Annotated in this window: 44 protein-coding genes and 2 rRNA genes (2 of these 46 only partly in view); 36 read left to right on the top strand and 10 right to left on the bottom strand. The window is 66.3% G+C overall.

Going from position 1 to position 47,031, the window contains the following annotated elements:
- The 6 genes from FIV34_RS18040 to glpK all read left to right on the top strand — a co-directional run.
- Window positions 1-875 (top strand): 23S ribosomal RNA (locus FIV34_RS18040) (it extends 2,010 nt beyond the left edge of the window).
- Window positions 876-998: 123 nt separating this feature from the next.
- A 5S ribosomal RNA gene (rrf, locus tag FIV34_RS18035) occupies window positions 999-1,113 on the top strand.
- 98 nt (window positions 1,114-1,211) lie between these two features.
- Window positions 1,212-1,979 (top strand): DeoR family transcriptional regulator, encoded by a 768-nt coding sequence (locus tag FIV34_RS18030; protein WP_139984897.1) that lies wholly within the window; start codon window positions 1,212-1,214, stop codon window positions 1,977-1,979.
- 204 nt (window positions 1,980-2,183) lie between these two features.
- The gene (gene glpD, locus FIV34_RS18025; RefSeq protein WP_139984896.1) at window positions 2,184-3,698 is read left to right on the top strand and encodes a glycerol-3-phosphate dehydrogenase; all 1,515 of its coding nucleotides are present in this window, start codon (window positions 2,184-2,186) and stop codon (window positions 3,696-3,698) included.
- 41 nt (window positions 3,699-3,739) lie between these two features.
- A complete protein-coding gene (locus FIV34_RS18020) occupies window positions 3,740-4,579 on the top strand; it encodes an MIP/aquaporin family protein (RefSeq protein WP_139986073.1) in 840 nt (279 codons plus the stop codon).
- Window positions 4,580-4,589: 10 nt separating this feature from the next.
- Entirely contained in the window at window positions 4,590-6,095 is a 1,506-nt protein-coding gene (gene glpK / locus FIV34_RS18015; protein ID WP_139984895.1) for a glycerol kinase GlpK, read from the top strand.
- A 35-nt stretch (window positions 6,096-6,130) separates the two neighbouring features.
- On the opposite strand, the gene FIV34_RS18010 is transcribed toward glpK, so the two are convergent.
- The 3 genes from FIV34_RS18010 to FIV34_RS18000 all read right to left on the bottom strand — a co-directional run bounded on the left by FIV34_RS18010 (window position 6,131) and on the right by FIV34_RS18000 (window position 8,603).
- On the bottom strand, window positions 6,131-6,772 hold the full coding sequence (locus FIV34_RS18010; protein WP_139984894.1) for a hypothetical protein: 642 nt from the start codon (window positions 6,770-6,772) through the stop codon (window positions 6,131-6,133).
- Between the two features lie 19 nt (window positions 6,773-6,791).
- On the bottom strand, window positions 6,792-7,511 hold the full coding sequence (locus FIV34_RS18005) for a hypothetical protein (RefSeq protein ID WP_139984893.1): 720 nt from the start codon (window positions 7,509-7,511) through the stop codon (window positions 6,792-6,794).
- Between the two features lie 156 nt (window positions 7,512-7,667).
- Window positions 7,668-8,603 (bottom strand): carbohydrate kinase family protein, encoded by a 936-nt coding sequence (locus tag FIV34_RS18000; RefSeq protein ID WP_139984892.1) that lies wholly within the window; start codon window positions 8,601-8,603, stop codon window positions 7,668-7,670.
- A 279-nt stretch (window positions 8,604-8,882) separates the two neighbouring features.
- Here FIV34_RS18000 and FIV34_RS17995 point away from each other — a divergent pair, with 279 nt between their 5' ends.
- The 15 genes from FIV34_RS17995 (at window position 8,883) to lpdA (ending at window position 27,288) form a co-directional block, all read left to right on the top strand.
- On the top strand, window positions 8,883-9,929 hold the full coding sequence (locus tag FIV34_RS17995) for a rod shape-determining protein (RefSeq protein ID WP_045831253.1): 1,047 nt from the start codon (window positions 8,883-8,885) through the stop codon (window positions 9,927-9,929).
- A 38-nt stretch (window positions 9,930-9,967) separates the two neighbouring features.
- The gene (mreC, locus tag FIV34_RS17990) at window positions 9,968-10,987 is read left to right on the top strand and encodes a rod shape-determining protein MreC (protein ID WP_139984891.1); all 1,020 of its coding nucleotides are present in this window, start codon (window positions 9,968-9,970) and stop codon (window positions 10,985-10,987) included.
- Window positions 10,984-11,475 carry a rod shape-determining protein MreD gene (gene mreD / locus FIV34_RS17985; protein WP_139984890.1) on the top strand — a complete coding sequence of 164 codons (492 nt, stop codon included), beginning with the start codon at window positions 10,984-10,986 and terminating at the stop codon, window positions 11,473-11,475. The genes mreC and mreD overlap by 4 nt, the downstream gene beginning before the upstream one ends.
- On the top strand, window positions 11,472-13,487 hold the full coding sequence (gene mrdA / locus FIV34_RS17980; RefSeq protein ID WP_139984889.1) for a penicillin-binding protein 2: 2,016 nt from the start codon (window positions 11,472-11,474) through the stop codon (window positions 13,485-13,487). Before mreD ends, mrdA begins: the two co-directional genes overlap by 4 nt.
- Before the next feature lie 25 nt (window positions 13,488-13,512).
- Complete coding sequence (gene rodA, locus FIV34_RS17975) at window positions 13,513-14,604, top strand: rod shape-determining protein RodA (RefSeq protein WP_139986071.1); 1,092 nt, start codon at window positions 13,513-13,515, stop codon at window positions 14,602-14,604.
- A gap of 134 nt (window positions 14,605-14,738) precedes the next feature.
- Window positions 14,739-15,701 (top strand): lytic murein transglycosylase B, encoded by a 963-nt coding sequence (gene mltB / locus FIV34_RS17970; RefSeq protein WP_246058670.1) that lies wholly within the window; start codon window positions 14,739-14,741, stop codon window positions 15,699-15,701.
- Entirely contained in the window at window positions 15,698-16,960 is a 1,263-nt protein-coding gene (locus tag FIV34_RS21540) for a septal ring lytic transglycosylase RlpA family protein (protein WP_425462898.1), read from the top strand. The genes mltB and FIV34_RS21540 overlap by 4 nt, the downstream gene beginning before the upstream one ends.
- A gap of 42 nt (window positions 16,961-17,002) precedes the next feature.
- Window positions 17,003-18,226, top strand: a complete 1,224-nt coding sequence (locus FIV34_RS17955) for a D-alanyl-D-alanine carboxypeptidase family protein (protein WP_139984887.1) — start codon at window positions 17,003-17,005, stop codon at window positions 18,224-18,226.
- A gap of 12 nt (window positions 18,227-18,238) precedes the next feature.
- On the top strand, window positions 18,239-18,529 hold the full coding sequence (locus tag FIV34_RS17950) for a DUF493 family protein (protein ID WP_139984886.1): 291 nt from the start codon (window positions 18,239-18,241) through the stop codon (window positions 18,527-18,529).
- 67 nt (window positions 18,530-18,596) lie between these two features.
- Window positions 18,597-19,265 carry a lipoyl(octanoyl) transferase LipB gene (gene lipB / locus FIV34_RS17945; RefSeq protein WP_139984885.1) on the top strand — a complete coding sequence of 223 codons (669 nt, stop codon included), beginning with the start codon at window positions 18,597-18,599 and terminating at the stop codon, window positions 19,263-19,265.
- Window positions 19,266-19,278: 13 nt separating this feature from the next.
- On the top strand, window positions 19,279-20,277 hold the full coding sequence (gene lipA / locus FIV34_RS17940; protein ID WP_139984884.1) for a lipoyl synthase: 999 nt from the start codon (window positions 19,279-19,281) through the stop codon (window positions 20,275-20,277).
- 31 nt (window positions 20,278-20,308) lie between these two features.
- Window positions 20,309-22,630 (top strand): carboxy terminal-processing peptidase, encoded by a 2,322-nt coding sequence (locus tag FIV34_RS17935; protein ID WP_139984883.1) that lies wholly within the window; start codon window positions 20,309-20,311, stop codon window positions 22,628-22,630.
- Between the two features lie 99 nt (window positions 22,631-22,729).
- Window positions 22,730-23,572: a mechanosensitive ion channel family protein gene (locus tag FIV34_RS17930; RefSeq protein WP_139984882.1), complete on the top strand. Its 843-nt coding sequence runs from the start codon at window positions 22,730-22,732 to the stop codon at window positions 23,570-23,572.
- Between the two features lie 182 nt (window positions 23,573-23,754).
- Complete coding sequence (gene aceF, locus FIV34_RS17925) at window positions 23,755-25,431, top strand: dihydrolipoyllysine-residue acetyltransferase (protein ID WP_139984881.1); 1,677 nt, start codon at window positions 23,755-23,757, stop codon at window positions 25,429-25,431.
- A 15-nt stretch (window positions 25,432-25,446) separates the two neighbouring features.
- A complete protein-coding gene (gene lpdA, locus FIV34_RS17920; protein ID WP_139984880.1) occupies window positions 25,447-27,288 on the top strand; it encodes a dihydrolipoyl dehydrogenase in 1,842 nt (613 codons plus the stop codon).
- A 130-nt stretch (window positions 27,289-27,418) separates the two neighbouring features.
- On the opposite strand, the gene FIV34_RS17915 is transcribed toward lpdA, so the two are convergent.
- On the bottom strand, window positions 27,419-27,877 hold the full coding sequence (locus FIV34_RS17915; RefSeq protein WP_246058669.1) for an REP-associated tyrosine transposase: 459 nt from the start codon (window positions 27,875-27,877) through the stop codon (window positions 27,419-27,421).
- Between the two features lie 132 nt (window positions 27,878-28,009).
- Between FIV34_RS17915 and FIV34_RS17910 the strand changes: the two genes are divergently transcribed.
- On the top strand, window positions 28,010-29,332 hold the full coding sequence (locus FIV34_RS17910; RefSeq protein ID WP_139984879.1) for an APC family permease: 1,323 nt from the start codon (window positions 28,010-28,012) through the stop codon (window positions 29,330-29,332).
- Entirely contained in the window at window positions 29,329-31,458 is a 2,130-nt protein-coding gene (locus FIV34_RS17905) for a beta-agarase (protein ID WP_211352658.1), read from the top strand. The genes FIV34_RS17910 and FIV34_RS17905 overlap by 4 nt, the downstream gene beginning before the upstream one ends.
- On the opposite strand, the gene FIV34_RS17900 is transcribed toward FIV34_RS17905, so the two are convergent.
- From FIV34_RS17900 to FIV34_RS17885, 4 genes are all read right to left on the bottom strand, one after another.
- Window positions 31,435-31,617 carry a DUF2061 domain-containing protein gene (locus tag FIV34_RS17900; protein ID WP_139984878.1) on the bottom strand — a complete coding sequence of 61 codons (183 nt, stop codon included), beginning with the start codon at window positions 31,615-31,617 and terminating at the stop codon, window positions 31,435-31,437. The genes FIV34_RS17905 and FIV34_RS17900 overlap by 24 nt on opposite strands.
- A gap of 89 nt (window positions 31,618-31,706) precedes the next feature.
- Window positions 31,707-32,114: a hypothetical protein gene (locus FIV34_RS17895; protein ID WP_139984877.1), complete on the bottom strand. Its 408-nt coding sequence runs from the start codon at window positions 32,112-32,114 to the stop codon at window positions 31,707-31,709.
- Window positions 32,115-32,116: 2 nt separating this feature from the next.
- Entirely contained in the window at window positions 32,117-32,584 is a 468-nt protein-coding gene (locus FIV34_RS17890; protein ID WP_139984876.1) for an Mpo1 family 2-hydroxy fatty acid dioxygenase, read from the bottom strand.
- Between the two features lie 32 nt (window positions 32,585-32,616).
- Window positions 32,617-33,513, bottom strand: a complete 897-nt coding sequence (locus tag FIV34_RS17885; RefSeq protein ID WP_139984875.1) for a phosphoribosylaminoimidazolesuccinocarboxamide synthase — start codon at window positions 33,511-33,513, stop codon at window positions 32,617-32,619.
- 82 nt (window positions 33,514-33,595) lie between these two features.
- On the opposite strand from FIV34_RS17885, the gene FIV34_RS17880 reads away from it, so the two are divergent.
- The 13 genes from FIV34_RS17880 (at window position 33,596) to FIV34_RS17820 (ending at window position 45,119) form a co-directional block, all read left to right on the top strand.
- Window positions 33,596-33,910, top strand: a complete 315-nt coding sequence (locus tag FIV34_RS17880) for a c-type cytochrome (RefSeq protein ID WP_139984874.1) — start codon at window positions 33,596-33,598, stop codon at window positions 33,908-33,910.
- Window positions 33,907-34,722, top strand: a complete 816-nt coding sequence (gene djlA / locus FIV34_RS17875; RefSeq protein ID WP_139984873.1) for a co-chaperone DjlA — start codon at window positions 33,907-33,909, stop codon at window positions 34,720-34,722. The genes FIV34_RS17880 and djlA overlap by 4 nt, the downstream gene beginning before the upstream one ends.
- Window positions 34,723-34,793: 71 nt before the next feature.
- The gene (gene rpe, locus FIV34_RS17870; RefSeq protein ID WP_139984872.1) at window positions 34,794-35,468 is read left to right on the top strand and encodes a ribulose-phosphate 3-epimerase; all 675 of its coding nucleotides are present in this window, start codon (window positions 34,794-34,796) and stop codon (window positions 35,466-35,468) included.
- A 156-nt stretch (window positions 35,469-35,624) separates the two neighbouring features.
- Window positions 35,625-36,386 carry a hypothetical protein gene (locus FIV34_RS17865; protein WP_139984871.1) on the top strand — a complete coding sequence of 254 codons (762 nt, stop codon included), beginning with the start codon at window positions 35,625-35,627 and terminating at the stop codon, window positions 36,384-36,386.
- A gap of 27 nt (window positions 36,387-36,413) precedes the next feature.
- Complete coding sequence (locus FIV34_RS17860) at window positions 36,414-37,157, top strand: SEL1-like repeat protein (RefSeq protein ID WP_139984870.1); 744 nt, start codon at window positions 36,414-36,416, stop codon at window positions 37,155-37,157.
- Window positions 37,158-37,587: 430 nt separating this feature from the next.
- Window positions 37,588-38,277, top strand: a complete 690-nt coding sequence (gene pdsR, locus FIV34_RS17855; RefSeq protein ID WP_139984869.1) for a proteobacterial dedicated sortase system response regulator — start codon at window positions 37,588-37,590, stop codon at window positions 38,275-38,277.
- Window positions 38,274-40,271, top strand: a complete 1,998-nt coding sequence (locus tag FIV34_RS17850) for an ATP-binding protein (RefSeq protein ID WP_139984868.1) — start codon at window positions 38,274-38,276, stop codon at window positions 40,269-40,271. The genes pdsR and FIV34_RS17850 overlap by 4 nt, the downstream gene beginning before the upstream one ends.
- 84 nt (window positions 40,272-40,355) lie before the next feature.
- Entirely contained in the window at window positions 40,356-41,831 is a 1,476-nt protein-coding gene (gene trpE, locus FIV34_RS17845; RefSeq protein WP_139984867.1) for an anthranilate synthase component I, read from the top strand.
- Between the two features lie 41 nt (window positions 41,832-41,872).
- Entirely contained in the window at window positions 41,873-42,601 is a 729-nt protein-coding gene (locus FIV34_RS17840) for an SIMPL domain-containing protein (protein ID WP_170207653.1), read from the top strand.
- A 3-nt stretch (window positions 42,602-42,604) separates the two neighbouring features.
- The gene (locus FIV34_RS17835) at window positions 42,605-43,321 is read left to right on the top strand and encodes an SIMPL domain-containing protein (RefSeq protein ID WP_139984865.1); all 717 of its coding nucleotides are present in this window, start codon (window positions 42,605-42,607) and stop codon (window positions 43,319-43,321) included.
- The gene (locus tag FIV34_RS17830; protein WP_139984864.1) at window positions 43,318-43,986 is read left to right on the top strand and encodes a hypothetical protein; all 669 of its coding nucleotides are present in this window, start codon (window positions 43,318-43,320) and stop codon (window positions 43,984-43,986) included. Before FIV34_RS17835 ends, FIV34_RS17830 begins: the two co-directional genes overlap by 4 nt.
- 170 nt (window positions 43,987-44,156) lie before the next feature.
- Window positions 44,157-44,561 carry a DUF4019 domain-containing protein gene (locus FIV34_RS17825; RefSeq protein WP_170207652.1) on the top strand — a complete coding sequence of 135 codons (405 nt, stop codon included), beginning with the start codon at window positions 44,157-44,159 and terminating at the stop codon, window positions 44,559-44,561.
- A 231-nt stretch (window positions 44,562-44,792) separates the two neighbouring features.
- Complete coding sequence (locus tag FIV34_RS17820; protein ID WP_139984862.1) at window positions 44,793-45,119, top strand: hypothetical protein; 327 nt, start codon at window positions 44,793-44,795, stop codon at window positions 45,117-45,119.
- On the opposite strand, the gene FIV34_RS17815 is transcribed toward FIV34_RS17820, so the two are convergent.
- Window positions 45,110-46,486, bottom strand: a complete 1,377-nt coding sequence (locus tag FIV34_RS17815) for a leucyl aminopeptidase family protein (protein ID WP_139984861.1) — start codon at window positions 46,484-46,486, stop codon at window positions 45,110-45,112. The two genes, FIV34_RS17820 and FIV34_RS17815, sit on opposite strands and share 10 nt — an antisense overlap.
- Before the next feature lie 65 nt (window positions 46,487-46,551).
- Window positions 46,552-47,031, bottom strand: the 3' portion of a protein-coding gene (locus FIV34_RS17810) for an HAD family hydrolase (protein WP_139986065.1). The gene runs 222 nt beyond the window's last position; only the last 480 of its 702 coding nucleotides appear in the window; its start codon lies off the right edge, out of view — the gene reads right to left on this strand; the stop codon is at window positions 46,552-46,554.

Here is a 47,031-nt window from a genome sequence, read left to right as displayed (position 1 = left end):
GAAGATGCAGCGTTCCCGCGGCAAGACGGAAAGACCCCGTGAACCTTTACTATAGCTTTACACTGAACGTTGAGTTCTTCTGTGTAGGATAGGTGGGAGGCTATGAAACCAGGACGCTAGTTCTGGTGGAGCCATCCTTGAAATACCACCCTGAAGTGCTTGACGTTCTAACCTAGGTCCGTAATCCGGATCGGGGACCGTGTATGGTGGGTAGTTTGACTGGGGCGGTCTCCTCCCAAAGAGTAACGGAGGAGCACGAAGGTACGCTCAGCGCGGTCGGACATCGCGCACTGTGTGCAAAGGCATAAGCGTGCTTGACTGCGAGATCGACGGATCAAGCAGGTACGAAAGTAGGTCTTAGTGATCCGGTGGTTCTGTATGGAAGGGCCATCGCTCAACGGATAAAAGGTACTCCGGGGATAACAGGCTGATACCGCCCAAGAGTTCATATCGACGGCGGTGTTTGGCACCTCGATGTCGGCTCATCACATCCTGGGGCTGTAGCCGGTCCCAAGGGTATGGCTGTTCGCCATTTAAAGTGGTACGCGAGCTGGGTTCAGAACGTCGTGAGACAGTTCGGTCCCTATCTGTCGTGGGCGTTGGAGATTTGAGAGGGGCTGCTCCTAGTACGAGAGGACCGGAGTGGACGTTCCGCTGGTGTTCGGGTTGTCATGCCCATGGCATTGCCCGGTAGCTACGAACGGAAGCGATAACCGCTGAAAGCATCTAAGCGGGAAGCGCGCCTCAAGATGAGATCTCCCGAGAGCTAGACTCTCCTTAAGGCACCATCAAGACTAGGTGGTTGATAGGCACGGTGTGGAAGTGCAGCAATGCATTGAGCTTACGTGTACTAATGAGCCGTGAGGCTTGACCATATAACCCCAAGACGCTTCACCGTCTTAATCTCTTACTCGCTGTTCGACTAAAACCCGGACGCTTGTCACTCGTTTACACCCTCTGTGGAGCCGGCGCTCGAAAAGCGCTGCTCCCACCCCTTCCCTGGCGGCTATAGCGGCGTGGTCCCACCTGATCCCATCCCGAACTCAGAAGTGAAACGCGCATGCGCCGATGGTAGTGTGGCTCAAGCCATGCAAGAGTAGGTCACCGCCAGGGGCCTTACACCCGGAAACCCGGTCTCATCTGAGACCGGGTTTTCTTTTGCCTGCGTTTTGGCAAAACCAAATATCTTTCGCATCGGCTAATCTACGGTTATGGATCTACGTCTTAATCGCCGCCAGGAAGAACTCGTCGCGATCGTCCAGCGCGAAGGTTTCGTCGCCGTCGACGAGCTGGCCACCCACTTCGACGTGGCCCCGCAAACCATTCGTCGCGACCTCAACCTGCTCGCCGATGGCGGCCTCATCCGCCGTTACCACGGCGGCGTCAGTGCCCCTTCCAGCGTCGAGAACGTCGCCTACGCCGCGCGCCAGTCCCTGCAGGCGGCGGAAAAGCACCGCATCGCCGAGGCCATTGCCCGGCACATCCCCGATGGCTCGTCGCTCTTCATCAACCTCGGTACCACCAACGAGGATGTCGGCCGCGCGCTGCTCGAGCACCGCGACCTGCGTGTCATCACCAACAACCTCAATATCGCCATCCTGCTCAGCGACAACCCCACCTTCGAGGTGATCGTCGCCGGCGGGGTGGTGCGTGGCCGTGACCACGGTGTCACTGGCGAGGCCACCATCGAGCTCATCCGCCAGTTCAAGGTGGACTACGGCATCATCGGCATCTCGGGCATCGAGCTCGACGGCACGCTGCTCGACTTCGACTTCCACGAAGTCCGCGTCGCCCAGACCATCATCGACCACTCGCGACAGGTCATCCTGGGCGCCGACCACACCAAGATCGGCCGCAACGCCATGGTCCGCCTGGGCGATTTCTCCCGGGTGCACGCCTGGTACACCGACAAGGCGCCGCCTGAGGAGCTGCTCCCCGTACTCGCCGCCGCCGGCACCCAGCTCCACATTGCTGACTAACGATCGGCCGTTTTCGCTGCATTGCAGCGTGCGATGTTCGTTTGTGTTCGAATATGCTCCTTTGACGCCAGTGAAGCGTGGATCGACGTGTGAAATGTTCGTTATCGCGCAAGGATGCCGCGTAAAAACGAAAAAACGAACGTACCCGAACGTAGGGTTTTCTCCTTCGACGCCACCTTCGCCCCTAGCCGAGCGGAGCATGTAATGGTTGAGCAGGTCGATGTCCTGGTAATTGGCGGTGGCGTAAACGGCGTGGGCATTGCCCGTGACGCGGTGGGGCGTGGCCTCTCTGTCTGGCTGTGCGAGCGCGACGACCTGGCCTCGCACACGTCCAGCGCCGCCACGAAGCTCATCCACGGTGGCCTGCGCTATCTCGAGCAGTTCGAGTTCGCCCTGGTGGGCAAGGCGCTCGCCGAGCGCGAGGTGCTGCTGCGTGCCGCACCCCACATCATCTGGCCGCTGCGCTTCGTCCTCCCACACCAGCCGCACCTGCGCCCGGCGTGGATGATCCGCATCGGCCTGTTTCTTTACGACCACCTCGGCCGCGGCCGCCGCACCTTGCCGGGCTCGCGCCGCGTGCGCTTTGCCAAGCACGTCACCGGCGAGCCGATGCGCGCCGAGTTCACCCAGGGCTTCGTCTACTCTGACGCCTGGGTGCAGGACGCGCGCCTGGTAGTGCTCAACGCCATGGACGCCGTGCACCGCGGCGCCAAGATCGAAACCCACACGCGCTGCGTCAACGCACGCCGCGATGGCGACACCTGGATCGCCGAGCTGGAAGCACGCGACGGCTCGCGTCACTTCGTCCGCGCCCGCGCCCTGGTCAACGCCGCCGGCCCCTGGGCCGCCAGCTTCCTCGACGACGTGGCGCACGTGAAGCACACGCACACCCTGCGCCTGATCAAGGGCAGCCACATCGTCGTGCCGAAGATCTTTGACCACCGCTACGCGTACATCTTCCAGCAACCTGACCGGCGCATCGTCTTCGCTATCCCCTACGAGCGGGACTTCACCCTGATCGGCACCACCGATATCGAGTACAAGGCGGATCCCTCGCATCCGGTCATCGATGCGGAGGAAACCCAGTACCTGTGCGAAGCGGTGAACCGCTACTTCAAGAAGCAGCTCACCCCCGCCGACGTGGTCTGGAGCTACAGCGGCGTGCGTCCGCTCCTGCAGGACGAAGCGGGCAGCGCCTCCGAAGTGACCCGCGACTACCTCCTCGATATCGACCAGAGCGGCGGCGCACCCTTGCTGAACGTCTTCGGTGGCAAGCTCACCACGTTCCGCAAGCTCTCGGAGGAAGCCGTCGACAAGCTGGCCCCGCTGCTCGGCAACGACAAACCCGCGTGGACCGCCGATGCGCGCCCGCTGCCCGGCGGCGGCGAACGCGACATCGATGCCCTCACCGACGATATCCGTGCGTCGCGCCCGTGGCTGCCGGAAACCTTTGCCTGGCGCCTTACCCACATGTATGGCACCCGCGCACGTGACCTGCTCGGCGAAGCCAATGGCCTCGAGGCGCTCGGCACGCATTTCGGGTCCGATCTCTACCAGGCGGAGGTCGATTACCTCGTCCGCCATGAGTGGGTGACGGAAGCCGAGGACGTGCTGTGGCGGCGGAGCAAGATCGGCCTGCGCGTCTCGAAGGACGATGTGCAGCGCCTTACCGACTACCTCAATCAACGGGTCCCCAAGGGAACCTCCACCCACCCGTAACGCCACGGCGCTACGTAACCATGAAACCGATGGAGAGACGGATCATGCGGCAACAGATCGGCGAACTGATATCCGAAGCCCTGGCGATGTTCATCATCATCGCCTTCGGCGATTCCGTGGCATGTATGTACGTGCTCTACGACCCGAGTCCCTACCTCAATGCCTACTGGGGCGTGTGTATCGCGTGGGGCCTCGCGGTCACCATTGCCATCTACGCGACCGCCTCCGTCTCGGGCACCCACGCCAACCCGGCCGTGACCCTGGCCCTGGCGATCTTCCGCGACTTCTCGTGGAAGAAGGTGGTGCCGTACTGGATCGCGCAGGTGATCGGCGCCTTCCTCGGCGCGGCCATCGTCTACGCGCTGTTCGGGCCGGTCATCGACCACTTCAACGAAACGCACAACCTCACGCGTGAAGCGGGCGGGGCGGCAGGTGTGTTCTTCACCCACCCAGGCCTGGCGATCACGCCGATGCATGCGCTCTCCGATCAGATCATCCTCACCGCGTTCTTGCTGTTCGGCATCTTCGCCATCACCGAGCAGTACAACGAGACCGCACCGGGCGCCAACAGCGGCGCGCTGATCATCGGCCTGCTGGTGGCCACCATCGGCGCCTCGATGGGCTACCTCGAAGCCTGGGCGATCAACCCGGCGCGTGACTTCGGCCCGCGCCTGTTCGCCTTCTTCGCTGGCTGGGGGTCGTCGGCGCTGCCTTCACCGGACAACTACTGGTGGGTGCCCATCGTCGGCCCGTTGATCGGCGGCGTGGTGGGTGGCGGCGCGTACCAGCTGCTGGTCCATCCGTTCCTGCCGGCACGCCAGCGTGCGCTGGAAGAAGCGCGCCAGGCCGCCAACCGCAATTCGTCCAACCCCACCCGTTAAGAGGCCCCAGATGAGCAAGCAGAAATACATCCTCGCCATCGACCAGGGCACCACCAGCTCGCGTACCATCCTGTTCGATCACGACGGCAACATCGCCGGCACCGCGCAGCGGGAGTTCCCGCAGATCTTCCCGCAGCCGGGCTGGGTAGAACACAACCCGCGCGAGATCATGACCAGCGTGCTCTCGACGATGACCGAGGTCATCAGCAGCTCCGGCATCGACGCCGCCTGCATCGAAGGCATCGGCATCACCAACCAGCGCGAAACCGCGGTGGTGTGGGACAAGGCCACCGGCCAGCCGATCTACAACGCCATCGTGTGGCAATCGCGCCAGACGGCTGACATCTGCGAACGCCTGAAGAAGGAAGGCCACGAGGAGATGGTCCGCGCGAAGACCGGCCTGCTCATCGACGCTTACTTCGCCGGCACCAAGGTGCGCTGGATCCTCGACCACGTGGAAGGTGCACAGGAGCGCGCCGAGAAGGGCGAGCTGCTGTTCGGCACCATCGACACCTGGGTGATCTGGAACCTCACCGGCGGCAAGGTGCACGTCACCGACTACACCAACGCCTCGCGCACGCTCATTTACGACATCTACAAGCGCCAGTGGGACGATGAGTTGCTGAAGATGCTCAACATTCCGAAGGCGATGCTGCCGGAAGTGAAGTCGTCGTCCGAGGTGTACGGCAACACGCTGGCCAAGCATTTCTTCGGCCGCGAGGTGCCGATCGCCGGTATCGCCGGTGACCAGCAGGCCGCGCTGTTTGGCCAGGCCTGTTTCGAGGAAGGCCTGGCGAAGAACACCTACGGCACCGGCTGCTTCATGCTGATGAACACCGGCGAGAAAGCGGTGCCGTCGAAGAATGGCCTGCTCACCACCATCGCGTGGGGCCTGGACGGCAAGGTGGAATACGCGCTCGAAGGCAGCATCTTCGTCGCGGGCTCGGTCATCCAGTGGCTGCGCGATGGCCTGCGCATGCTCGGCAAGGCCTCGGATTCGCAGTCGTATGCGGAACGCGCGAAGGACAACGACGGCGTGTATTTCGTGCCCGCGTTCGTGGGCCTCGGCGCGCCATACTGGAAGAGCGACGTCCGCGGTGCGGTGTTCGGCCTGAGCCGCGGCACCACCAAGGAGCAGTTCATCCGCGCCGCGCTGGAATCCATGGCCTACCAGACCCGCGACGTCCTCGAAGCGATGCAGAGCGACTCCGGCATCCAGCTGAAGGAACTGCGCGCCGATGGCGGCGCCATCGCCAATGACTTCATGGCCCAGTTCCAGGCCGACATCCTCGACGTGACCCTGCTGCGCCCGAAGGTGCAGGAAACGACGGCACAGGGCGCCGCCTACCTCGCCGGCCTCGCCGTCGGCTTCTGGGCAAGCAAGGAAGACATCGCCAAGCGCTGGGCGGTGGATCGCGAGTTCAAGCCCGCGATGACCAAGGAAACGCGCGACGACCTGTACGACGGCTGGAAGCAGGCCGTGAACGCAACGATGGGTTTCAAGCCGCGCAACTGATCCGCGTGTCGATGTAAAGAAACGCCTGCGAGACGCTAAGGCTCGCAGGCGTTTTTTACTTGAGCAGTAGCCCGGCGGTTGTCCCATCGATAACCGACCAACGTAAGGCCCGATACCACGGGCGTGGTTTCAGGCCCTTTCTCAAACCGTACATTCAACCGCTCGTTCGGATCGGCCACGCGGACAAAAACGTACTCACCGTCGCGTCCATAAGGATCGACCGTGCCGATTTTCCGAAAGCCAAGTTTGCCCATGGCACTCTCGACGCTTGCGAGAGCGAGCTGTCCGTCCGGCGATGTCCCGGAGATGCTCAGTTCGGAGCGATACCCCTCTTTGAGGTTGAGGTGCGGGTCCTCGATCCACGCCGATGTCCTGCCGGCCTCATAACGTGAGGTTTGCAGGCGCGATCCCCAGCCAAAGGGTTCATCGGAGGAAACCGTCTCGATCGAGGTCCAATGATCGACGTGACCCGGCTGGTTCGCGGAAGGCAGGCGAAGCATGGCGCGCCACGCCGCCGAATCAACGAACCCGTGGGCATCGGCGATGAGCGGGCACAACTGGCGCCAGGCCGCAGCGTAGCCGCCAGGCACGCCCGACGCGGGAGAGGTCGTTGGGTACGCGACCATGCCGAACAGGGCGAGCCACCCTGCGATGTAGCGAAGGTGATGCGGGGACATCCATGACTCCCTGTACCGTTTAACTAACCTTCGACGATTCCAGTTCCGTCGTCTGCCGATAACCGCGCACGCCCTTGGAGCTGTACTCCTCCATCAGCGATTTCACGGCGCGCTTTACCGACGGCACGTACCAGAAGGCGCGGTACGTGCGACCTTCCGCGGGATGCGGGGGCGCCGCGACGGTCGTGGACGTGGTGGCGCCATTACCCGTGGTGCCGATCGAGCTGTTGGTGGATGCGCTCGTACCCGTGGTCATGCCGCTCCACGTGCCTTCCGCTTCAATCTTGAGGGCGTGGAATTTTCCCGCGGGGACTTCGACGTCTTCCCAGCCGACCACGACGTAGTGCGAGGACCACGTCTCCGTCGAGTACATCGGGTTGGGGTTCATCGCGGTGTAGCTCACGTCCCACGACTTGCCTTCGCTCAACGGAAACACGAACGGCCGTTCTATGACGGTGGGTTTGCCCGAGGCCTGGCGCGTGCTGCTCCAGTCGGTGCCAAACAGTTCGGCGACCGGCGGCGTCGTGGCGCCGGTGGGCTGCACGTCGAGGTAGATGGTGTCGTGGCTGACACGCTCCACCTTGCTGTCCACCTCGCGGCGGTCGAAGTGCTCGCCCTTCTCCGTGGTGACGCGGTACGTCCACGCATCATCGGTCTTGACGTGAGGCGCCTCGGCGCTCTGGGCGTAGATCGCGGGCGCGGCAAGGAGCAAGCCGATGAGCAGCGGCAGTCGAAGCATGTGCGTTTTTCCCCTGGTGTGGTGGTGACTTCCTCGCGGCGAGTCTAGCGCCGGATTCTGGCGGTCGCCTATAGGGTCAGCCATCGCAAGAAAATACGACTCACACAACGAAAAAGGGGCGACGCATCGCTGCGCCGCCCCTTTATTCAAGCCTTATCAGGCCAGCTTGTAACCGAACTGCTCTTCAAACTCCGCGACGAACTGGTCGTAGGTGAAGAACTGGTTCTGCGTGCCCGGGTGCTCGACCTTCAGCGCGCCCATCAGCGACGCCATGCGGCCGACGGTGGCCCAGTCGTGGTTCTTCATGATGCCGAAGATCAGGCCGGCGCGGTACGCATCGCCGCAACCGGTCGGGTCGACCACCTGGCGCTCGCGTGCCGGCGGGATCTCGATGGTGGTGCCGTCGGCGTAGATGAGCGAACCGCGCGGGCCGAGCGTCACGATGTAGGCCTTGACCTTCGAGGCGATGGTCGCCGCGTCCCAACCTGTGCGCTGCTGCAGCAGCTGCGACTCGTAGTCGTTGACGATGACGTACGTGGCCTTCTCGATCATCGAGCGGAACTCGTCGCCGTTGAACAGCGGCATCGCCTGGCCCGGATCGAAGATAAACGGCACGCCGCGCGCAGCGAACTCGTCCACGTGCTGCAGCATGGCCTCGCGGCCATCCGGCGCGACGATGCCGAACTCGTAGTTGGGGATGTCCCGCACGTGGTTGTCGTGCGCGTTGGACATGGCACCCGGGTGGAACGCCGTGATCTGGTTGTTATCCAGGTCGGTGGTGATGAAGCACTGCGGGGTGAACATGTCGTCGTACTGGCGCACGCCGTCGAGGCGGATGCCGTGCTTTTCCATGTGCGCGCGGTACGGGGCGAAATCCTGGCCCACGGTCGCCACCGGCATCGGCTCGCCACCGAGCAGCTTCAGGTTGTACGCAATGTTGCCGGCGCAGCCGCCGAACTCGCGGCGCATCGCCGGCACCAGGAACGACACATTCAGGATATGAACCTGGTCCGGAATGATGTGGTTCTTGAACTGGTCCTGGAACACCATGATGGTGTCATAGGCGAGCGATCCGCAGATTACGGCAGTCATCGTGTAAGCAACCCTGAGAAATGAATGGTGTCGCGGCGCAGCGGGCGCACGCGTACAGGAGCCGGGCCGGACGTCATTCCGGTAAACCGGCGGATCGTACTAAAAAATGCCCCCCGCGGCGACTCCCCAATCACGTACAGAATTACGGATCCAGTACAGAATTCCATCGCATCATTCAGACTTACAAGGCTTTCTTAACTTCTCCGCCCTTGCGCCGCAAGGGGGCGCAACTTAGACTCGCGTGCTTACTTTTTCCGGCTAACGGGCGCCCGCCGCATCATGTTTAAGAAGTTCCGCGGACTCTTTTCGAACGACATCTCCATCGATCTCGGCACGGCCAATACGCTCATCTACGTGCGCGGCCAGGGCATTGTCCTGAACGAGCCGTCGGTGGTTGCCATTCGCCAGGACCGTGGTCCGGGCGGCCCCCGCGCGGTTGCCGCGGTGGGTGGCGACGCCAAGCGCATGCTGGGCCGTACCCCGGGCAATATCGCCACGGTGCGTCCGATGAAGGACGGCGTCATTGCCGACTTCACCATGACCGAGGCGATGCTCCAGCATTTCATCAAGCAGGTTCACCGCTCGCGGATGCTGCGTCCCAGCCCGCGCGTGCTGGTCTGCGTGCCCTGCGGCTCCACCCAGGTGGAGCGCCGCGCCATCAAGGAATCGGCCGAAGGCGCCGGTGCCCGTGACGTGTTCCTGATCGAAGAACCCATGGCCGCCGCCATCGGTGCCGGCATTCCGGTGCACGAGGCCCGTGGCTCCATGGTCCTGGACATCGGTGGCGGTACCTCCGAAGTGGCGGTCATTTCGCTCAACGGCATCGTCTACTCGCAGTCCGTGCGCGTGGGTGGCGACCGCTTCGACGAAGCGATCATCAACTACGTGCGCCGCAACCACGGCACCCTCATCGGCGAATCCACCGCCGAGCGGATCAAGCTGGAAATCGGCTGCGCCTTCCCGCAGAGCGAAGTCCGCGAGATCGAGATCTCCGGCCGTAACCTGGCCGAGGGCGTGCCGCGCATGTTCACCATCAACTCCAACGAAGTGCTGGAAGCCCTGCACGAGCCGCTCTCCGGCATCGTGGCAGCGGTGAAGGCAGCGCTGGAACAGACCCCGCCGGAGCTCTGCTCCGACGTGGCCGAGCGTGGCATCGTCCTCACCGGCGGTGGTGCGCTGCTGCGCGACCTGGATCGCCTCATTTCCGAGGAAACCGGCCTGCATGTGGCCGTGGCTGACGACCCGCTCACCTGCGTGGCACGCGGCGGCGGCAAGGCCCTGGAAATGATCGACCAGCACGGCAGCGATTTCTTCGCGTTCGAATGATGCCCCCGCGCGCCGCCTCGGCCAGGGCGCGCTGATCCATGGCCCTTAATCGCGACGATAAGTCGCCGCTGTTCTCGCCCGGTGTGGCGGGAACGCTGCGGCTTATCGTGTACCTCGCGCTGGCCTGCGTGCTGATGGTCCTGGACCATCGCGGCGGGTGGCTGGCCAATGTCCGTTACGGACTGTCGATCATCGTGGAACCCGTTTACCGGATCGCTGGCCTGCCGTCGCAGGGTTTCCAGGCGGCCACGGTGGCGTTCGCCGATCGCCAGCGCCTCACCGAGGCCAACCAGCGCCTGCGTGAGGACCTTCTGCTCGCCAACGCCAAGCTCAACCGCATGGCGTCCGTGGCCGAGCAGAACCAGCGCCTGAAGGAACTGCTCGACACCCAGCACAGCCTCTCGCTCAACGTGCAGCTGGCCCGCCTCATCGGCGTGGACCTGGGCGCGTTCCGCCATCGCATCACGCTGAACGTGGGCGCCCGCGACCAGGTGAAGACGGGGCAGGTGGTGATCGATGCGCGCGGCGTCATGGGCCAGATCATCGAGGTGATGCCGACCACGTCCGTGGCCATGCTCATCACCGACCCCAACCACGCCATTCCCGTGACCATCGAGCGCACCGGCCTGCGCACCGTGGCGTACGGCTCGCGTGCCGGCGACATGCTGACCCTGCCCAACATCCCGGTCTCGGCCGACGTGCAGGCGGGTGACAAGCTGGTGACCTCCGGCCTCGGCGGGCGTTTCCCGACTGGCTTCCCGGTGGGCACCATCCGCGACGTCGGCCAGACCGCGTCGGGCACCTTCCTCGCCGCGAATGCGGTGCCGGCCGCCGACCTCGATCGCAGCGAAGACGTATTGCTGCTGCACGACCTGGCCGAGAACGCCGGGCCGCCGGACCTCGCGCCCAACGCCGGCCCGCCGGCGGGCATGGCGCCGGATCCGAACGCGCCGCCGGCCACCCCGGCACCCGCGCCGACGCTGCCTCGGGTCACCGCACCCACCGCCAGCGGCGCGCCCGCACGCGCTTCCACCAGCGCGAACGGAGCCACGCCATGAACAAGACCCGCGTCCGCCAGCTCTGGTTCGCCGCCACGCTGCTGCTCTCGCTCGTGCTCATGCTGATTCCGCTGCCGGGCCCGCTCACGCCGTACAAGCCGTACTGGCCCGCGCTGGTGCTGCTCTACTGGTGCCTGCAGTCCGGCGATCGCGTGGGCCTTGGCCTGGCGTTCTGCCTGGGTCTCGGTGCCGACCTGTTCGACGGCATGCTGCTCGGCGAACAGGCCCTGCGCCTCACCGCCATGGTGTTCATCGCGCTGCGCTTCCGCTCGCGCCTGCGCTTCTTCCCCATGTGGCAGCAGACCCTGGCCGTGCTCGGCTTCCTGCTCAACGACCGCGTGCTCCTGCTGCTGGTGCGCGTGCTCGGCGGTGATCCGCTGCCGCCCGCGGATTTCTGGATCTCGCCCTTCGTGGGTGCGGCCCTGTGGCCGTTCCTGTTCCTGATCCTTGACGACCTGCGTGCGCGCCTGCGCATCCACGAGGCATGAGCCTCCGGCGCGCCTCCATCAAGGAAACGCGCGGTGAGGTGGCGTTGTTTCGCCGCCGCGCGCTGGCCGGCTTTGGCCTGATCCTGCTTGGCCTCATCGCGGTGTGCACGCGCTACGTGTACCTGCAGGTGTACCACCACGACGAATTCGCGGCGCGCTCGGAACAGAACCGGATCAAGCCGCGCGCGATCCCGCCGGCGCGTGGCCTCATCTACGACCGCAACGGCGTGCTGCTCGCCGACAACGTGCCGGCTTTCCGCCTGGAAGTGACGCCCGAGCAGGTCGACAACATGGACACCATGCTGGCGAACCTCGGCGCCGTCGTGCCGCTCAGCGACGACGACATCAGCGTGTTCAAGAAGCAGGTGAAGCAGGCGCGCCGGTTCGAAGGCGTGCCGCTGAAGCTCAAGCTCACCGAAGACGAAATCGGCCGTTTCGCCGTGAACCGCTGGCGCTTTCCCGGCGTGGACGTGGTGCCGTACCTCACGCGGCGCTATCCCATGGGGCCGGAATTCGCCCACGTCATCGGCTACGTCAGCCGCATCGACGCGGACGACCTGGATCGCATGGACGACGAGGAAGAGGCCAGCTACAAGGGCACCACGCATATCGGCCGGATCGGCATCGAACGTTCTTACGAGAAGCTACTGCACGGCGCGCCGGGCTATGAGCTGGTCGAAGTGAACGCCGACGGCCGCACCCAGGCCGTGCTGGACACCACGCCGCCCACGCCGGGCAAGAACATCTACCTCTCGATCGACGTGCGCCTGCAGAAGGCCGCGCTGGAAGGCCTGGCCGGGCGTGCGGGCGCGGCCATCGCCATCGATCCGCGCAACGGCCAGGTGCTCGCGTTCGCCAGCTTCCCGACCTTCGATGCCAACCTGTTCGTCAACGGCATCAGTGGCGCGGACTACAAGGCGCTCACCAACGACCCGGACAAGCCGCTGTACAACCGCGCCCTGCGCGGCGTGTATCCGCCCGGCTCGACGGTGAAACCGCTGCTCGCCCTCGGTGGCCTGACCCTGGGCCTGCGCCGGCCGAGCGACACCGTGTTCTCGAACGGCCAGTTCTGCATTCCCGGCCAGACCCGCTGCTATCGCGATGACGACCGCGGCGGCAACGGCACGGTCAACATGATGCAGGCCATCGAGCATTCGACGAACACGTACTTCTACAAGCTCGCGCTGGACATGGGCATCGACCGCCTGTCGGGCTGGATGTCGAAGTTCAGCTTCGGCAGCAAGACCGGGATCGACCTGGTCGGCGAGGTGGAAGGCGTGCTGCCCTCGCGCGAGTGGAAGGCGAAGCGTTCCAAGGCGGGCTGGTTCCCGGGTGAAACCATCATCTCCGGCATCGGCCAGGGTTACTGGGCGGTCACCCCGATCCAGCTGGCGCATGCCATCGCCACGTTCGCTGGCCACGGTATCCCGTACGCGCCGCACCTGCTCATGGATACCCAGGATGGCGTGGACAGCCCGCGCGTCGCGCAGTCGTTCCCGCCGGAAGGACCCTCGCTGGTCCGCCGCGACAGCGACTGGCAGGCGGTGAACCAGGGCATGGTCGACGTGATCAACTCGGGCAAGGGCACCGGCAAGAAGGTCGGTATCGGCTTCCCGTTCGTGATGGCGGGCAAGAGCGGCACGGCCGAGCGCTTCTCGCGCAAGACCGACGCCTACGACAACAACAAGAATAGCGCCTACCTCGCCGCCCGCCACCGCGCCTGGTTCATCGCCTATACGCCCGCCGAGGATCCGAAGATCGCCGTCGCCGTGCTGCTCGAAGCGGGTGCCTGGGGCGCGCAGGATTCCGGCCCCATCGTGCGCAAGATCCTCGACCAGTGGGTGGTCGACGAAGGCGGCCCGCGTCCGGAACCGCTGCCCCCGGGGCCGATCGCCACGGCGGATGCGCCGGTGGAAAGCGCGCCGGCCAGCGACAGCAGCGTGCAGGGCGCCCAGCCCGCCCCGGCGGAAAGCAGCGAGCTACCCCCCGACGATAGCGGGGAGGACCAGTAACGTGTTCCAGCAATTCACCGTCCGCATGAAGCGTTTCGGGCTGCGCCTGCTTACCCGGCCGCGCCTGGACCTGCCGCTCCTGCTCGCCCTGTTCCTGCTCGCCTGCGCGGGCCTGGCCACGCTGTACAGCGCGGGCGGCGGCAACTATTCCCTCGTCGGCGGCCAGGCCGCGCGCTTCGTCCTCGGCGGCGTGCTGCTGCTGGTGATCTCGCGGATCCCGCCGCCCGTGCTGCGCTCGTGGACGCCCTGGCTCTACGCAGGCAGCACCGCGCTGCTGTTCGTGGTGGCGGCGCTGGGCGAGGGCAGGGGGGCGTACCGCTGGCTCGATCTCGGCTTCATGCGCTTCCAGCCCTCCGAGCTGCTGAAGCTCACCATGCCGATGATGGTGGCCTGGTACCTGCACCCCCGCCAGCTGCCGCCGGGCTGGAAAGACATCATCGTCGTCGGCCTGCTGATCGCCGTGCCGGCCGCGCTCATCGCCGAACAGCCCGACCTGGGCACGGCATTGCTGGTGGCGGGGGCGGGCGCCTTCGCGCTGTTCCTGTCGGGCATGGCCTGGTGGCGCATCGGCCTGCTGGTCGGCGGCGCGGGCGCGGCCATCCCGGTGGCCTGGCAGTTCCTCCACGAATACCAGCGCAACCGCGTCCGCACCCTGCTCGATCCCGAATCGGACCCGCTGGGCAACGGCTGGCACATCATCCAGTCGAAGATCGCCGTGGGCTCCGGTGGCGTGTTCGGCAAGGGCTGGCAGCACGGCACGCAGTCGCGCCTGGACTTCCTGCCCGAGCACACCACGGACTTCATTTTCGCGGTGTTCTCCGAAGAATTTGGCCTGGTCGGCGTCATCGCCATCATGCTGCTGTACGCCTTCATCATCGGCCGCTGCCTGTGGATCGCGATGAATGCGCGCGACACCTACTCGCGCCTGCTGGCTGGCGCCATCGGTATGAGCTTTTTCGTATACGTGGCCGTCAACGGCGGCATGGTCGCCGGCATCCTGCCCGTGGTCGGCGTGCCGATGCCGCTGGTGAGCTACGGCGGCACGTCGGCCGTCTCGCTGCTGACAGGCTTCGGCGTGCTCATGTCCATCCACGCCAATCGCAAACTCCACGATTAATGGCTGAACGCAGGCCGTGCAAGGCCCCGGAAGCGCCACTTTTGCGTGGTACGCTTCGGGGCATGGATGATGTTCTGCCCGCGCATCGCGCACGACCCGCACGAATCTTTCCGCGCCTGCTAGGCGCGACGCTTTTGCTCCCCCTGTTTTTCGCCGCCCCGGCGCGCGCGGCCGAGACCCATCCGGGCCAGGCCGAGCTCGTCCGCGAGGTCGCGAAAGACACCGGCAAGAGCCCCTGGGCGCTGAACAAGCTGCTCGACGGCGCGAAAATGCAGCAGGGCATCATCGATGCGATGAACCGGCCGGCCGAAGGCAAGCCGTGGAGCGCGTACCGGCCGATCTTCCTCACCGAGGATCGCATCGCCGCCGGTGCCGATTTCTACCGCACGCACCGGGCGCTGCTCGACGGCATCAGCCGCAAGTACGGCGTGCCCGCGGAATACATCGTCGCCATCGTCGGCGTGGAAACCTTCTACGGCCGCAATACCGGCAAGTACAAGGTGCTCGATGCGCTCACCACGCTGGCCTTCTACTACCCCAAGCGCGCGCCGTTCTTCCGCGAGCAGCTGAAGACCCTGCTTGAGTTGCCCTCGAACCACCTGGGTGGCCCGCTGGACACGCTCACCGGTTCGTACGCGGGCGCGCAGGGCTGGGGCCAGTTCATGCCCTCGTCCATCCGCGACTGGGGTGTCGATTACGACGGCGACGGCCGCATCGACATGAAGGGCTCGATGGGCGACATCTTCGCCAGCGTCGCCAACTACTTCAAGGAACACGGCTGGCAGACCGGCGGCCCGATCGCCGCGCGCGCCCAGCCGGATCGCAAGGCCAAAGCGCCGGCGGTACCGAAGGACTGGCGCCCGGTGGCGCCGGTGGAATCCTTCGTCGCCACGGGCTTCGCGCCGTTGCAGCACCTGGATCCGGGCCGCGACGCGCAGCTGTTGCGCCTGGACGGCCCGTCGGGTGACGAATACTGGTTCACCTTCCAGAATTTCTACGTGATCACCACCTACAACCGCAGCCCGATGTACGCGCTGGCGGTCGACCAGCTGGCGCAGGAGATCCGTGCCCGCGTGAAGGGACCGAACGCGCGATGAAAACGGCCACCGTGGGGGCGGTGAACATGATGCGGACGGCGCTCGTTCTCACGGTGATGTTGCTGGCCGCGTGCGGCGGCGGGCATAACACCCGGCCGGTCGCGCGGGGTGGCTCGCCGAGCCGCGGCGGGCACGACGACATCAGCAAATCGCAGTCATCGCGCTACCGCTCCAACAGCGACAGCGTGCCCACGGACATCCCCGACGTCAGCAAGATTCCCGAGCCGGTGCCGAAGGTGGAGCCGCGTTCGCTGTACGGCAACAAGTCGCCGTATTCCGTGCTCGGCCAGACCTACAACGTGATGTCCAACCCGCGCGGTTACGTCGAGCGCGGCATCGCGTCGTTCTACGGCAACAAGTTCCACGGCTACAAAACCTCGAACCTCGAGGAGTACGACATGTACCAGTTCAGCGCGGCGCACAAGACGCTGCCGCTGCCGAGCTACGCGCGTGTCACCAACCTTGAGAACGGCAAGAGCGTGGTCGTGCGCGTGAACGATCGCGGCCCGTTCCACGAAAACCGCATCATCGACCTGTCGTTCGCCGCGGCCGTGAAAATCGGCGTGTGGCCCAGCGGCACCGGCCTGGTCGAAGTGCGTGCGATCGACCCGAGCGACCCGGACGCCGTCTACACCGCCACGCCGCCGCTCGCCTCCACCGCACCCAAACCCTCGCCGGTGACGGCCCCGCCGCCGCCCGCCCGTCCGGCGCGCAGCCCGGCGCCGCCCGCGGCACGCACCGCGCCGACGCCGTCGGCCGTCGTGGCGGGTGCCGTCCTGGCCTCCACGCCGCGTCCGGCACCGAACACGACCACGTCGACGCCCGTTGCGGTCGGTAATCCCGAGGATGCCGGCCCTGTGCAGGGCATGACGGATGCCTCGGCGAGCGAGGCGCTGCCGCCGATGGCAGGGCAGGGCGCACGTCCCGTGGCCTCCCCATCCGGCCCGGTCGCGGCACGTGGCCCGTCCGCGGCGATTCCCGCGCCCGTCGGCAACGCCGCCAGCCCCTCCGGCGTGGCCGGCAAACCCACGATTTACCTCCAGGTCGGCGCCTTTTCCGACACCGCCAACGCCCAGCGCGTGGCCGACCAGTTGAACCGGGCCGGCCTTGGGCCGGTCAGTGTGGTGGAGACCAGCATCGCCGGGCGCAGCGTGCGCCGGGTGCGGGTGGGCCCCCTCGCCGATGTGGACACCGCCGACCGCGTGACCGACCAGATTGCCGGCATGGGCCTGCCCAGGCCCTCGGTCGCGGTAGACTGAGCCCCTTTTTTCCTGCTTGTTTTTGACTGGACCGCTGAAACGATGAAGCTCTTGCCCCGTTCCCTGTTCGCTTTCGCCGCCGCCGCGCTCGTCGCTGGCGTCACCGTGGCGCAGCAGACGCCGCCGCGCCCCGCGGTACCGCGCCCCGTCGTGCCCGAGGCCCCCGTGCCGCCGCCGCCGGATGTGGAAGGCAAGAGCTGGGTGCTGATGGACTACAACACCGGGCAGATCATTGCCCAGAAAGACATGGACATGCAGGTGGAGCCGGCCTCCATCACCAAGGTGATGACGGACTACGTCGTCTCCGCGGAAGTGGCCAACGGCAAGATCCACATGACCGACCCGGTCACCATCAGCGAGAACGCATGGCGTGGCGGCGGTGCGAGCACCGACGGTTCCACCAGCTTCCTCAAGCTCAACAGCCAGGTGCCGCTGAAGGACCTGCTGTACGGCATGATCATCCAGTCCGGTAACGATGCCGCCATCGCGCTGGCCGAGCACACCGCCGGCTCCGAGCCCGCGTTCGCCAACCTGATGAACGCCTATGCCAAGCAGATCGGCATGGTGCATTCGAACTTCGAGAACGCCTCGGGTTACCCGGTGGCCAATCACTTCACCACCGCCCACGACATCGCCATCCTGTCGCGCGCGCTGATCCACGACTTCCCCGAGGATTACGCGATCTCGGCCGTGAAGGAGTTCGAGTGGAACGGCATCAAGCAGCACAACCGCAACCTGCTGCTGTGGCGCGATAACACCGTCGACGGCATCAAGACCGGCCACACCGCGGCCGCCGGCTACTGCCTCGCCGCCTCGGCCAAGCAGGGCGACGCCCGCATGATCGCCATCGTGATGGGCGCCGGCAGCGAAAAGGGCCGTGCGGATTCCGCGCTGGCGCTGATGAACTACGGCTTCCGCTTCTACGAAAGCCACAAGCTGTACGACGCCAACAAGCCGCTGGCCACGCCGAAGCTGTGGAAGGGCGCGGAAAACACGCTGCCGCTGGGCGTCGCTGAAAACGTGCTGGTCTCGGTCAAGCGCGGCGACTACGACAAGCTCAAGGCCAACCTCGACGTGCCCGGCACGCTGATCGCCCCGTTCAAGAAGGGCCAGCAGGTCGGCACGCTGCGCGTCACCCTCGATGGCCAGCCGGTGCAGACCATCCCCCTGGTGGCGCTCAACGATGCCCCGGAAGGCGGCTTCTTCTCGCGCCTGTGGGACACCATCATGCTGTGGTTCCATAGCGACGACAGCGGCAAGAAGTAAGGAGGGCGAGCGATGAAAGAAATCGACTTCAGCCAGGCCCAGGCCGAAGGCAAGGGCTTCCAGTTCCCGGCCCAGTTCGAGGTGACGGCGATTGGCAATGCCAACGCCGGCCTCACAGCCCGCGTGCCGGAGATCCTCCACGGCATCGGCCTGGAGGTGCTCCACGAGACGGTGACCTCCAAGCTGACCCCGGCCGGCAACTACGAGTCGGTGACCATCAGCTTCGTCGCACCGACCCGTGAGAAGTACATGGAGGCCCACGAGGCCCTGCGCGCGGACGAGAACATCCGCTTCACTCTCTGAGGGGTTCTTGTATCGTGGGGCCTGAAGCCGCATTTAGGCCCCATTCCCCTCAATCCCCCCTGCGCCAATGACCCTCCCCCTCAACGTACGCCGGCTGGGGCGCGTGCCCTACGAAACCTCCTGGCAGGCCATGAGCGCCTTCACCGACAACCGCACCGACGACACCGTCGACGAGCTGTGGCTGCTGGAGCACGACCCGGTGTTCACGCTGGGGCAGGCCGGGCTGGAGGAGCACGTGCTGTTCGCCGGGGATATCCCGGTGGTCCGCGTGGATCGCGGCGGCCAGGTCACCTACCACGGCCCGGGCCAGATCGTGGCCTACCCCATGATCAACCTGCGCCGCGTGGGCGTGGGCGTGCGCGAGCTGGTCTGCAAGATCGAGCAGGCGATCATCGACACCCTGGGCGACTGGAACATCGGCGCGGCGCGCCGCGAGGGCGCCCCCGGGGTCTATACGGCGGACGCCAAGGTGGCCGCCCTGGGCCTGCGCGTGCGCCGCGGCTGCAGCTTCCACGGGCTGGCCTTCAACATCAACATGGACCTCGAACCCTTCCACCGCATCAACCCCTGCGGCTACAAGGGCTTGGAGGTCACCCAGATGGTAGACTTGGGCGGTCCGTCGCGGTTGTCAGACGTGGAAGACGTCCTGGTACAGGAATTCTGTAAGCAGTTTGGCTTCCACGCCGTCGAATCCGCCCCCATCATCCCCGAACTCCCCGCCCGCGTTGCGGTCTGAGGTCGTAGCCGTTATGAGCCAAACCGCCCCTTTCCCCTCCCGCAGCATCCCCATCGCCGTCGTCGACAAGCCCGGCGAGAAGATGCTCGGCAACGACAAGATCGCGCTTAACCGCGCGGCTTTCGACACCGACGTGCCCGTGCTGCGCAAGCCCAGCTGGATCCGCGTGCGCCTGCCCCAGGGCAACGCCGTGCAGCAGCTGAAATCGCGCCTGCGCGAGAACTCGCTGGTCACGGTCTGCGAGGAAGCCTCCTGCCCGAACATCCACGAGTGCTTCTCCAAGGGCACCGCCACGTTCATGATCCTGGGCGAGGTATGCACCCGTCGCTGCTCGTTCTGCGACGTGGCCCACGGCCGCCCGCTGGCGCCGGATCCGCTGGAACCGGCCCGCCTGGCCGAGACCATCCGCGACATGCGCCTGAAGTACGTGGTGATCACCTCGGTGGACCGCGACGACCTGCGCGACGGCGGTGCCGAGCACTTCGCCTCGTGCATCCGCGCCGTGCGCCACGCCAGCCCGAACATCCGCATCGAGATCCTCACCCCGGATTTCCGCGGCAAGGGCCGCATGGAGCGCGCGCTGGAGGTCCTCAAGGATTTCCCGCCGGACGTCTTCAACCACAACCTCGAAACCGTGCCGCACCTCTACCGTGAAGTGCGCCCGGGTGCCGATTACCAGTGGTCGCTCGACCTGCTCAAGCGCTTCAAGGCGCAGCACCCGGACGTGCCGACCAAGTCCGGCATCATGCTGGGCCTGGGCGAAACCTACGAACAGGTGCTCGAAACCATGCGCGATCTACGCGCCCATGACGTCGACATGATCACCATCGGCCAGTACCTGCAGCCCACGGCGCATCACCACCCGGTGGTTCGTTACTGGACGCCGGACGAATTCGAGGCGCTGCGCGTCGCCGGTGAAGAAATGGGTTTCTCCCATGTCGCTTCTGGCCCGTTGGTGCGATCCTCCTACCATGCCGACCTGATGGCCCACGCCGCCGGCGTCGTCGAATAAACGATCCAAGCACTACCGAGGCTTTCATTACATGACCCTTCGCCCCGTGTCGCTCGCCCTCCTGCTGGCCCTTTCCGCCGCGGGTGTGCACGCCCAGAATGCCGCCCCCCAGCAGCCTGGCGCGACACCGCCGGTGAAGGGATCGGCCCCGCAGCCCAAGGACGCCTCCGAAGCCGCCACCTCGCCCGAGCCGCAGCGCAAGGAATCGACGCTGCCGCTGAAGCCCACCTCGGCGGAAACCCAGGCGGCGCAGCTTTCCGCGCGCTTCCTGACCCGTTTCCATTACCAGGCCCAGCCGCTCGACGACGCCATGTCGGCCAAGATCTTCAAGGCCTACTTCGACGACCTCGACAGCGAGAAGGTGTTCTTCACCCAGGAAGACATGGCCAAGTTCGAACCGCTTAAGACGCAGTTCGACGACGCCATCTGGAACCAGGACCTGACCGGCCCGTTCACCGTGTTCAACCTGTACATCACCCGCGCGGTGGACCGGATGAACTACGCGCGTGGCCTGCTCAAGAAGGGCTTCGACTTCAACACGAACGAAAGCTTCAACTTCGATCGCAAGAAGGCGGCCGTGCCGAAGAACCAGGCCGAACTGGACGACGTGTGGCGCAAGCGCACCATGAACGACTGGCTGCGCCTGAAGCTGGCCGGCAAGAGCGACGACGACATCCGCAAGACGCTGGACAAGCGCTACGCCACGTACATCAGCCGCGTGCGCCAGCTGGATGACGAAGACGCCACCCAGGCTTTCATGACGGCCTACGCCAATTCCACGGACCCGCACACCGATTACCTCGGCCCCCGCGCCGCGGATGCGTTTGATATCGCCATGCGCCTGTCGCTGGAAGGTATCGGCGCGGTGCTGCAGGCGCGCGACGACTACACCACCATCCGCGAGCTGGTCCCGGGCGGCCCGGCCGCCAAGTCCGGCAAGGTCAAGCCGGGCGACCGCATCGTCGCCATCGGCCAGGGCGAAACCGGCCCGATGGTCGATGTCGTGGGCTGGCGCCAGGACGACGTGGTCAAGCTCATCCGCGGCAAGAAAGACACCACCGTACGCATCGAAGTCCTCCCGGCCGACGCCGGCGTGGACGGCAAGCACGACATCGTCACCCTTGTCCGCAAGAAGGTGACCATGGAAGAGCAGGCCGCCAAGTCGAAGGTCATCGACGTGAAGGACGGCGACATCACCCGCAAGATCGGTGTGATCGAACTGCCCACGTTCTACCAGGACTTTGGCGCGCGCCGTAACGGCGATGCCAACTTCAAGAGCGCCACCCGCGACGTCTCCAAGCTGCTCACCGAGCTGAAGGCGCAGAAGGTGGAAGGCGTGATCATGGACCTGCGCAACAACGGCGGCGGCTCGCTCAACGAAGCCACCGAACTCACCGGCCTGTTCATCGACACCGGCCCCGTGGTCCAGGTGCGCGATGCGCGCGGCCAGGTGGAAGCGCAGGGCGACGACCAGGCGGGTATGTCGTGGGATGGCCCGATGGCCGTCATGGTCAACCGTGGCTCGGCCTCGGCGTCGGAGATCTTCGCCGCCGCCATCCAGGATTACGGCCGCGGCCTGATCATCGGCGAGCCGACCTTCGGCAAGGGCACCGTGCAGAACCTGGTGGACCTGGACCGTTTCGGCAAGGCGCAGACCGGTGAAGACGCCAAATACGGCGAGCTGAAGATGACGATCGCGGAGTTCATCCGCATCAACGGCGACAGCACGCAGCTGCACGGCGTCACCCCGGACGTGCAGTTCCCGCAGAACGGCGACGCCAAGGAATTCGGCGAGTCCACTTACGACAACGCGCTGCCGTGGCGTCACATCGATCCGGCCGACTACAAGCCGGTCGCCGACCTGAAGCCCATCGTCGGTCCGCTCAACCAGAAGCACCAGGCGCGCGTCGCGACGTCGCCGGCGTGGAAGCTGATGCTCGACGAACTCGCGCAGTACCAGAAGCTGCGCGACAAGACCGACATCTCGCTGAACTTCGCCGCCCGCCAGGCCGAGCGCAAGCAGTTCGACCTGACGCAGGCCGACTTCCGTAACCGCCGCAAGGCGATCTTCGGTGGTGACGGCAGCGCCGATGCCGGCGACCAGGACAACGGTGATGACGGCCTCAACGCGAACGAGCGCAGCATCAAGAGCGACCTGAAGCAGGAAGCCGAAGCCAAGAAGGCCAAGGACACCCCGCTGGAGGAAGCCGCGCACATCGTCAGCGACGAAGTCACCCTCATCAAGGGCGATGCGAAGGTCGCGTCCACCGTGCTCCCGTACGGCGGCCGCAAGATCGACACGCCGCCGCAGACGGCACAGGCGACCAAGCCTGCACCGGATAGCCCGCGGTAACGTGATGAAAAGGCCCCTCGCGGGGCCTTTTTTTTCGGCCCTTCACAGGGCCGCTGATAGCCTGCGCCGCGATTCTTCGCTCGCAAAGGCAGGCCTCGCATGCTCGACTTCCTCGATCACCTCGGCATTGATCACGCCACGCGCCTGATCATCATCGCCTGGTCCATCCGCATCGGTCTTTCGCTGGTGGCGCTCGGCATCGGTTTCTGGATTGCCGCGCGCGTAGCCAATCTCGGCAAGCGCGCCCTCGAACGCGCCCGCGTCGACGACACCCTCGCGGGCTTCCTCCGCAACGCCATCTACGGCCTCCTGATCGCCTTCGTCATCGTGCAGGTGATGGGCATGGCGGGCATTCCCACGGCCTCGTTCATCGCTGCACTCGGCGCCGCCGGCCTGGCGATCGGCCTGGCCCTGAACAGCTCGCTGTCCAACCTCGCGTGGGGTGTGCTGCTCATCCTGTTCCGCCCGTATCGCATCGGCGACTACGTGCTGGTGGGCGGCGTGGAAGGCACGGTGGAAAGCATCAACCTGATGCACACCTACGTGGTGACGCCGGATAACCGCGAAGCCGTGGTGCCGAACTCGAAGGTCGGCGGCGATGCCATCATCAACTTCAACCGTCGCGGCACGCGCCGGTTCGAGATCAAGGTGGGCATCGCCTACGAGGACAACATCGGCAAGGCGATGGAGATCATCCGCGGCCTGCTCGAGGCGGACCCGCGGATCATGAAGGACCCGGCCCCCGGCGTCTGGACCGACAGCCTCGGCGCCTCCAACGTCACCCTCGTCATCCGCGGCTGGTGCACCGTGTCCGACATGTACGGCGCCCAGACCCAGTTGCTGCTGAGCATCAAGGACCAGTTCGGCGAGGCCGGGATCACCATCCCCTCGTCCACGACGGACATCCGGCTGCTGCCGCCCCAGGCCCCCGAAGCCGCGTGATAGACCGTGCGGGGCGGGCGATTACCGCCCCGCACAACAGAAATCACCCCAAACAACCGTTTGAATCGTGGGAATCTCCTCCCGAGGGATTACAATCGACCGGTTGCGCCGCAGCACGGCGCCCGACATTCCCCCGTTGGAGGGTTCGTCCGCCCTTCATCGTTGTTTTTTGAGGAGGTTCCATGGCCGACGTCAAAGAAGCCCGCGTGCCCGATATCGGTGGCAAGCCGGTTCCCATCATCGAAATCCTGGTCAAAGTCGGCGATACCGTCGAGAAAGACCAGAGCCTGCTGACCCTGGAGTCGGACAAGGCGACCATGGAAGTCCCCGCGCCGTTTGCCGGCGTGATCAAGGAACTGAAGGTCAAGGTCGGTGACGAGGTCAACGACAACGACGTGATCGCCCTGGTGGAAGCCGCCGGCGACGCCCCGGCCGCCAAGGCCGACGCGCCCAAGCAGGAAGAGAAGGCCGCCCCGGCGCCCGCCGCCGCTGCGCCGGCCCCTGCGGCCGCTGCCGCCCCGGCGCCCTCGGCCTCCAAGGCCTCCGGCCCGCTCAACGTCAACGTCCCGGACATCGGCGGCAAGCCGGTGCCGATCATCGAAGTGATGGTCAAGGTCGGCGACACCGTCGAAAAAGACCAGAGCCTGATGACCCTGGAATCCGACAAGGCCACGATGGACATCCCGGCCCCGGCCGCGGGCGTCATCAAGGAGCTGAAGGTCAAGGTCGGCGACGAAGTGAACGACGGCGACCTCATCGCCATCATGGAAGGCGAGGGTGGCGAAGCTGCCCCGGCCGCCGCCCCGCAGGCTGCCGCCCCGGCGCCCGCACCGGCTGCCGCCGCCCCCGCGCCGGCCGCGACCAAGGCCGACGTCCCCGTCGGTGGCGCGCCGCGCACCCCGCCGGTGTCGTTCGACGCCTCGGTGATCATGCCGGGCAACGCCCCCTACGCCAGCCCCGCCATCCGCGCGTTTGCCCGCGAGCTGGGCGTCGACGTGGCCCAGGTGAAGGGTAGCGGCCGCGGTGGCCGCATCCAGCGCGAAGACATCTCCGGTTACGTCAAGAACGTGATGACCTCGGGCGCCGTGCCCTCTGCCGGTGGCGCCGCTGCCGGTGGTGGCAATGGCCTCAGCCTGCTGCCGTGGCCCAAGGTCGATTTCTCGAAGTTCGGCGAGATCGAAGAAAAGCCGCTCGGCCGCATCCCGAAGATCTCGGCCGCGAACCTCGCCCGCAACTGGGCGATGATCCCGCACGTCACGCAGTTCGAAGACGCCGACATCACCGAGCTGGAAGCCTTCCGCAAGAAGCTCGGCGAAGAGAACAAGGATCTGAAGGTCACCCCGCTGGTCTTCCAGATCAAGGCCGTGGTCGCCGCGCTGAAGAAGTTCCCGACCTTCAACGCCTCGCTCGATGCCGCTGGCGAAACGCTGACGCTGAAGAAGTACTTCAACGTCGGTATCGCCGTGGACACGCCGGACGGCCTCGTCGTCCCGGTCATCCGCGACGCCGACAAGAAGGGCCTGCTCGAGCTCGCCGCTGAACTGGGCGAAATCTCGAAGAAGGCGCGCGACAAGAAGCTCACCGCCGCCGACATGTCCGGTGGCTGCTTCTCCATCTCCTCGCTCGGCGGCATCGGCGGCACGGCGTTCACGCCGATCGTCAACGCGCCGGAAGTGGCGATCCTCGGCGTCTCCAAGGCCGCGATGAAGCCCGTGTGGAACGGCAAGGAATTCGTGCCGCGCCTGATGCTGCCGCTGTCGCTGTCGTACGACCATCGCGTCATCGACGGTGCCCTGGCCGCGCGCTTCGCCGTGTACCTCGCCCAGCAGCTCGGCGACATCCGTCGCCTGCTGCTCTGACCGGAGGCCACGCGCATGGCAACCATTGAACTGAAAGTGCCGGACCTCGGCGGCTCGCACGACGTGCCGGTCATCGAGATCCTGGTGAAGGTGGGCGACTCGGTCGAGAAGGACCAGAGCCTCGTCACGCTGGAATCGGACAAGGCCACGATGGACGTGCCCGCCTCGCAGGCAGGCACCATCGTCGAGCTGAAGGTGAAGGTCGGCGACGTCGTCAATGACGGCACGCTGATCGCGATCATCGAAGCGGCCGGTGCTGGCGCATCGGCGCCGGCGGCGGAGTCGAAGCCTGCCGCCGCTCCCGCTCCCGCTCCGGCTGCCGCGAAGGCGGCACCGGCGCCCGCGGCGCAGGGCACCACCGTGTCCGAATCGCCGGCCCATCCGGCGGCCGCCCCCGGCAAGACTGGTACGGCCCCGCAGGCCGCTGCCGCGTCCGGCCGCAAGGCCGACATCGAGTGCCAGCTGGTCGTCCTCGGCTCCGGCCCGGGCGGTTACACCGCGGCGTTCCGCGGCGCGGACGTCGGCCTCGACACCGTGCTGGTCGAGCGTTACGAGACGCTCGGCGGCGTGTGCCTCAACGTCGGCTGCATCCCGTCGAAGGCGCTGCTGCATGCCGCCGCCGTCATCGACGAAGCCGCCGCCATCGAAGCGCACGGCATCTCGTTCGGCAAGCCGAAAATCGACCTGGACAAGCTGCGCGCGTTCAAGGAGAAGGTGGTCGGCAAGCTCACCGGCGGCCTGGCCCAGATGGCCAAGGCGCGCAAGGTGCGTACCGTCACCGGCGTCGGCAGCTTCATCTCGGCCAACGAGATGGAAGTGAAGACCGCCGATGGCGTGAAGCTCATCCGTTTCGAAAACGCGATCATCGCGGCCGGTTCGCAGTCGGTGAAGCTGCCCTCGTTCCCGTGGGACGACGAGCGCGTCATCGATTCCACCGGCGCGCTGGAACTGCGTGACGTGCCGAAGACGATGCTCGTTGTCGGCGGCGGCATCATCGGCCTGGAAATGGCCACGGTGTATGCCGGCCTCGGCACGGAAGTGACCGTCGTCGAACTCGCCGACCAGCTGATGCCGGGCGCCGACCTCGACCTGGTCAAGCCGCTGCAGCAGCGCATCGCCAAGCGTTACAAGGGCATCCACCTCAAGACCAAGGTCGTCGAGGCGAAGGCCACGAAGAAGGGCATCGAAGTCACCTTCGATGGCGAAAGCATCCCCGAGACCAAGCTGTTCGATCGCGTCCTCGTCTCCGTCGGCCGCTCGCCGAACGGGGGCAAGGTCGGTGCGGACAAGGCCGGCGTGGAAGTGACCGATCGTGGTTTCATCCCGGTCGATCGCCAGATGCGCACCAACGTGCCGCACATCTTCGCCATCGGCGACCTCGTGGGCCAGCCGATGCTGGCGCACAAGGCCACGCACGAAGCCAAGGTGGCCGCGGAAGTCGCTGCCGGCCAGAAGAGCTTCTTCGATGCACGCGTGATTCCGTCGGTGGCCTACACCGATCCGGAAATCGCCTGGGTCGGCGTCACCGAGCGCGAAGCGAAGGAAAAGGGCCTGAAGGTCGGCGTGGGCAAGTTCCCGTGGGCGGCCTCCGGCCGTGCCATCGGCATCGACCGCACCGAGGGTTTCACGAAGCTGATCTTCGATGAAGAGACCCACCGCATCGTTGGCGCAGGCATCGTCGGCGTTCACGCAGGCGACCTCATCAGCGAACTCGCACTCGCCATCGAAATGGGCTGCGAAGCCGGCGACATCGACCGCACCGTGCACCCGCATCCGACGCTCGGCGAATCCGTCGGCATGGCGGCTGAGGTGTACGAGGGCACGATCACCGACCTGTACATCCCAAAAAAGAAGTAACGCTGCAACACGTTCAACGCATGCGTATCTAATGCATGCGTAGGAGCGCACCCTGTGCGCGACATCTTTCGCTGTAACGCCTCAGGCCCTGCGGCCTTATCGCGAAAGATGTCGCCCACAGGGTGGGCTCCTACAGCCATGTGGCGTTCCAATAGGGGTATTGTCCGGCGCGTTGTACGAGGCCGGCGCGTATGGGGTTCGCCACGATGTATCGCGCGGCGTCGCGCACGTCTTCGTCGTGGCGTAGCGCACGGTCGTGGAATGCGCGCTGCCACAGAGGTGAGCGCCGGCCTTCTTCTGCCCGAATCGCTTTCGATACCCGCGACTTCAGCCGGTTGATGACTTTCGAGAGATCCTCTTCTCCCACCTGGATGAGCCCATGCCAGTGGTCGGGCATCAGTACCCAGGCCAGGCACTGGGCATCGCCCCAGCTTTTCGGAGAGTGGATGGCCCGCGAGGCCGCCCGTGCCGCTCGGTAGTGGCGAAACACCGGGGCGCGGTTCCACGCCACGCAGGTGACCAGGTAAACGCGCCCGGGTTCAGATACCCGGCCCTTCCGTAGGGCGCCTTGTCCGTTCATGATCGTCATGGGGCTCAGCGTGCCGCCCCGGCAGGCCTCGGCCCATCGGAGAAAACGCCTGCGTCGTGTAAGCCGACGCCGCGCCGTGACCCTGCCGTCCGCATCTCGCAAACACCCGCCGATTTATGGCATGGTCCCCCGATGCCCGCACCCCAGCCAGCCCACTACCTCCGTCGCCTAGGCACATGGGATGCCGCGATGATCGTCATCGGCGGTGTCATCGGCGCGGGTATCTTCCGCACGCCGGCCGCCGTCGCCAAAAGCACCAGTTCCGGGACGGAGGTCATCATCCTCTGGGCCCTGGGTGGCCTGCTGACCCTGGCCGGGGTGCTCTGTTACGCCGAACTCGGCGCGCGGCGCCCACAGGCCGGCGGCACCTACGTCTACCTGCGCGAGGCCTTTGGCCAGCTGCCGGCGTTCCTGTTCGGCTGGACGATGGCGCTGATCAACTACCCGGGCAGTGTCGCCGCCGTGGCGACCACCTTTGCCGACTACGCCACGCGGGCCGTCGGCCTGCCGCATGAGTGGGTGAAGCCCGTCGCCGTCTCGGCCATCAGCTTCATCGTGCTGGTGAACCTGTTTGGTATCCGCGCCGGTGCCTGGGTGCAGAACATCTTCACCGTGCTGAAGCTCGGCGCCGTGGCCATGTTGATCGCGGTGGGCCTGTACCTCGCCCGCGGCCATCTCGGCCTCGCCTTCGCGGCGGACCCGACGCACGACGTGCCGACGAGCATGGTGATCGGCGCGCTGCTGCCGGCGATGTTTGCCTACGGCGGTTTCCATTACCTCAACGACCTCGCCGGCGAAGTCCGTGATCCGCAGCGTACGCTGCCGCGCGCCCTCGGCCTGGGCATGGCCAGCGTCGTCGTCTGCTACGTGCTGATCAACATCGCCTACATGGCCGGCCTCGGCCATGCGGGCCTCGCCGCCAGCACCGCGCCGGCGGCGGACCTGATGCGCCGCGTGTTCGGCGAATCGGGTGCCACGGTCATCGCCGTCGGCATCGCCTGCTCCACGTTCGGTTACTGCAGCATCGCCATCGCGGGCGGTGCGCGCGTGCTGCAGGTGATGAGTGCGGACGGCATGTTCTTCCGGCCGATCGCGCGCATCGATGCGAAGTCCGGCGCACCGCGCGTGGCGCTGATGGTGCTTGGCGCGTGGGCGATCGCGCTGATCCTGTCGGGCAGCTTCGAAGCGCTGGTGGACTACACGACAGTGGGTGAGTGGCTGTCGCACGCGTTCGGGATCGCGACCATCTTCTGGTATCGCAACAAGCTGAAGTCCGAGCCCTCGCCGTACCTGGTGCCGGGCTATCCGTGGGTGCCGCTGATCTTCACCACCACGGTCCTCTGCGTCATCGTCGCCACCGCCATCACCCAGCCGCAGAACGCGGGCATGAGCCTGCTGATCATCGCCCTGGGCGTGCCGGTGTACTACCTCTGGCGCAAGCGCCTGAACCGATGAAGACGTTGACCTGCCTTCTGCTCACCGGGTGCACCCTCGGCGCCCACGCGACCGAGATCAACCTCGCGCATCCCACGCCCGCCGTGCGCATCACGCCCACCGCCGCGACGCTTGATCCGACGGTGCGCAAGGCCGCCGACGGTAGCGACCTGGTGGCCGTGACCTACACGCCATCGCCGTCCCCCGCATTGGTGCTGGCGCCGGGGCAGGGCACTTGGGCATGGCCCGCCAACGGCACGCTTCGCCTGCGCGTGCAGAACGGCATGCCGTGGCCTGTCACGCTGATCGTGGATGTCGCCTCCGGCGAGAAGCACCTGAAGGCGACGGTGGGATTGCCGCCCGGCCCGCCGCAGACGCTGTCGGTGCCGCTCACGGCGACATCGCCGCGCGCGTTCGGCATGCAGGTGGGCCCGCCGATGCCCTTTGATGACGGCAAGACCAAACGCCTCGTCGCGCTGTCGACCGACGGGGCCATCGATGCGGCGAAGGTCACCTCGGTCACGCTCTCCATGCCGCAACCGGGCGCCGCGCAAACGGTGCTGATGGGCACGCTGGAGGCGGTGCCGGGCGATGCGGATCTGCGCGCGGCTTACACGGGCATCGTCGACCAATACGGGCAATACAGGCGCGCGACATGGCCCGAGAAAATCACCAGCGACGAGGCCCTGCGGCAACGGACGAGCTCGCCGGCGGCGCCGGCAAGCACGGCCGGCCTCGACCGCTTCGGCGGCCGCACCGACCTGCCGACGATGCACGCCTCCGGTTTCTTCCGCGTGCAGAAGCAGGGCGACCGCTGGTGGCTGGTCACGCCGGAAGGCCACGCCTTCTTCTCGCTCGGCGTCAACGCGGTGAACCACACCGATGGCCGCACGTATGTGCAGGGCCGCGAGTTCATGTTCACGGCCGCGCCGGCGGCGGGCAGCCCGTTCACCGGCAGCAGTGACAGCCGCAGCGACAACGGCTCGCAGCGCGACAACGGCATGAACCACGGCCTGTGGTGGGACGTGTACAGCAACAACCTCGCGCGTACGCTGGGCAACGACGTCGAAGCGGGCTGGCGCAAGCGCACGCTGGATCGACTGAAGGCCTGGCGTTTCAACACGCTCGGCAACTGGAGCGATCCGGCGTTCGCTGGCGACAAGCGCATCGCCTACACGGTGCCGGTGCTGATCAAGGGCGACTTCAACACGGTGAGCACCGGCTACGACTACTGGGGCCGCATGCCGGATCCGTTCGATCCGCGCTTCGCCAAGGCCGCGCAACAGGCGGTGGCCAACGCGACGAAGGGCAAGGTCGATGATCCCTGGCTGCTCGGCTACTTCGCCGACAACGAACTGGCGTGGGCAGGGCAGGGCCCGCAAGGCCGCTGGGCGCTATCCACCGGCAGCCTGGCGCAGGGCCCGCAGAGCCCGGCGAAGCAGGCCTTCGTTGCGTATCTGAAAAAGGCCCACGGCGATGCGGCCGCCTTCGCGAAAGCGTGGGGCCTGGCCATCACCACCTGGGATCAGCTCAATGCGGAAGGCTTCAAGGCACCGGACCCGAGCGAAGCACACCCCGCCATCGCCGCGGACTACATCGCCTTCGGCAAGCTTTACGCCGAGCAGTATTTCCGCACGGTGGCCGAGACGCTGAAGAAAGCCGACCCGCACCATCTCTTCCTCGGCGGTCGCCTCGCGATCCGCACGCCGGAAGCGGAAGAAATGAGCGCGAAGTACACCGACGTCACCAGCATCAACACCTACACCGACCTGCCCGAGCACGGCTTCGACGTGGCGGAGTTCAAGCGCTGGGATAAGCCCGTCCTGCTGACGGAATTTCACTTCGGCTCAAGCGATCGCGGGCCATTCGGCAACGGCGTGGCGGCGGTGGCCAGCGAAGACGAGCGCGGCAAGGCCTACGCGCGCTTTGTCGACGCCGCGGCGGCGTCGGGCGTCGTGGTGGGCACGCATTGGTTCCAGTATGTCGACCAGCCCGTCACCGGCCGCGTCCTCGATGGCGAGAACGCGCACATCGGCCTGGTCGGCATCACCGACATTCCCTTCGAGGGATTCACCCACGCCGTGACGGTCACGAACGGGCGGGTCGGCGGTGGCGCAGGGGCCTCAGGCGGCGGGAGCCACCGCTAGGCCGGTACGGGTCTCACCGATCACCGAACGGCCAAACGCGAAGGCCAGCGGCTCGGCCACGCCCACGAGGGCGCTGATCGCCACGTTCTGGTTCACCGCGTAACTCATGGAAAAGGCGATGCTGAAATGCGTCGCCGCGTACTTGATCTTGCGGGCCATGGCCGCCTCCTTAATAAGAATGACTCTCATTATGGGGACGGCTACCGCCGTGTCCAAGTGATCCTTTGGATCGCCGCGATAGGCCCGGCTTATCGGTGGATGGTCGTCCCGACCACCAGCGCCACCACCATCACCATGGCCACCGCCATGCAGGCGTTGGCCGGCTTCACCCGGCGGGCGTCGATGCGCGGCACCAGCTGCCAGATGAGGAAGGCGCCGACCAGCATGTCCACCACCAGGGCGGCACGCATCCACGGCAGGACGAAGATGGACTGGCCGACGGCCTGCCCGTGCTGGGCGGCGATCACCAGGCCGCCGGTGAGCACGGCAAGCAGGGCCCAGATCAGGCTGGCGAGGTAGGCGCGGTTGAACACCACCGCCGTCTTCTCCAGCCAGCGCAGGACGAAGAAGACGATTACCGCCGGCACCACGGCCGCGGCGCTGGAATAGATCACCCACCAGATGGCGGCCGAGAACAGCGTGAGCAGGGTCTGCACCGTCAGTAATCCTTGCCCGCGCGGCGCAACGCCTTGCTCATCAGCCACGCCGGGCCGATCAGGAGGTATTGCAGGTCGGTGAAGAACGACGGCCGGCGGCCCTCGATCTTGTGGCCGATGAACTGGCCGATCCACGCCGCCACGAACACCACGGCGGCCGTCCAGGCCAGGCCGGAGGGGCCGAGGGCGTAGTAGAGGAAATCGGTGAGGAAGCCCAGCGAGATGAACGCGCCGGCCATGGCCAGCCCGATCACCCGCGACAGCCGGTAGTAGTAGAAGAGGAACGCCAGGAACATCGCCAGCACCGCCCACAGGCCCGGCTTGCCGAGGCCGGGCGGGACGGGGATCAGCCAGACGAAGGCGATCACCGTCCAGGTGATCGCCGGCACGCAGACCCAGTGGATCAGCCGGTTGGTCGGGTTCTGGTGGTCCTGGCTGTAATTGCCGAACCAGGTAGCCGCGTCGCGCATGGTCATTCCCCCGTGGAGCGCAAGCGGGCCGGTCAGTCCAGGCGGATGCCGGCGAGCTTGTCGAGGGCCTCAGCATACTTCGCGGCGGTGCCTTCGATCACGCTGGCGGGCACGCTCGGTGCCGGCGGCTCCTTGTTCCAGCCGATGTCCAGCAGGTAATCGCGGACGAACTGCTTGTCGTAGCTGGGCGGGCTGATGCCGACTTTGTAGGACTCCGCCGGCCAGAAGCGCGAGGAATCCGGGGTCAGCATCTCGTCCATGATGTACAGCTTGCCGTCTTCATCCGTACCGAACTCGAACTTGGTGTCGGCGATGATGATGCCGCGGGTAGCGGCGTATTCGGCGGCGAACTTGTAGATCTTCAGGGTGGCATCGCGCACGGCGTTGGCCATGTCTTCGCCCACCGCGGCCACCACGGCATCGAAGCTCACGTTCTCGTCGTGGTCGCCCACGGCGGCCTTGGTCGACGGGGTGAAGATCGGTTCCGGCAGCTGCTGCGCCTGCTGCAGGCCCGCCGGCAGGGTGATGCCGCAGATGGCGCCTGTGGCCTGGTAGTCCTTCCAGCCCGAGCCAATGATGTAACCGCGGGCGATGGCTTCCACCGGTACCGGCTTCAGCCGCTTCGTCACCACGGCACGCTTCGCGTACAGGGCCACGTCCACGCCCGGGGGCAGCACCGAGGCCACGTCGTCACCGGTGAGGTGGTTCGGGATCAGGTGGGCGGTTTTCTCAAACCAGAAGTTCGAGATCTGGCAGAGCATCTCGCCCTTGCCGGGGATCGGGTCCGGCAGCACCGAATCGAACGCGGAGAGGCGGTCGGTGGCCACCATGAGCAGGCGGTTGCCGGGCAGGGCGTAGACATCGCGGACCTTGCCGCGGTGGATCAGTTCCAGGCCGGGCAGGTCGGATTGGCTCAGGGTGGTGGGCACGAGGGCGCTCCGGTGAAGGCGGGGGAGTTGGCTATTGTAGCCACCTGCTAGAATTCCGAGTTACAGCCCCAACAACTCGCCCATGCGCAAACTGACGACCGCGGCACTCGCCCTGGCCTTATCCGCCCCTGTACTCGCTGCCCCGCCCGCGAAACCGGCGCGGTTGGGCATGTGCGCGGCGTGCCATGGCGAAAATGGCGTGGCGACGACGAATGCCGATGCCCCCCACCTGGCCGGGCAGAAGGCGGTTTACCTGCGCGCAGCGTTGCACCAATACCGCGATGGCCACCGGGACCACCCCGTGATGCGCGCCATGGCCGGCCCTCTTTCCGATGCGGATATCGACCAGCTCGCCCAGTGGTACGCCGCCCAGACCCCCTCCAAGGGCGCTCCATGAATTTCACCGGCACACTTATCGGCGCTGTCCTGGGCATGTGGCTTACCCACAACATGCTCGGTGCCCTCATCGGCGGCGCCCTCGGTTTCATGTTCGACGCCAGCCGCCAGCAACAGCAGCGCCGCCGTGCGCCCGTCCAGGGCGGCTACGTGGCCCCGCTGTTTGCCCTGATCGGCGCGGTGGCCAAGGCCGACGGGCGGGTGTCCGAGGCGGAAATCGCCATCGCCGAGCGCCTGATGGCGCGCATGGGCCTGGACCAGGACGACCGTCGCCGGGCCATCGATGCCTTCAACGAAGGCAAGCAGCCCGAATACAACGCCAGCGAAGTGATCGACGAGCTGCGCCAGTGGGTGGGCCACCGTCGTGACCATGCCTTCCCGGTCATCGACGTCATCATCGAGACGGTACTGGCCGAAGGCGCCTCGCCCTCGCCGGAGAAGATGGCCCTCCTCCGCCAGCTGGCCTTTGCCCTGCGCGTGAGCGACATGGAGCTCATGGCGCTGATGGCCATGAAGGGCTACGCCTGGAACGGTGGTGCCGGCGCCAACCGCGGCTACGGTGGTGGCCACGGTGGTGGCGGCTACGTGCCCCCGCAGCGCAACGCCCAGGGCCCGGACCCGTACACGGTGCTCGGCATTCAGCGCGACGCCGACGAGCGCGCGATCAAGCGCGCCTACCGCAAGCTGATTTCCGAGCACCACCCGGACCGCCTGGGCGACCTCCCCGAAGACATGCGCCGCCGCGCGGAATCGCGCGCCAGCGAGATCAACGCCGCCTACGAGCGCGTCAAGTCGGAGCGTGGCTTCAAGTAATCGGGTAAGGCCCGGATGTATCCTGCTCCGCTCCTACGGTGAAACGACGTCTCCTTTATTAGGGTGTTCCCATGGCCAAGCAGTCCCCCGTCATCGCCCCGTCCATTCTCTCCGCCGACTTCGCCCGCCTGGGTGACGACACGCGCAAGGTGCTAGACGCCGGTGCCCAGTGGGTGCACTTCGACGTGATGGACAACCATTACGTGCCGAACCTCACCATCGGCCCGATGGTGCTGAAGGCGCTGCGCGATTACGGCATCACCGAACACATCGACGTGCACCTGATGGTGAAGCCGGTGGACCGCATCGTCCCGGATTTCGCCAAGGCCGGCGCACGCAGCATCAGCTTCCACCCGGAAGCGTCCGAGCACGTGGACCGCACCATCCAGCTGATCCAGGGCGAAGGCTGCGAAGCCGGCCTGGTGTTCAACCCGGCCACGCCGCTCAACTGGCTGGACTACGTGCTCGACAAGATCGACATGGTGCTGATCATGTCGGTGAACCCGGGTTTTGGCGGGCAGAAGTTCATCCCCTCGGCGCTGGACAAGATTCGCCACGTGCGCGAACGCATCGACGCCAGCGGCCGCAAGATCCGCCTGGAAGTGGATGGCGGCGTCACCCCCGACAACATCGGCCAGATCTCCGCCGCGGGCGCCGACACCTTCGTCGCCGGCTCGGCCATCTTCAATGCGCCGGACTACGCGGACGTCATCCGCCGGATGCACGCGGCGATCGACAAGGGCTAACCGCCCCGGCCGAGGTCAACCCGCCGCAAGGACGTGCGGTTGACCCCGGGTATAAACAAATTTTCACGACTCAAAAGCAAACCGAGGAGTACTGTTAATACGCCTCGCGGCCCCTGGCGTGGGATCAACGCCGGCATGGTGAAAGGAGTCCGTCAGATGTCCGTCCAACGTATCGCGGCCTTGGCCGCCCTCTGTCTCGCCGCCGGCGGCGCCTTTGCAGGCGAACGCCCGACGCCACTTCCGGACCAGAAACGCAGCACCGTCGCCGAGGCACTGCAGTTGTGCCCCACGTCGCTGGAGCGCTTCATTCCCGGTGAGTACTACTTCTGCGATGCGGCCCGCGACTTCTGGTCCGGCCGTGACGGCAGCGCCCGGGAAAGCCTGAAGAACGCCGCCGCCTGGGCCAGCAAGCCCGCGCAGTACGCCCTCGGCGTCATGTACTTCAACGGCGACCACGCCGAGAAGAACCGCCCGCTGGGCCTGGCCTGGCTGGCGCTCGCCGCCGAGCGCCACAGCCCCGATTACGAGCCGGCCTTCGTCGACGCCTATGGCAAGGTCTCGCCCCAGGAACTGGCCCAGGCCAACGCGTACTGGCAGGACCTGAAGAAGACCTACGGTGACGACGTCGCCGCCACCCGCGCCAAGAATCGCTTCGATCGCGCCTACCGCGACCTGGCCTGGGCCGTCGACTTCGGCGGTTCCGTGTTCATGGATGGCGTCACCGGGTTCCAGATGACCAACGGCGTGAACTTCTCCGATGCCGCCTACGGCAGTAGCGGTTTCTCCCTCGGTCGCTTCCTGCAGACGCGCGAAGCCGTGGCCCTGGAAGGCTGGCGCACCAACGTCTATGTCGGCGATGCCCAGCTGGTCCCGATTGCCGACGTCGTCAAGCGCACACCCACCAACGAGCAGAACTAACCGCGTTCTTTCCAAAGGGGAGTTGGCATGAAGGGATTACTCACGGCGTCGATGATCGCCGCGGTCGTGCTGCTTGGCGGATGTCACCGGGCCACCCGGCCCCAGCCCTTGCCGGGGCAGGAACTCGTCGTATCCAACCTGCTCTATGGCTGCCCCTATGGCCTCGAGCGCTTCCTCCCCGGCGATTATTATTTCTGCGAGGCCGGCTCGCACTTCTGGGCGGGCCGCTACAGCATGTCTCGCGACAGCCTGGAATCGGCCTCACGCTGGGGCAGCAAGGCGGCGCAATACGCGTTGGGCGTGATGTATTTCAACGGTGACCACGTGGCCGCCAACCAGCCGCTTGGCGTGGCCTGGCTGGCTATCGCGGCCGAACGGCACGCGCCGGAATACGAACAGACCTTCGTGTCGGCTTACCAGCGGCTCACGCCCGAGCAGCGCGCGCAGGCGGATGCGTACTGGCGCGACATGACGCCCATCTATGCCGACAAGGTCGCTGCCGCCCGTGCCGACAAGCGCTTCAACCGCGCCTACCGCGACCTGGAAACGGCCGTGGCCTTCGGCGGTGGCGTGTACATCAACGGCATCACCATGGGTGTCGTCTCGGGCCTCACCATCACCCAGCGGATGAAGAACGAGCGCGACATGTTCTTCGCCGGCTACGACACCCACGTGTGGGTGGGCGATGCCGAGCTGGTACCGCTGGGCCAGCTGCCGTCGATAAAGAAGACCGAGCCCGCAGCCACACCGCCGCTGCCCAGCTCCAACTGACGCGCAGAAAAAACTCCCCCGGCCTCAAGGGCTGGGGGAGTGAAGGAAGCTCCACACCACAGGAGCGTCACGGGGAACAGGGTGGGATCAGTGCAGGCCGCAGAGCAGGCCAAGCAGCAGGGCGCCCAGCGCAAGGGTCACGCGCAGGGGCTCGAAGTTGCGTTCAAGTTCGGTGTTGTCGGCGTCGGGCTTGGTTTTCATGCGCGTTCTTCTTTTTGGTTCGGTGCCATTGCAGCGCCCGGCGCGGGTCCCGGGGCGTCCCATGTGAGGCAATCCACAGGCTCTTTGTGGCAAAACGCGGGCAAAGGCTTCGTGTAGGCCGTGCAGCGGTGCGTCTACGGGCAAAACACGGGCAAATGCGGCAGGGACCTTGCGCCCCGGGGGCAGCCATTGCACCTTAGCGCTCGCCAACCCTCCAAACGGAACCTCCATGGGCCGCAGCATTGCCATTGTCGAAGACGAACCCCTCATCCGCGCCAACTACGTCGAGGCGCTGAACCGCTTCGGCTACGAGGCCCGCGGCTATGGCTCGCGCGCCGAGGCATCCACGGCCTTCGCCATGCGCCTGCCGGAGCTGGTCATCATCGACATCGGCCTGGGTGACGAGCCGGAAGGCGGCTTCGACCTCTGCCGCGAACTGCGCGCGAAGTCGGCCACGCTGCCGCTCATCTTCCTCACCGCCCGCGATTCGGATTTCGACGTCATCAGCGGCCTGCGCCTGGGCGCCGACGACTACCTGTCGAAGGACACCAGCCTGCACCAGCTGGCCGCGCGCATCGCCGCGCTGTTCCGCCGCATCGAATCGCTGAAGAAGCCCACCGCCACCGAGAACGTGATCACCCACGGCCCGCTGGTGCTGGAGAGTGAGCGCATGCGCATCACCTGGAACGGCACCGAGATCCCGCTCACCGTCACCGAATTCTGGATGGTGCACACGCTGGTGCGTTTCCCCGGCCACGTGAAAAACCGCGACCAGCTGATGCGCGAAGCCGAGCTCGTCGTCGACGATGCCACCATCACTTCGCACATCAAGCGCATCCGCAAGAAGTTCATCGCGCTGGCGCCGGAGTTCGATGCCATCGAAACCGTGCATGGCGTCGGCTATCGCTGGACGCCGTGACCCTTCGGCAAAAACTCCTCCTCGTTGCCCTGTGCACGCTGGCGCTTCCCGTCGCCGGCTGGCTCTATGTGCGACAGATGGAAACCCTGCTGCGCGAAGGCCAGGCCCAGGCGCTGGTGGCGTCCGCACGCGCGCTCGCACGCAGCCTCGTCGTGGTCGATGCGCCGCTGCCGCCGGCAGGCAGCACCTGGTACGTGCAGACCGCCAACGTGCCGATCACGGTGGACGGTTACGCCGACGACTGGGCGCCGCTCAGCCCGTGGGCCCAGCCGCTCGGCAGCCACGCCAAGGTGATGTTCGCCGAGGACGATCGCTGGCTGTATTTCACCGTGGATGTGCGCACCTCGCGTCGGCAGCGCGCCGACGCCGCCGATCGCCTGGCGATGAGCGCGGACCACCTGATCCTTTCCATCGCCAGCAACGAAGACGCGCAGCGGTACCTGCTGGCCAGCGCCGCGCCGGGTGCCACCACCGCCATCGCGCTGGACCCGGAAGCCGGCGTCTTGCCCGACCGCATCAACGCGCAGTGGCAGGAAGACGGCGGTGGTTTCCGCGTGGAGCTGAAGCTGCCGCGTGGCCTGCGCCTGGATCGTTTCGGCGTGGGCGTGCATATCGCCGCCGATGGCGATCCCGAACCGCTTAGCGCCGACACGCGTCCGCTGCTCGAATTCTCGCCCGCGCTGTCGCAGGAGCTGGCCCGGCTGGCGCCCGATGGCGTGCGTGTACGCGTTCTCTCGCCCGATGCCTGGCTGATGGCGCAGACCGGTCGCCTCACGCTGCCCGACACGCCGGCCAGCGAACAGCCCGGCTGGTTTGCCTCGCTGGTGTATCGCTCCCTGCTCGCCACGCGACTGGCCGAAAACAGTGCGTGGACGGAAGACGCGCCGAAGATCGATCTGCCCGAAGTGCGTGCGGCGCTGGCCGGCAAGCCGGCAACGGCATGGCGCGCGGGTGAAGCGCGCAGCAGTGTCGTCCTCGCCGCGGCCATGCCGATCACCCAGCGTGGCCAGTTGCACGGCGTGGTGCTGCTCGAACAGCCCAGCCGCGCGGTGCCGCTGCTGGCCAATCGCGCGCTGTTCGGCCTGCTGCTCACCAGCTTCGGCGTGCTCCTCGTGGCCGGTGGCGTGCTGCTGCTGTTCGCCACGCGGCTCACCTTCCGCCTGCGTCGCCTGCGCAACGCCGCCGAGCGCGCGCAGGACAACGACGGCCGCCTTGATGGCCCGTTCCCGCTGATCGATGCCACCGACGAACTCGGTGACCTCGCCCGCAGCTTCGCGCGCCTGTTCGACGTGGTCGGCGGATACACGGATTACCTACGTACGCTGGCCTCGAAACTCTCGCACGAACTGCAGACCCCGCTCGCCATCGTCAAATCCTCGCTGGATAACCTCGACCATGCCGGCCTCCCGCCCGAAGCCGAGCCGTACCTCGCGCGTGCCCGCGACGGCGTCGCCCGCCTCGGTGCGCTGGTGCGTGCGATGAGCGAAGCCAGCCGCATGGAACGGGCGATTGCTGCGGCGGAAGCCGAAGACGTGAACCTCGTCGATGTCGTCCGCGGTTGCGCCGAAGGCTATCGCGGCCTCGCCGGCGATCGCAGCATCGAGGTCGAACTGCCCGACGCGCCGGTGACGATGCACGTCTCGCCCGAGCTCATCGCGCAGGCGCTCGACAAACTCTTCGACAATGCCGTGTCGTTCACACCGCCCGGCGGGTGGCTGCGCATCGCCCTGCGCCCCACGTCCGACGGCGCCGACGTCGAACTCGCGAATCAAGGCCCGCCACTCCCCGCCGCCATGCAAGGCCGCCTGTTCGACTCCCTCGTCAGCCTGCGCGACAAAGCCACGCCCGGCGAAGCACCGCATCTCGGCCTCGGCCTCTACGTCGTCCGCCTCGTCGCCGAACGGCACCAGGGCAGCGCGAGTGCGCGGAACATCGAGGATGGCGTGGCATTCACCCTGCACCTGAAAGGCCTGCCCCGACAGCGGCTGGCCTGAGGGCAACCGGCAGCCCCGGGGTAGGGCACACACCAAGATTGGCCCTACAATCCAAGGCCGACCCCACGGGCAGCCCCACACCCCATGATCTCCCGCGAACAATTCGACGCCTACGCCGCTGAGGGCTACACCCGTATCCCGCTGGTGCGTGAGGTGTTTTCCGACCTGGATACGCCGCTTTCGGTGTACCTGAAGCTGGCCGATGGCCCGTATACCTTCCTGTTTGAGTCGGTGGAGGGTGGGGCCACGTGGGGGCGCCATTCCATGATCGGCCTGCCGGCGCGCCGGGTGTACCGCCTGCGCGGCCATGAGCTGGAAGTGGAAGAAAACGGCGAGGTGGTGGAAACCCGCCACCTGGCCGACCCGCTGGCCGAGATCGAGGTGCTGCGCAAGCAGTACGAGGTGCCGAAGCTACCGGGCCTGCCGGACTTCACCGGTGGCCTGGTCGGCTACTTCGGTTTCGAGACCATCGGCTACATCGAAGAGCGCCTGGCCCAGTGGGACAAGGCCGACGAGCTCGGCACCCCAGACGTCCTGCTCATGCTCGCCGACGAGCTGGCGGTGTTCGACAACCTCAAGGGCCGCCTGTACCTCATCGTCCACGCCGACCCGTCGCGGCCGCAGGCCTACGCCGAAGCGATGCGCCGCCTGGATGCGCTCACCTTCCGCCTGCGCCAGGGGGGCGTCAGCTACCCGCAGCTGCTGCAGCCGGCGGCGCTGGACGAATCGGATTTCAAATCCTCGTTCACCCGCGAGGAATACGAAACGATGGTCCGCACCGCGCAGGAATACATCCGCGCCGGCGACATCTTCCAGGTGGTGCCGTCGCAGCGCCTCAGCGTCGGCTTCAACGCGCGGCCGGTGGACGTCTACCGCGCCCTACGCGCGATGAACCCCTCGCCGTACATGTTCTTCATCGACATGGGCCCCACCCAGATCGTCGGCTCCTCGCCGGAGATCCTCGTGCGCCTGAAGAACGGCCGCGTGGTGCTGCGTCCCATCGCCGGCACGCGTCGCCGTGGCAAGGACGAAGCCGAAGACATTGCACTGGAAACCGAGCTGCTCGCCGATCCGAAGGAACGCGCCGAGCACCTGATGCTGATCGACCTGGGCCGTAACGACGTGGGCCGCGTCAGCCAGACCGGCACGGTCGAGCTCACCGAATCGTTCGTCGTCGAGCATTACTCGCACGTCATGCACATCGTCTCCCAGGTGGAAGGCGAGCTGAAGGACGGCATGTCCTACATGGACGTGATCAAGGCCACGTTCCCCGCCGGCACCGTCAGCGGTGCACCGAAGATCCGCGCCCTGGAAATCATCCAGGAGCTCGAACCCTTCAAGCGCAACATCTACGCTGGCGCCATCGGCTGGCTCGGCTGGTGGGGCGACGCCGACACGGCCATCGCCATCCGCACCGCCGTGATCCAGGACGGGCGCCTGCACGTGCAGGCCGGCGGTGGCGTCGTGTATGACTCCGACCCGGCGGCCGAATGGGAAGAGACCATGAACAAGGGGCGCGCGCTATTCCGCGCGGTCGCCCAGGCCGCGAAGGGCCTGTAACTCCCGCAACAGAACTTCATCCGACGGTAAGGAGATCGCACGTGAAGCTTCGTCTTGTCCTGGTACTCAGCACCGCGCTCCTGCCGATGGCCGCCATCGCGCAGAGCGCGATGCCCAACCTCCCGAACATCGTGGTCATGGGCCACGCGGAGAAGGAGGTGGACCCTAACCGGTTCAAGGTCGAACTGCGGGTGAGCACGGCGGACAAGTCGCCGGCGGTGGCGCGGAAGAACGTCGAAGCGCGCATGGCGCAGGTGCTCGACGCCTTCCGCGCCCACCATGCCCTGCCAGCCACGGTGCATGCGACCAGCATGGAAATCACGCAGGACGTCCGCTTCGTGGACGGCCAGTCCCGCTCGTCCGGGACGCGCGTTACCCGTTCGGCCGATGCCGTCTTCACCTCCATCGAGGACCTGCGCGGCTTTGTCGATGCCATCCCGGCCGACGAGGTGCTGCAGATCACCGGCACCTCGACCACACGCGACGACCTGCCGGCGATCAAGCGTGAGCTGCGCCGCGCAGCCGTCGAGGATTCCAAAGCGAACGCCACCGAGCTGGCAGCGAGTTACGGCGTACGCGTCGGCCCGCTGTACACCGTCTCGGCCCAGCCGCTCGCGGGTGTGGACCGCACCCTGGGTGGTTACGACAGGATGTTCATGTCCGTAGCGGCCCCGGCGCCGCCGGCGAACGTCACCCGGCTCCAGGCCGGGTCATTCACCGTCAGCGAAGACATCTACGCGCTGTACCTCATCCAGCCGGCGAGCCTCTAAACCATGACGACGCGTCTTCGTATCCTGACCATCGCGGCCATCCTTGCCGCCGCCCCGGCGCTCGCGCCTGCCCAGACGGCCCCGCACATCGCCGTGTCCGGCCATGCCGAGCGCATCGTGCAGCCGGACCGGTTTCATATCGACATCGACATCGAAGCCATCGACGCCAAGCCGGCGCGTGCCCGCACCCGCGTGGAAGAGCACATGACCGCGGTGGTTGCCGCGTTCCGTGCGAACCACGCCCTGCCGGAATCGATCGACGCGTCGACGATCTCGATCTCGCCGCACGAGCGGACGCGTGGCGAGGACAGCGTCGTGGACGGCACCGAGGTCAGGCGGACGGCGTCAGCCACCTTTACCCGCATGGAAGACCTGCGCGCCTTCATCGATGGGCTGGATGCCGCCGGCAACGAACTGCAGATCAGCGGCACGAAGATGACCCGCAGTGACGCGGAAGCCATCGACACCGAGCTGCGCGAGGAGGCTATGCATGATTCCCAGCGCAACGCCGAGCGCATCGCACGCGCGTACGATACGAAGCTCGGCCAGGTGTTCTCGGTCTCTGATCGTGCCGAAGCCATGGGTGGCTATAGCGACATGGACGGCATCGTGGTGATGGCTAACAAGAAGGAAGCCACGCCCATCAGCCTGGAGACCGGCGGCCTTAAAATGCAACGCACGATCTACGCCATCTTCCTGCTCGAACCGGCTAAACGATGAACACCCGCAGCATCCTCGCCGCCAGCTCGCTGGCGATCCTCGTCACGGTGAATACGCCGGCACAGGCACGCACGCCGTTCACCAACGACGTGCCCTCGCGCACGCAGGCGCTGGCGCTGCTGGAAACCCTCAACGCCGACCTGCTCAGCCATCCCAGCGCCACGCTGACGCTGGAGCGCTGGTGCGGTGATCACGGGCTGGCGCCGGACGCGAAGATCGTGGCGCATCGGGTGAAGGGTGACGACAAGCCGTTGCCCGACGACGCCCGCGCCACCCTCGGGATCGGCGCCGACGAGCCGGTGCGCTATCGCCGGGTGCAGCTGGCCTGCGGGGCGCTGGTCCTCTCCGAGGCGGATAATTGGTACGTCCCCGCGCGCCTCACGCCGGAAATGAACCAGATCCTCGACAGCACCGACCAGCCGTTCGGCAAGGTGGTCCAGGCCCTGCATTTCCGCCGCCAGACGATCAGCGCCGAGCTCCTGTGGTCGCCCCTGCCCAAGGGCTGGGAAATGGACGCGGCCCTGCCAGCGGCCGGGAAGGGCCCCCTGGCCATCCCCCACGAGGTGCTCCGCCACCGGGCCGTGCTCTACAACGAGGCCAACCAGCCCTTCAGCCTGGTCGTCGAGACCTACACGGCGGATGTCCTGGCGTTCGGGCAGCGCTAGGCCCATGTGCCGAACCGGTTACCCCTTCTAGCCGAATTGCCGCATCCCCCGGGGCCGGACCAAGCTGTAACCCGACGTATCAGGGGAGGCAGCCCATGTCAGCGACGGTACCCGTTCGAAAGGCTCCGGCAGGACGGCCTGCGACGCATCCCCTGGGTGCGATGCTCACCGTGGCCAACGCCCCGCGGATCGGCCCGCAGCCCAAGTCCCTCGACAAGGCCCTCGCCAGTGCCCAGCACTGGGTGCAGCTGTCCGACGCCCGCCGCCCCGACGCCATGTGGCTCGAGGCCGGGATGATGATGCAGCGGATGGTGCCGCGCGCCGAGTGGGTGCGGTACCTGCGCAAGATCCGGGTCGATCGTGGCGTGCTCGTGGGCCGCGAGTGGTTCGAGATGGCCCGCGTGCGGGATCCGGTCGGCTTGCCGCCCGGCGATTACCTCAACGTGATCTTCCTCGCGCATTACGCCAGGGCGGTGCTGTTCGAAACCGTGTCGCTGGCGCCCGGCGCCGATGGGTGGTTGCCCGTGGGCTACGTGATCCGCCCCGTCCAGCGTGAGATCAATTTCGTCCCATAGCGCAAGGCAGCAGCAGGGGGAGTCATGCGCATCCAGATATCAAGCGACGCGAGTCTCTGGTGGGACTTGCAGGAAGGGGTATTCACCTCGCGAAAGCCACCGGCGGTACCGCGGCGGAAGACACCGCTGACCAAGGCGCTGTCCGGCAAGGCCCTCGCGGCCAAGGGCGTGCCCGCGCAACGCGCGCCTTCCGTCTCGTATACTCGTGCGACGGCCAACAGGGACCCTGCCATGAGTGACCACGAGACGCCTCTTCGCGAATACACCCGCCCGCCGATGCTTCGCGGCGTGGATCCGCAGCGGATGAACTGGCTGTGGCAGCTGATCCTGCAGGCAACCGACCTGAAGGCCGCCGAGGTGCGTGAGGCACTCAACGCCATGGGCGTCGGTGCCACCGACAAGCGGCTCGCCAGCTGGGCCGTCAGTGACCGCGCCGAAAATTACTTTCCGCTGACCATCGCCGAGCTGGAGCGCAACCTGCGCGCCGTCATCGACCTGAAGAAGAAGCGCGAGGAAGCGGCCAGCGACGCGGATGCGCCGCAGCAGCCTCAGGAATAACGGTTCGCCAGGAACTTGAAGAACGCGCGCAGGCCCTGCGCTTCGCCACCGCGCGGATGCGCCGGGCGGTCGCCGTCGTTCCACGCGTAGGTATCCAGGTGCATCCAGTTCTGGCTTTCCGGAACGAAGCGTTCCAGGTACAGCGCCGCGGTGATCGCGCCGCCATGCCGTGACGGGCCCGCATTGGCGAAGTCCGCCACGTACGATTCCAGCATGCGGCGGTACGGACGCCACAGCGGCAGGCGCCACATCGGGTCGTGCACGGCTTCCGCCGCACCGATCACTTCATCGGCCAGCTGGTCGCGGTTGGTGAACAGCGCCGGCAGCTCGGGGCCGAGGGCCACGCGCGCCGCACCGGTGAGCGTGGCGAAATCCACGATCAGGTCCGGCGACTGCTCCACGCCGTAGGCCAGCGCATCGCACAGCACCAGGCGGCCTTCGGCGTCGGTGTTGTCCACCTCCACCGTATGGCCCGCACGCGTGCGGATGACATCGCCCGGGCGCATGGCATTACCGGCGATCGCGTTTTCCACCGCGGGCACGAGCAGGGTGAGGCGCACCGGCAGGCGCGCCTTCATCACCATGCCGGCGAGGGCGATGGCGTGGGCGGCACCGCCCATGTCCTTCTTCATCCAGCGCATGCCGTCGGACGGCTTGATGTCCAGGCCGCCGGTGTCGAAGCACACGCCCTTGCCGACGATCACCAGCTTCGGGTTGGAATTCTTGCCCCAGGTCAGCTCGATCAGGCGCGGCGGACGATGGCTGGCGCGACCCACGGCGTGGATCGTCGGGAAATTGTTTTCGAGCAGTTCGTCGCCAACCCACTCCGTGACCTTCGCCTTGTGCTCGGTCGCGTGCGCGTGGATCGCCGCGGAAAGCTCCGCCGGGCCCATGTCCTCGGTCGGCGTGTTGACGAGGTCGCGCACTTCGAACACCGCTTCCATCAGCGGCAGCACGGCGCGCAGCGTGGAAGGCTCGACCAGCAGCTGCGCGACGGGGCGGGTGGCCTTGCGATAACGCTCGAAGCGATACGCGCCCAGCGCCCAGCCCAGGGCCAGCAGCTCGCGGTCTTCGATGATCGAGTCTTCGCTCAGCTGGTAGATGCCGTCCGGCAGGCGCTGCGGCAGGCTACCCAGCGCGGCGAGCGGATCCTTGCGGTCCACGCCGACGATGACGCGGGAGATGCCACCCGCATTGTTCGGCAGGACGGCGACAGCGCCCATGGTCGGACGGAAGCCAAGCGACGTGAGCCACTGCCGGTGCGTGGCACCCAGCTTCTGCTCCATGGTGGGCAACGAGGCCGCATCCACGAGCTCGATAGTGGTGACGGAGCGCTTTCCGGACTTCCGGTCGATCAATGGCGACATCAGGCCTCCCGTGCCTCACGGCACTGATGGCCGCGTCAATGACTAAATGGTATTGCATCCATATTCTAGCCAACCGGCGCAGCGGAAGCGTCAACCCAATCGGCCAAAGCCGTCATATCGGCGAATTCGAGGTCAGGAGCCGGGCCATGGGACCACGTCTCGCCCGTGCGATTGAGCCAGACAGTTCTCAAACCGGCATCGCGAGCACCGACGACATCCAGTAGCGGATCATCACCAACGTGAAGAATCTCGCCCGGAGGGAGACCCAGGGCCTCGGCCGCGGCGAGGAAAATCCGCGCATCCGGTTTGGCCACGCCTGCACCACTCGCATTAATCCGCGTGTGGAACAGATGATCCAGGCCAATCACGGCCAGGTCCGCATTACCGTTGGAAATGCTGACCACCGGCAGTTTTTTCGCAATGCGCAGAAGGCCGGGCAGGGCGTCGGGATAGAGTTCGACGTTATTGCGCGCCGCGAAGTAGATGCCCCACAAGGCATCCACCGGCGCATCGTCGATACCGCAGGCCGCAAAGGCCTGGCGGAT

Origin of the sequence: Luteibacter pinisoli (genome assembly GCF_006385595.1) — a bacterium.
Lineage (GTDB): Bacteria > Pseudomonadota > Gammaproteobacteria > Xanthomonadales > Rhodanobacteraceae > Luteibacter > Luteibacter pinisoli.
The sequence above is the reverse complement of the archived record's forward strand: the minus strand, read 5'-3'. Positions and strand labels throughout refer to the sequence as shown.

Excerpts from the sequence above, each read along its gene's own strand:
- FIV34_RS18030 (WP_139984897.1), top strand. The coding sequence starts at position 1,212 with ATGGATCTACGTCTTAATCGCCGCCAGGAAGAACTCGTCGCGATCGTC.
- glpD (WP_139984896.1), top strand. The coding sequence starts at position 2,184 with ATGGTTGAGCAGGTCGATGTCCTGGTAATTGGCGGTGGCGTAAACGGC.
- glpK (WP_139984895.1), top strand. The coding sequence starts at position 4,590 with ATGAGCAAGCAGAAATACATCCTCGCCATCGACCAGGGCACCACCAGC.
- FIV34_RS18010 (WP_139984894.1), bottom strand. The coding sequence starts at position 6,772 with ATGTCCCCGCATCACCTTCGCTACATCGCAGGGTGGCTCGCCCTGTTC.
- FIV34_RS18005 (WP_139984893.1), bottom strand. The coding sequence starts at position 7,511 with ATGCTTCGACTGCCGCTGCTCATCGGCTTGCTCCTTGCCGCGCCCGCG.
- FIV34_RS18000 (WP_139984892.1), bottom strand. The coding sequence starts at position 8,603 with ATGACTGCCGTAATCTGCGGATCGCTCGCCTATGACACCATCATGGTG.
- FIV34_RS17995 (WP_045831253.1), top strand. The coding sequence starts at position 8,883 with ATGTTTAAGAAGTTCCGCGGACTCTTTTCGAACGACATCTCCATCGAT.
- mreC (WP_139984891.1), top strand. The coding sequence starts at position 9,968 with ATGGCCCTTAATCGCGACGATAAGTCGCCGCTGTTCTCGCCCGGTGTG.
- mreD (WP_139984890.1), top strand. The coding sequence starts at position 10,984 with ATGAACAAGACCCGCGTCCGCCAGCTCTGGTTCGCCGCCACGCTGCTG.
- mrdA (WP_139984889.1), top strand. The coding sequence starts at position 11,472 with ATGAGCCTCCGGCGCGCCTCCATCAAGGAAACGCGCGGTGAGGTGGCG.
- rodA (WP_139986071.1), top strand. The coding sequence starts at position 13,513 with ATGAAGCGTTTCGGGCTGCGCCTGCTTACCCGGCCGCGCCTGGACCTG.
- FIV34_RS21540 (WP_425462898.1), top strand. The coding sequence starts at position 15,698 with ATGAAAACGGCCACCGTGGGGGCGGTGAACATGATGCGGACGGCGCTC.
- FIV34_RS17955 (WP_139984887.1), top strand. The coding sequence starts at position 17,003 with ATGAAGCTCTTGCCCCGTTCCCTGTTCGCTTTCGCCGCCGCCGCGCTC.
- FIV34_RS17950 (WP_139984886.1), top strand. The coding sequence starts at position 18,239 with ATGAAAGAAATCGACTTCAGCCAGGCCCAGGCCGAAGGCAAGGGCTTC.
- lipB (WP_139984885.1), top strand. The coding sequence starts at position 18,597 with ATGACCCTCCCCCTCAACGTACGCCGGCTGGGGCGCGTGCCCTACGAA.
- lipA (WP_139984884.1), top strand. The coding sequence starts at position 19,279 with ATGAGCCAAACCGCCCCTTTCCCCTCCCGCAGCATCCCCATCGCCGTC.
- FIV34_RS17935 (WP_139984883.1), top strand. The coding sequence starts at position 20,309 with ATGACCCTTCGCCCCGTGTCGCTCGCCCTCCTGCTGGCCCTTTCCGCC.
- FIV34_RS17930 (WP_139984882.1), top strand. The coding sequence starts at position 22,730 with ATGCTCGACTTCCTCGATCACCTCGGCATTGATCACGCCACGCGCCTG.
- aceF (WP_139984881.1), top strand. The coding sequence starts at position 23,755 with ATGGCCGACGTCAAAGAAGCCCGCGTGCCCGATATCGGTGGCAAGCCG.
- lpdA (WP_139984880.1), top strand. The coding sequence starts at position 25,447 with ATGGCAACCATTGAACTGAAAGTGCCGGACCTCGGCGGCTCGCACGAC.
- FIV34_RS17915 (WP_246058669.1), bottom strand. The coding sequence starts at position 27,877 with ATGACGATCATGAACGGACAAGGCGCCCTACGGAAGGGCCGGGTATCT.
- FIV34_RS17910 (WP_139984879.1), top strand. The coding sequence starts at position 28,010 with ATGCCCGCACCCCAGCCAGCCCACTACCTCCGTCGCCTAGGCACATGG.
- FIV34_RS17905 (WP_211352658.1), top strand. The coding sequence starts at position 29,329 with ATGAAGACGTTGACCTGCCTTCTGCTCACCGGGTGCACCCTCGGCGCC.
- FIV34_RS17900 (WP_139984878.1), bottom strand. The coding sequence starts at position 31,617 with ATGGCCCGCAAGATCAAGTACGCGGCGACGCATTTCAGCATCGCCTTT.
- FIV34_RS17890 (WP_139984876.1), bottom strand. The coding sequence starts at position 32,584 with ATGCGCGACGCGGCTACCTGGTTCGGCAATTACAGCCAGGACCACCAG.
- FIV34_RS17880 (WP_139984874.1), top strand. The coding sequence starts at position 33,596 with ATGCGCAAACTGACGACCGCGGCACTCGCCCTGGCCTTATCCGCCCCT.
- djlA (WP_139984873.1), top strand. The coding sequence starts at position 33,907 with ATGAATTTCACCGGCACACTTATCGGCGCTGTCCTGGGCATGTGGCTT.
- rpe (WP_139984872.1), top strand. The coding sequence starts at position 34,794 with ATGGCCAAGCAGTCCCCCGTCATCGCCCCGTCCATTCTCTCCGCCGAC.
- FIV34_RS17865 (WP_139984871.1), top strand. The coding sequence starts at position 35,625 with ATGTCCGTCCAACGTATCGCGGCCTTGGCCGCCCTCTGTCTCGCCGCC.
- FIV34_RS17860 (WP_139984870.1), top strand. The coding sequence starts at position 36,414 with ATGAAGGGATTACTCACGGCGTCGATGATCGCCGCGGTCGTGCTGCTT.
- pdsR (WP_139984869.1), top strand. The coding sequence starts at position 37,588 with ATGGGCCGCAGCATTGCCATTGTCGAAGACGAACCCCTCATCCGCGCC.
- trpE (WP_139984867.1), top strand. The coding sequence starts at position 40,356 with ATGATCTCCCGCGAACAATTCGACGCCTACGCCGCTGAGGGCTACACC.
- FIV34_RS17835 (WP_139984865.1), top strand. The coding sequence starts at position 42,605 with ATGACGACGCGTCTTCGTATCCTGACCATCGCGGCCATCCTTGCCGCC.
- FIV34_RS17830 (WP_139984864.1), top strand. The coding sequence starts at position 43,318 with ATGAACACCCGCAGCATCCTCGCCGCCAGCTCGCTGGCGATCCTCGTC.
- FIV34_RS17820 (WP_139984862.1), top strand. The coding sequence starts at position 44,793 with ATGAGTGACCACGAGACGCCTCTTCGCGAATACACCCGCCCGCCGATG.
- FIV34_RS17815 (WP_139984861.1), bottom strand. The coding sequence starts at position 46,486 with ATGTCGCCATTGATCGACCGGAAGTCCGGAAAGCGCTCCGTCACCACT.